At 43.0% G+C, this 57,671-nt stretch carries 57 protein-coding genes and 1 other annotated feature (1 of these 58 only partly in view); of the genes, 4 read left to right on the top strand and 53 right to left on the bottom strand.

The window, feature by feature from the left end; translation table 11 throughout:
* Positions 1–213, top strand: the end of a protein-coding gene (locus ISX45_RS03050; RefSeq protein ID WP_194519941.1) for an ABC transporter permease. Its footprint begins 2,367 nt before the window's first position; 213 of the gene's 2,580 nt are visible here — the last part of the coding sequence; its start codon lies beyond the left edge, outside the window; its stop codon occupies positions 211–213.
* A gap of 329 nt (positions 214–542) precedes the next feature.
* On the opposite strand, the gene ISX45_RS03045 is transcribed toward ISX45_RS03050, so the two are convergent.
* From ISX45_RS03045 to ISX45_RS02815, 47 genes are all read right to left on the bottom strand, one after another.
* On the bottom strand, positions 543–2,099 hold the full coding sequence (locus tag ISX45_RS03045; protein WP_194519940.1) for an esterase/lipase family protein: 1,557 nt from the start codon (positions 2,097–2,099) through the stop codon (positions 543–545).
* Positions 2,100–2,467: 368 nt separating this feature from the next.
* Positions 2,468–3,112 carry an orotate phosphoribosyltransferase gene (gene pyrE, locus ISX45_RS03040; RefSeq protein ID WP_194519939.1) on the bottom strand — a complete coding sequence of 215 codons (645 nt, stop codon included), beginning with the start codon at positions 3,110–3,112 and terminating at the stop codon, positions 2,468–2,470.
* Positions 3,109–3,828: an orotidine-5'-phosphate decarboxylase gene (pyrF, locus tag ISX45_RS03035; RefSeq protein ID WP_194520600.1), complete on the bottom strand. Its 720-nt coding sequence runs from the start codon at positions 3,826–3,828 to the stop codon at positions 3,109–3,111. The genes pyrE and pyrF overlap by 4 nt, the downstream gene beginning before the upstream one ends.
* Positions 3,800–4,741, bottom strand: coding sequence for a dihydroorotate dehydrogenase (locus tag ISX45_RS03030; protein ID WP_181554990.1), 942 nt, complete (start codon positions 4,739–4,741; stop codon positions 3,800–3,802). The genes pyrF and ISX45_RS03030 overlap by 29 nt, the downstream gene beginning before the upstream one ends.
* Positions 4,738–5,511: a dihydroorotate dehydrogenase electron transfer subunit gene (locus tag ISX45_RS03025; protein ID WP_181554991.1), complete on the bottom strand. Its 774-nt coding sequence runs from the start codon at positions 5,509–5,511 to the stop codon at positions 4,738–4,740. The genes ISX45_RS03030 and ISX45_RS03025 overlap by 4 nt, the downstream gene beginning before the upstream one ends.
* On the bottom strand, positions 5,508–8,705 hold the full coding sequence (gene carB, locus ISX45_RS03020; protein WP_194519938.1) for a carbamoyl-phosphate synthase large subunit: 3,198 nt from the start codon (positions 8,703–8,705) through the stop codon (positions 5,508–5,510). The genes ISX45_RS03025 and carB overlap by 4 nt, the downstream gene beginning before the upstream one ends.
* Positions 8,698–9,792 (bottom strand): carbamoyl phosphate synthase small subunit, encoded by a 1,095-nt coding sequence (locus ISX45_RS03015; protein WP_181554993.1) that lies wholly within the window; start codon positions 9,790–9,792, stop codon positions 8,698–8,700. The genes carB and ISX45_RS03015 overlap by 8 nt, the downstream gene beginning before the upstream one ends.
* Positions 9,793–11,076, bottom strand: a complete 1,284-nt coding sequence (locus ISX45_RS03010; RefSeq protein ID WP_194519937.1) for a dihydroorotase — start codon at positions 11,074–11,076, stop codon at positions 9,793–9,795.
* Positions 11,039–11,965, bottom strand: a complete 927-nt coding sequence (locus ISX45_RS03005) for an aspartate carbamoyltransferase catalytic subunit (RefSeq protein WP_181554995.1) — start codon at positions 11,963–11,965, stop codon at positions 11,039–11,041. The genes ISX45_RS03010 and ISX45_RS03005 overlap by 38 nt, the downstream gene beginning before the upstream one ends.
* A 176-nt stretch (positions 11,966–12,141) precedes the next feature.
* On the bottom strand, positions 12,142–13,449 hold the full coding sequence (locus ISX45_RS03000) for a solute carrier family 23 protein (protein ID WP_228485615.1): 1,308 nt from the start codon (positions 13,447–13,449) through the stop codon (positions 12,142–12,144).
* Positions 13,450–13,610: 161 nt separating this feature from the next.
* Complete coding sequence (gene pyrR / locus ISX45_RS02995; protein ID WP_181554996.1) at positions 13,611–14,150, bottom strand: bifunctional pyr operon transcriptional regulator/uracil phosphoribosyltransferase PyrR; 540 nt, start codon at positions 14,148–14,150, stop codon at positions 13,611–13,613.
* A gap of 157 nt (positions 14,151–14,307) precedes the next feature.
* On the bottom strand, positions 14,308–15,222 hold the full coding sequence (locus tag ISX45_RS02990) for an RluA family pseudouridine synthase (RefSeq protein ID WP_194519936.1): 915 nt from the start codon (positions 15,220–15,222) through the stop codon (positions 14,308–14,310).
* Complete coding sequence (gene lspA, locus ISX45_RS02985) at positions 15,222–15,707, bottom strand: signal peptidase II (protein WP_220129397.1); 486 nt, start codon at positions 15,705–15,707, stop codon at positions 15,222–15,224. Before lspA ends, ISX45_RS02990 begins: the two co-directional genes overlap by 1 nt.
* A gap of 109 nt (positions 15,708–15,816) precedes the next feature.
* The gene (gene ileS, locus ISX45_RS02980; RefSeq protein WP_194519935.1) at positions 15,817–18,591 is read right to left on the bottom strand and encodes an isoleucine--tRNA ligase; all 2,775 of its coding nucleotides are present in this window, start codon (positions 18,589–18,591) and stop codon (positions 15,817–15,819) included.
* Between the two features lie 50 nt (positions 18,592–18,641).
* Positions 18,642–18,871, bottom strand: a binding site (T-box leader).
* 47 nt (positions 18,872–18,918) lie between these two features.
* Positions 18,919–19,431: a DivIVA domain-containing protein gene (locus ISX45_RS02975; RefSeq protein ID WP_181555000.1), complete on the bottom strand. Its 513-nt coding sequence runs from the start codon at positions 19,429–19,431 to the stop codon at positions 18,919–18,921.
* A gap of 77 nt (positions 19,432–19,508) precedes the next feature.
* The gene (locus tag ISX45_RS02970; RefSeq protein ID WP_181555001.1) at positions 19,509–20,282 is read right to left on the bottom strand and encodes a YlmH family RNA-binding protein; all 774 of its coding nucleotides are present in this window, start codon (positions 20,280–20,282) and stop codon (positions 19,509–19,511) included.
* Between the two features lie 50 nt (positions 20,283–20,332).
* The gene (locus tag ISX45_RS02965) at positions 20,333–20,602 is read right to left on the bottom strand and encodes a YggT family protein (protein ID WP_181555002.1); all 270 of its coding nucleotides are present in this window, start codon (positions 20,600–20,602) and stop codon (positions 20,333–20,335) included.
* Between the two features lie 6 nt (positions 20,603–20,608).
* A complete protein-coding gene (locus tag ISX45_RS02960) occupies positions 20,609–21,034 on the bottom strand; it encodes a cell division protein SepF (protein ID WP_181555003.1) in 426 nt (141 codons plus the stop codon).
* A gap of 11 nt (positions 21,035–21,045) precedes the next feature.
* Positions 21,046–21,723 carry a YggS family pyridoxal phosphate-dependent enzyme gene (locus ISX45_RS02955; RefSeq protein ID WP_181555004.1) on the bottom strand — a complete coding sequence of 226 codons (678 nt, stop codon included), beginning with the start codon at positions 21,721–21,723 and terminating at the stop codon, positions 21,046–21,048.
* Positions 21,724–21,726: 3 nt separating this feature from the next.
* A complete protein-coding gene (pgeF, locus tag ISX45_RS02950; protein WP_194519934.1) occupies positions 21,727–22,551 on the bottom strand; it encodes a peptidoglycan editing factor PgeF in 825 nt (274 codons plus the stop codon).
* 90 nt (positions 22,552–22,641) lie between these two features.
* On the bottom strand, positions 22,642–22,884 hold the full coding sequence (locus tag ISX45_RS02945; RefSeq protein WP_181555006.1) for a YlmC/YmxH family sporulation protein: 243 nt from the start codon (positions 22,882–22,884) through the stop codon (positions 22,642–22,644).
* A 105-nt stretch (positions 22,885–22,989) separates the two neighbouring features.
* Entirely contained in the window at positions 22,990–23,769 is a 780-nt protein-coding gene (gene sigG, locus ISX45_RS02940) for an RNA polymerase sporulation sigma factor SigG (protein WP_181555007.1), read from the bottom strand.
* A gap of 113 nt (positions 23,770–23,882) precedes the next feature.
* Positions 23,883–24,602, bottom strand: a complete 720-nt coding sequence (gene sigE / locus ISX45_RS02935) for an RNA polymerase sporulation sigma factor SigE (RefSeq protein ID WP_194519933.1) — start codon at positions 24,600–24,602, stop codon at positions 23,883–23,885.
* 51 nt (positions 24,603–24,653) lie between these two features.
* Entirely contained in the window at positions 24,654–25,577 is a 924-nt protein-coding gene (spoIIGA, locus tag ISX45_RS02930) for a sigma-E processing peptidase SpoIIGA (RefSeq protein ID WP_194519932.1), read from the bottom strand.
* A gap of 543 nt (positions 25,578–26,120) precedes the next feature.
* Positions 26,121–27,254 carry a cell division protein FtsZ gene (ftsZ, locus tag ISX45_RS02925; RefSeq protein WP_181555010.1) on the bottom strand — a complete coding sequence of 378 codons (1,134 nt, stop codon included), beginning with the start codon at positions 27,252–27,254 and terminating at the stop codon, positions 26,121–26,123.
* Positions 27,255–27,281: 27 nt separating this feature from the next.
* Positions 27,282–28,562 (bottom strand): cell division protein FtsA, encoded by a 1,281-nt coding sequence (ftsA, locus tag ISX45_RS02920; RefSeq protein WP_181555011.1) that lies wholly within the window; start codon positions 28,560–28,562, stop codon positions 27,282–27,284.
* A 112-nt stretch (positions 28,563–28,674) separates the two neighbouring features.
* Positions 28,675–29,037 (bottom strand): small basic family protein, encoded by a 363-nt coding sequence (locus tag ISX45_RS02915; protein WP_181555012.1) that lies wholly within the window; start codon positions 29,035–29,037, stop codon positions 28,675–28,677.
* 1 nt (position 29,038) lies between these two features.
* Positions 29,039–29,761: a DUF881 domain-containing protein gene (locus tag ISX45_RS02910; RefSeq protein ID WP_228485614.1), complete on the bottom strand. Its 723-nt coding sequence runs from the start codon at positions 29,759–29,761 to the stop codon at positions 29,039–29,041.
* Between the two features lie 39 nt (positions 29,762–29,800).
* Complete coding sequence (locus ISX45_RS02905; RefSeq protein ID WP_181555013.1) at positions 29,801–30,502, bottom strand: DUF881 domain-containing protein; 702 nt, start codon at positions 30,500–30,502, stop codon at positions 29,801–29,803.
* Complete coding sequence (locus ISX45_RS02900; protein ID WP_194519931.1) at positions 30,483–31,268, bottom strand: cell division protein FtsQ/DivIB; 786 nt, start codon at positions 31,266–31,268, stop codon at positions 30,483–30,485. Before ISX45_RS02900 ends, ISX45_RS02905 begins: the two co-directional genes overlap by 20 nt.
* Positions 31,269–31,424: 156 nt before the next feature.
* Positions 31,425–32,336, bottom strand: a complete 912-nt coding sequence (gene murB, locus ISX45_RS02895) for a UDP-N-acetylmuramate dehydrogenase (RefSeq protein ID WP_181555015.1) — start codon at positions 32,334–32,336, stop codon at positions 31,425–31,427.
* Between the two features lie 122 nt (positions 32,337–32,458).
* A complete protein-coding gene (gene spoVE, locus ISX45_RS02890) occupies positions 32,459–33,559 on the bottom strand; it encodes a stage V sporulation protein E (RefSeq protein WP_181555016.1) in 1,101 nt (366 codons plus the stop codon).
* 44 nt (positions 33,560–33,603) lie between these two features.
* Positions 33,604–34,944, bottom strand: coding sequence for a UDP-N-acetylmuramoyl-L-alanine--D-glutamate ligase (gene murD, locus ISX45_RS02885; RefSeq protein WP_407649742.1), 1,341 nt, complete (start codon positions 34,942–34,944; stop codon positions 33,604–33,606).
* Between the two features lie 15 nt (positions 34,945–34,959).
* Positions 34,960–35,934 carry a phospho-N-acetylmuramoyl-pentapeptide-transferase gene (mraY, locus tag ISX45_RS02880; protein ID WP_181555018.1) on the bottom strand — a complete coding sequence of 325 codons (975 nt, stop codon included), beginning with the start codon at positions 35,932–35,934 and terminating at the stop codon, positions 34,960–34,962.
* Positions 35,928–36,377: a hypothetical protein gene (locus tag ISX45_RS02875; protein ID WP_181555019.1), complete on the bottom strand. Its 450-nt coding sequence runs from the start codon at positions 36,375–36,377 to the stop codon at positions 35,928–35,930. The genes mraY and ISX45_RS02875 overlap by 7 nt, the downstream gene beginning before the upstream one ends.
* On the bottom strand, positions 36,371–37,843 hold the full coding sequence (locus ISX45_RS02870; protein WP_194519929.1) for a UDP-N-acetylmuramoyl-L-alanyl-D-glutamate--2,6-diaminopimelate ligase: 1,473 nt from the start codon (positions 37,841–37,843) through the stop codon (positions 36,371–36,373). The genes ISX45_RS02875 and ISX45_RS02870 overlap by 7 nt, the downstream gene beginning before the upstream one ends.
* A 116-nt stretch (positions 37,844–37,959) precedes the next feature.
* A complete protein-coding gene (locus tag ISX45_RS02865) occupies positions 37,960–39,906 on the bottom strand; it encodes a stage V sporulation protein D (protein ID WP_181555021.1) in 1,947 nt (648 codons plus the stop codon).
* Positions 39,907–39,981: 75 nt separating this feature from the next.
* Positions 39,982–42,198, bottom strand: coding sequence for a penicillin-binding protein (locus ISX45_RS02860; protein ID WP_194519928.1), 2,217 nt, complete (start codon positions 42,196–42,198; stop codon positions 39,982–39,984).
* A 6-nt stretch (positions 42,199–42,204) separates the two neighbouring features.
* Entirely contained in the window at positions 42,205–42,564 is a 360-nt protein-coding gene (ftsL, locus tag ISX45_RS02855; RefSeq protein ID WP_194519927.1) for a cell division protein FtsL, read from the bottom strand.
* Between the two features lie 22 nt (positions 42,565–42,586).
* Positions 42,587–43,519: a 16S rRNA (cytosine(1402)-N(4))-methyltransferase RsmH gene (gene rsmH / locus ISX45_RS02850; protein ID WP_181555024.1), complete on the bottom strand. Its 933-nt coding sequence runs from the start codon at positions 43,517–43,519 to the stop codon at positions 42,587–42,589.
* A 261-nt stretch (positions 43,520–43,780) separates the two neighbouring features.
* Positions 43,781–45,409, bottom strand: coding sequence for a bacillithiol biosynthesis cysteine-adding enzyme BshC (gene bshC, locus ISX45_RS02845; protein WP_181555025.1), 1,629 nt, complete (start codon positions 45,407–45,409; stop codon positions 43,781–43,783).
* Between the two features lie 90 nt (positions 45,410–45,499).
* Positions 45,500–45,886: a DUF3397 domain-containing protein gene (locus tag ISX45_RS02840; RefSeq protein ID WP_194519926.1), complete on the bottom strand. Its 387-nt coding sequence runs from the start codon at positions 45,884–45,886 to the stop codon at positions 45,500–45,502.
* Complete coding sequence (locus ISX45_RS02835; protein ID WP_194519925.1) at positions 45,879–46,775, bottom strand: 2-dehydropantoate 2-reductase; 897 nt, start codon at positions 46,773–46,775, stop codon at positions 45,879–45,881. The genes ISX45_RS02840 and ISX45_RS02835 overlap by 8 nt, the downstream gene beginning before the upstream one ends.
* A 109-nt stretch (positions 46,776–46,884) precedes the next feature.
* Positions 46,885–47,487: an RsfA family transcriptional regulator gene (locus ISX45_RS02830; RefSeq protein ID WP_181555028.1), complete on the bottom strand. Its 603-nt coding sequence runs from the start codon at positions 47,485–47,487 to the stop codon at positions 46,885–46,887.
* Positions 47,488–47,556: 69 nt separating this feature from the next.
* A complete protein-coding gene (locus ISX45_RS02825) occupies positions 47,557–48,321 on the bottom strand; it encodes an enoyl-CoA hydratase/isomerase family protein (RefSeq protein ID WP_194519924.1) in 765 nt (254 codons plus the stop codon).
* 357 nt (positions 48,322–48,678) lie between these two features.
* The gene (rpmF, locus tag ISX45_RS02820; RefSeq protein ID WP_181555030.1) at positions 48,679–48,852 is read right to left on the bottom strand and encodes a 50S ribosomal protein L32; all 174 of its coding nucleotides are present in this window, start codon (positions 48,850–48,852) and stop codon (positions 48,679–48,681) included.
* Between the two features lie 63 nt (positions 48,853–48,915).
* Complete coding sequence (locus tag ISX45_RS02815) at positions 48,916–49,434, bottom strand: YceD family protein (RefSeq protein WP_181555031.1); 519 nt, start codon at positions 49,432–49,434, stop codon at positions 48,916–48,918.
* Between the two features lie 151 nt (positions 49,435–49,585).
* Here ISX45_RS02815 and ISX45_RS02810 point away from each other — a divergent pair, with 151 nt between their 5' ends.
* A complete protein-coding gene (locus ISX45_RS02810; protein WP_181555032.1) occupies positions 49,586–50,794 on the top strand; it encodes a nucleotidyltransferase in 1,209 nt (402 codons plus the stop codon).
* Here the strand turns inward: ISX45_RS02810 and ISX45_RS02805 are convergent.
* Entirely contained in the window at positions 50,786–51,799 is a 1,014-nt protein-coding gene (locus tag ISX45_RS02805; RefSeq protein WP_181555033.1) for a SepM family pheromone-processing serine protease, read from the bottom strand. The genes ISX45_RS02810 and ISX45_RS02805 overlap by 9 nt on opposite strands.
* Positions 51,796–52,584, bottom strand: coding sequence for a patatin-like phospholipase family protein (locus ISX45_RS02800; protein WP_194519923.1), 789 nt, complete (start codon positions 52,582–52,584; stop codon positions 51,796–51,798). The genes ISX45_RS02805 and ISX45_RS02800 overlap by 4 nt, the downstream gene beginning before the upstream one ends.
* Positions 52,585–52,736: 152 nt before the next feature.
* Between ISX45_RS02800 and ylbJ the strand changes: the two genes are divergently transcribed.
* Complete coding sequence (gene ylbJ / locus ISX45_RS02795) at positions 52,737–53,963, top strand: sporulation integral membrane protein YlbJ (protein WP_194519922.1); 1,227 nt, start codon at positions 52,737–52,739, stop codon at positions 53,961–53,963.
* A gap of 67 nt (positions 53,964–54,030) precedes the next feature.
* On the opposite strand, the gene coaD is transcribed toward ylbJ, so the two are convergent.
* The 4 genes from coaD to ISX45_RS02775 all read right to left on the bottom strand — a co-directional run bounded on the left by coaD (position 54,031) and on the right by ISX45_RS02775 (position 56,853).
* Positions 54,031–54,528, bottom strand: a complete 498-nt coding sequence (gene coaD, locus ISX45_RS02790; protein ID WP_181555036.1) for a pantetheine-phosphate adenylyltransferase — start codon at positions 54,526–54,528, stop codon at positions 54,031–54,033.
* 4 nt (positions 54,529–54,532) lie between these two features.
* Positions 54,533–55,102, bottom strand: a complete 570-nt coding sequence (gene rsmD, locus ISX45_RS02785; protein ID WP_181555037.1) for a 16S rRNA (guanine(966)-N(2))-methyltransferase RsmD — start codon at positions 55,100–55,102, stop codon at positions 54,533–54,535.
* A 53-nt stretch (positions 55,103–55,155) separates the two neighbouring features.
* Complete coding sequence (locus ISX45_RS02780) at positions 55,156–55,320, bottom strand: hypothetical protein (RefSeq protein WP_181555250.1); 165 nt, start codon at positions 55,318–55,320, stop codon at positions 55,156–55,158.
* 135 nt (positions 55,321–55,455) lie between these two features.
* Entirely contained in the window at positions 55,456–56,853 is a 1,398-nt protein-coding gene (locus tag ISX45_RS02775; protein ID WP_181555038.1) for a hypothetical protein, read from the bottom strand.
* 175 nt (positions 56,854–57,028) lie between these two features.
* On the opposite strand from ISX45_RS02775, the gene ISX45_RS02770 reads away from it, so the two are divergent.
* Complete coding sequence (locus ISX45_RS02770) at positions 57,029–57,418, top strand: DUF7147 family protein (RefSeq protein WP_181555039.1); 390 nt, start codon at positions 57,029–57,031, stop codon at positions 57,416–57,418.
* Positions 57,419–57,671: the final 253 nt, after the last annotated feature.

The following is a 57,671-nucleotide window of genomic DNA, read 5'->3' as shown; positions in this document are numbered from 1 at the left end:
ATTTCATTAGCCGGAGGGCTAATTGGAATTATATCAGGTCTTGTGTTTGGTTACCATGTATTAGCAGGTTTGGAAGCAAAAGAATATCTATTCCCATGGCTAATAGTTTTAATCGAATTGATCATAAGTCCTTTGATAGGGCTTGCTGCAGCATTTATACCTTCCATATGGATTTCTCGAATGAACCTTATCAAAACTTTATACCAGGAATAAAACCTCTGAAGAGAGTTTATAAAAATAAAAGACTCTTACAAACTCTCTTCAGCTCCATCAAACTTAGTCTTTTAGACTTAAATAATTAATACATGCATTGTTTTAATTAAGAAAATGGAAACATAGACTAAATAAAGTGAAAAACAGAACCTGATTAAAACCATAAACCCAATACAGCGATGCGCAAAGAGGTTTTCGTGTAGAAAATAATAAACATGATTCTTTGCATGAAGCTGGCTTATCAGTGTCTGACGTCACGTACATTTCACAATATAATTTATCCCGATGTTATCTTTGGGTTAGCCTCCTGAGGAAAATAAGTATATACTTTAATACATGTTCCCATTCTCATCCTTATAAATAGTCTGAATAAAGGTGCGCTCAAATGGCTTACCATCTAATGTCTCCCCCTTGATGTCGAGTGTTAAATGATAGACGCCTGCTTCGGTTTGTTTTGGAATCACGATTTCGTCATGCGCTGACAATGAAGCTTTTTCTTTTAGTTTCTTTCCTTTCTTTTTCCCTGGATTGTTTTCCTTAGCTACAAAATCAAGGCTGTATTCCATGTTCATTTGTTTCGTTTTAATTTTAGTGCCATCCGTTTCTATGACCCATTTGTTTTTATTGTTTTTTGGTTTTAGTTTTATGTTTTTTGTTAAGTCTGAATCGAACGTAGCAACGAGTAGATAGGCACTTGTACCATCAGCTTTCGCTTGAATGGTCCATTCCCCAGGCATTGGTTGATTGATTACTGCTACGTGATTCCACGCCCCTTGAAAAACGTCTTCCTCTTGTTGATATACGGCAACGGGTACGTTCACCAGTTGATGGTCAGGGCTTATCATCGTTAACGTGTCAACCGGTTGATCACTCATCCAGTTAATTGTTAACGTGCGTACGTTACTTTCAACGGCAAAGTTTTCAACAGCCGTTTGTTGAAAGCTTCCCCCTCTTATCACGTGAGAGCCATTTTCATCCGATTCCAATCCTTTTTCCGGAAATAAGGAAGTCGTTTGAATGGAAGAGCTCATCGCCCTATTGGTCGTCAAAAAAGGTTTAAAAATCGAGAACGTAGATGATCCATATTTGATAGTCGAGTGATCCCAATCCCCTACCTGTAACATCTGCCCATTTGGCAAGTACGCATTCGCCACTGTGACAGCGCCATCATTTGTTCCGTACTGAGATAAATAAAGCCCACCCCAATATAGCGAGGAACCGAACGAACCCCATTTCGTTCCCGCTAACGTATAATAGTTATTTTTATTCACATTTGCGTGATGATCAGTAATTGAACGAAAATAGTTCATATAAGACGTCTGTAAAGAATACGTACCATCGCTTTTTGATCCAAGGATATCAGCAAGCCAACTAGCCCAACTGCTGTATGCTAGGTCTGCTAATTGAGAACCATAGTGCGGACTTCCTAACGTAATCACATTAGAAACGTAAGGATACGCATTGTAATGAACCAAAGCCGTTTGCGCGTCAATGCCTCCTTTACTATGAGTAACAAGCACTAGTTTTTTACCGAAATAATTGTAAATTTCCTGGATTTTCGCGGCTAACAAACTTCCATTGTCCCACATGTCCTCCGAAGTTCCACCTGAATCGTATAACTCCAAAAAAGCCGTTTGATATCCATTGTTATAAGCAGTCTCGTACATATCGTTGTTGTCATACCATGTACTTGCGGAACTATTTAACCCTTGAACGAACAAAATCACAGGCGCATCAGGAATCAAATGGTCAGGCGTTGAGCCAATGTACCAGGTTCCCGGTGCTCCGCCAGAACCAGGATTTGTAAATTTACCAGCATCAGCAGGAGTAGCTACCACCGCCATCACAAGAAACCATACGAAAAGGAACGAAAAAATCTTTTTCAATCAGGCAACCTCCTTCATCTGAAATTCGCATTTAATCACGTTAATAAAGCTATTTGAAGGACATTGAGGATATGTCAAAAATTTAATGATTTTAACCAGTATCTTTAAATGTTGGGTGAACTAAATTTTGTTTTTTTTGAGACTTTGTTCTTTTGTTTTGTCTATCGCTTTTTTGTTCAGAAGGAAAATAAATTTCTTTTAATCCTATACTTGAGCTTCTTTAATCATGGACACTTCTATTTTTGGATTTTGTAAAATTTATTTTATAATTAAGAAAAAGAAAGAGAGCGCTTTTCTCCATACAAACGCCCTCTTAAGAAGATGGAATCACCGTTAATACCTTCTATCTGTTTTGGAGGAAAGTCCATTCAACTTAGTCGTTGTGACTCCTCTCTATTCCACTCTTCTGGATTTTCCCGCCATTTTCGCAATGTCGCAATGTCTTCCTCCGTAATGACACCCATCTCCACCGCTGTTTCAATGAGGGTGTCATAATCAGTAAGCGTGTAGACGGCAACGTCATTTTCAGCAAAGGATTGTTTTCCTTTTTCAAGGCCATATGTAAAAATGGCAACGACACCGAGCACATCACATCCTTCTTTCCGCAATGCACGAACGGCATTCAAAGAGCTGCCTCCTGTAGAAATTAAATCTTCAACGACAACGACCTTTTGGCCTTTTTCCACTTTTCCTTCAATTTGTTTTCCTTTTCCATGCCCTTTTGCTTGGCTGCGCACGTAGCACATCGGCAAGGCTAGGCGCTCGCTTACCCAAGCGGCATGTGGAATGCCTGCGGTTGCCGTTCCGGCGATCACTTGGACGTCTGGAAAATGCGTGCGAATCAGATTCATTAGCCCATCGGCAATCGTGCTTCTTACGTTTGGATAAGCTAACGTAAGCCGATTGTCGCAATAAATCGGTGATTTTATTCCGGATGACCATGTAAATGGTTCATTCGGTTGTAAAGATACCGCACCGATTTGCAGTAAATGTGCCCCGATTTCTTTTTTCATTTCTGCTCCTCTCCATTCCATTCTCGTTGTAATCGCTCGTAAGCCGCATATGAATCGGCCGCGCGCGTAATGCTTCTTCCAACAACGATGGCGCTTGCGCCGAGCTTCCTTGCTTCATATGGTGTAACGACGCGAGCTTGATCATTTTTTTCATCGGTCGCAAAGCGAATGCCCGGCGTTACCGTAAGAAATGATTCACCGAAAGCTTGGCGAATCAGCGGTACTTCTTTTGCCGAGCAGACGACGCCATCGAGTCCGCTTTTGTGCGCAAGAGAAGCATAGTGAAGTACCGTCTCTTCCATCGAACGTTCAATGAGAAGCTGCTCGCGCAACATTTGTTCATTCGTGCTTGTCAACTGTGTGACAGCAATGCAATACGGACGACTCTCACCGCTTGGTGTGCCGGCATTTAACCCTTCAAGCGCCGCTTCCATCATCTTCATTCCTCCCGCTGCATGCACATTCACAAGATCAACCCCTAAGCATGCTAATCCTTGCATCGCCCGCTTGACCGTATTCGGAATGTCGTGCAGCTTTAAATCGAGGAAAATACGATGCCCCTGTTCCTTTAAATAGCGAATGATCTCCGGTCCTTCTTGATAATATAATTCCATGCCGACTTTAACGAATAACGATTCATGCTGAAATGGTTGTAAAAACGTTTTTACATCCTCCGCTGTCGGAAAATCAAGCGCCACAATAAACGGATGGTTCACTTTTTCTCCAGCTCCTTCCTGTGCATTCGGAAATGTGTTCAATCCCAAGTTCATCCAAGAGGGTCGGAAGTTCGGCAATGATGTTTGGACAAACGAACGGATCAATAAAATTTGCGGTTCCGACCGCTACAGCGCTTGCTCCGGCATAAAAAAATTCAATGACATCTTCAGCTGATTGAATGCCGCCCATGCCGATAATCGGGATGGAAACAGCTTGGCTTACTTCATAAATCATCCGAATCGCAATCGGTTTAATCGCTGGTCCAGAAAGCCCCCCTGTCCGATTGGCAAGCACCGGCTCGGCTGTTTTCACATCAATGCGCATGCCAAGAAGCGTATTAATCATCGTCAGACCATCCGCTCCTGCTCCTTCAATCGCCTTAGCCATTTCCACAATGTTGGTCACATTCGGAGAAAGCTTCACATAGACAGGAACTTCCGATACTTCCTTCACAAGCTTCGTCAGTTCCGCGGCAACTTCCGGAACGGTTCCGAACGTAATGCCGCCTTTTTTCACGTTCGGACACGAAATATTGAGTTCAAGTGCATGAACATTTGGCGCTTTGGAAATTTGTCTGGCGACTTCCACATATTCTTCCGATGTTGAGCCTGCGATATTGGCGATAATCGGAACGTCAAATTGCTCAAGCCATGGCAGTTCTTCGCCTATAACTTTTTGAAGACCGGGGTTTTGCAAGCCGATCGCATTCAGCATCCCGCCCGGTGTTTCAGCGACTCTGGGGGTCGGATTGCCAAAGCGCGCTTCTTGTGTCGTCGCTTTAATCATAATCGCACCGAGCTTACTCAAATCATAGAACTGCGCATATTCACGCCCAAAACCGAAACAGCCTGAGGCGGGCATAATCGGATTTTTTAATGAAAGACCGGGCAGCTGTACCTCTAAACGATTCATAGCACCACCTCCCCTGCTTTGAAAACAGGTCCGTCACTGCATACTTTTTTGTACGCCGTTTTGCTGTTTGAAACGCGGCAGACACAGGCAAAACACGCGCCAATACCGCATCCCATCCGCTCTTCTAACGAAAGGTATACTTCCTTGTGTGGAAATGCTCGTTCCAGCGCCTTTAACATCGGTTTCGGTCCGCATGCATACAGGACATCAAAGAAAATCGAGCGCTCAGCAATGACATCGGTCACAAATCCTTTCGTTCCGCAGGATCCGTCAACCGTTGCTACATACGTTTCTCCGAGTTTGACAAACTCATTTTCATAAAACATCACATCTTTACTTTGAAACCCAAGAACATGAATGACAGAAATTCCTTTTTTCACAAGCTGTTTTGATAGTTCATAAAGCGGGGGGACGCCGATCCCACCGCCAACAATCAGAGCCGTTTGTCCCGCTTTTATCACATCAAGCGGAAAACCGTTTCCAAGCGGGCCGAGAACGTCAACGGTTTCTCCCGGCCGTTTTTGTGAAAGAAGCGTTGTTCCCATACCTTCTTTTCGATAAATGATTGTACATTGGCTAGCTTCTTTATCGATATGGCAAAGGCTGAGCGGACGACGCAAAAGCGGATCCGCTTGCGGGGTTATTTTGATATGAACGAATTGACCGGGCCTATTCATTTCTGCCACTAAATCACCTGTTAACGTCATTGCATAAATGTTCTCGGCAATTCGTTCTTGATGAACAATCGTCATATTTTCCCGCTTCATCATGAACGCACCAACTCTTGTGTCATCGCCGTTGTTGAAAATGTCATAGATTCGATGACTTGTAGCATCGCTTTGGCAGTATCCAATGACGTTAAACAAGGGATGCCGTTTTCGACCGCTTCACGGCGAATGCGGAAGCCGTCACTTTCCGGTTGTTTTCCTTTTGTTAACGTATTGATGACAACTTGTGCTTTTCCTTGGCGGATGACATCTAAAATGTTTGGCGATTCGGAATGAATTTTATTGACGACCGTCACCGGAATATTGGCAGCTTTCAATGCTTCCGCTGTTCCGTTCGTAGCAAGCAGTTGATACCCCATACGATGGAAGTGTCTTGCTAACTCGACCGCTTCGTCTTTATCTTTGTCGGCAATCGTGAGTAATACTGCTCCGTACGAACGAATGTGAATGCCAGAAGCAACTAGCCCTTTATATAACGCTTTTTCAAATGTCGTATCTTTTCCGATGACTTCTCCGGTTGATTTCATTTCCGGTCCAAGTGAAATATCGACATTGCGCAATTTTGCAAATGAGAAAACAGGTGCTTTTACATATACCCCATCACTTTCTGGCTTCAAGCCCGCCTCATACCCAAGTTCAGACAGCTTTGTCCCTAAAATGACCTTTGTCGCAATATTCGCCATCGGCACGCCGGTAATTTTACTTAAAAACGGTACCGTTCGGCTTGAGCGTGGGTTCACTTCAAGGACATACACCTCATCTTTGTATATGACAAATTGAATATTCAACAGCCCAACAATGCGCAATCCTTTCGCCAGTTTCATCGTATAGTCGACGATTTTTTGTTTGATGTGTGGAGCTAATGTTTGCGGCGGATACACCGCAATCGAGTCACCAGAGTGAACGCCCGCCCGTTCAATATGTTCCATAATTCCTGGAATGAAAACTGTTTCTCCATCAGAAATCGCATCGACTTCGATTTCTTTTCCGATTAAATAACGGTCAATTAACACGGGATGCTGCGGATTGACTTTGACGGCATTTTTCATATAGTGCAGCAACTCTTCTTGTTGATAGACGATTTCCATTGCTCGGCCGCCAAGAACGTAGGATGGACGAACTAACACCGGATAGCCAATTTCCTCGGCAATACGCACCGCTTCCTCGACAGAAAAGGCCGTTTTTCCTTCCGGCTGTGGGATGTCTAGTTCGAACAATGTTTGCTCAAATTTATCGCGGTCTTCGGCGCGATCCAAATCCTCAAGAGAAGTTCCTAAAATGCGGACGCCGTGCGCTGCCAATTCAGCCGCCAAGTTAATCGCCGTCTGTCCGCCAAATTGAACAATCACACCGATCGGTTTTTCTAAATCGATCACATGCATGACATCTTCAATCGTTAATGGTTCAAAATATAGTTTGTCAGAGATGCTGAAGTCGGTTGATACTGTCTCTGGATTGTTATTAATGATAATCGCTTCATATCCTGCTTCTTTAATCGCCCAGACAGAATGAACGGTCGCGTAGTCAAATTCGATTCCTTGCCCGATGCGAATCGGTCCTGAACCGAGAACAACGACGCTTTCACGTTCTGTGACGATCGATTCGTTTTCGTCCTCATATGTGCCATAGTAATACGGCGTTTCCGATTCGAATTCCGCTGCGCACGTATCGACCATTTTATAAACGGGTACAATTCCTGCGCCTTTTCTCATTGTATAAATATCGCGTTCGCTCATGTTCCAAAGTGCAGCGATCTTGACATCGGCAAAGCCTATTTCTTTTGCTTTTCTTAATACGTCCAAATCTCCGATATGATCGCGAACGACCGTTTCATAGCAGACGATGTTTTCGATCTTTGTCAAGAAAAAGCGGTCAATTTGGCTCCATTCGTGAATTTGCTCGATTGTAACCCCGCGGCGCAGCGCTTCAGCAATATAGAACAGGCGCTCATCTCCCGCTTTGCGAATTCGCTTTTCAAGCAGTTCATCCGAAATAGCTTCTGCCCCTTTTAACTCTAAATGGTATACGTTTGTTTCTAATGAGCGTACCGCTTTTAAAAGAGACTCTTCGAATGTCCGGCCAATCGCCATCACTTCACCTGTCGCTTTCATTTGTGTGCCGAGATGGCGATTCGCTGATTCAAATTTATCAAACGGGAAGCGCGGAATTTTCGTGACGACATAGTCAAGCGCTGGTTCAAAACAAGCGTATGTTTTCCCTGTCACCGGATTGATGATTTCATCTAATGTTAAACCAACCGCAATTTTCGCCGCGAGCTTGGCAATCGGATATCCCGTAGCTTTTGACGCCAACGCTGAAGAACGGCTGACGCGCGGGTTGACTTCAATGACATAGTAATGAAAGCTGTGTGGGTCGAGCGCCAATTGCACGTTGCATCCGCCTTCGATGCCAAGCGCACGGATAATTCGTAATGAAGCATTGCGCAATAATTGATATTCACGGTCGCTTAACGTTTGGCTTGGAGCGACGACAATCGAGTCGCCTGTATGAATGCCAACCGGATCGATATTTTCCATGTTGCAAACAACAATCGCATTGTCATTCGCATCACGCATCACTTCATACTCGATTTCTTTATATCCGGCGATGCTTTTTTCTAATAAACACTGATGAACGGGGCTCATTTTTAAACCGCTTGAGACAATTTCGATAAGCTCAGCCTCATTCGAACAAATGCCCCCGCCCGTTCCACCGAGCGTAAACGCTGGACGAACGATGACCGGATAACCAACCGCATTTACGAACGCGTACGCTTCTTCTAAACTATGAATAATTTCACTTTCTGGAACCGGCTCCCCAAGCTCGTTCATGAGAGCACGAAACTGTTCACGGTCTTCCGCTTTTTCAATCGCTTCTAATTTCGTGCCAAGAATTTCAACACCACATTCTTTCAAAACCCCTGTCTTGGCCAATTCGACCGCTAAGTTTAACCCCGTCTGTCCCCCGAGCGTCGGCAAAATTGCATCAGGACGCTCTTTGCGAATAATGCGCGAAACGAATTCAAGTGTTAACGGCTCCATATATACTTTGTCCGCAATTTCCGTATCTGTCATAATCGTTGCCGGGTTGGAGTTCACTAAAATGACTTTATATCCTTCTTCTTTTAGTGCTAAGCATGCTTGTGTTCCCGCATAATCAAACTCCGCTGCTTGACCGATGACAATTGGACCAGAGCCAATCACTAAAATCGTTTCAATATCCTGACGTTTAGGCATGGATGACTTCTCCTTCCGTTTTGAACTTTTGAATCATCGCGATAAATTCGTCAAATAAGTGATTCGCATCTTCTGGACCAGGAGAGGCTTCCGGGTGATATTGCACCGTAAATGCTGGATAATCGAGATGGCGCAATCCTTCAATTGTACCGTCGTTTAAGGCGATATGTGTCACTTCTAATCTTGTATGTTGCAATGATTGTTCTTTCACCGTATAACCATGGTTTTGTGAAGTGATCACCACTTTTCCTGTTGCCAAATGTTTCACTGGATGATTCGAGCCGCGATGGCCAAACTTCATTTTTTCCGTATCGGCACCGCAAGCTAGGGCAAACAATTGATGGCCGAGACAAATTCCAAATAACGGTACTTTTCCCAATACGCCTTGAACCATTTGAATTGCTTCCGGCACATCTTTCGGATCCCCAGGGCCATTCGATAACATCACTCCATCAGGATTTAAGCGAAGTACTTCTTCAGCTGTCGCGTTGTATGGCAGAACAATTACATCACAATTCCGCTTATTTAATTCTCGTAAAATGCCGTGCTTCATTCCAAAGTCAACAAGCACAATACGATGACCTCGCCCCGGACTTGGATATGCACTTTTCGTCGAAACTCGCTTCACTTGGTCGTTTGGTAGATTTGTAGATGTTAAATAGTTCACGACTTCCTGAACGCTCATATCTACATCACAAATCATTCCTTTTAACGTTCCATATTGGCGAATGATTCTCGTTAATTTTCTTGTATCAATGCCGGCTAAGCCAGGGATGTTTTTTGCTTTCAAATAGTCATCAAGTGTCATGTCATTTCGCCAATTGGAAGGAGCATGGCACACTTCTTTGACAATAAGCCCATGAATGTGCGGTTCAATTGATTCGAAATCATCTCGGTTAATGCCGTAATTGCCGATTAATGGATATGTCATTGTTACAATTTGTCCGCAGTAAGAAGGATCGGATAAAATTTCTTGATAGCCTGTCATTCCTGTATTAAATACAACTTCTCCGATCTTTTTTTCCGTGCTCCCGAACGCGTCACCGATAAAAAATGTGCCGTCTTCTAAAACGAGTTGTCGTTTCATTTACTCTCTCCCTTTCTGCCAAACTGGTTTTCCATCGACAAATGTCATCACCGGCCATCCTTGGCATGGCCAACCGGCAAATGGAGTATTTTTCCCTTTCGAAACAAACGTATGTGGATCGATGACTTGCTCGGTTTCCAAATCAAGGATGGTGATATCCGCCGGTTTCCCGACTGCTAATCGTCCCGACGATAAGCGAAATGCTTCGGCTGGTTTGACTGTCAAAAAATCAATAAGCTGCTTGAACGTCAGTACGTCCGTCTTGACTAAATATGTGTAAAGAAGCGGGAACGCTGTCTCTAAACCGACAATCCCAAATGGGGCAAAAACAATGCCTTCCTGTTTTTCTGCTTCCGTATGCGGCGCATGATCGGTAGCAATAAAGTCGATCGTGCCATCGAGCAAGCCTTCGATTAACGCTTCACGGTCCTCTTTGCTTCGTAACGGCGGGTTCATTTTATAGTTCGCGTCAATCCCCGGAATATCTTCATCACAAAGAAGGAGATGGTGGGGCGTCACTTCTGCCGTCACGCGAATGCCAGCCCGTTTGGCATCACGGACAACGCGAACGGATTCTTTTGTACTAATGTGACAGACGTGATAATGACAGCCGGTTGCTTCTGCCAGAAGCACATCGCGCGCAATATGAACAGATTCGCATACGGATGGAATTCCGTTTAATTCATTCCGTCTTGCAAACTCTCCGTCATGAACAACGCCGTGATTCGTTAATGTATTATCTTCGCAATGGGCAACAATCGGCATATCAAGAGCAGCGGCTCGCTTCATCGCTTCGTACATCATGCCGGCAGATTGCACGCCGACACCATCGTCCGTAAACGCGAACGCTCCCGCTTCTTTTAATGCGGCAAAATCCGTTAATTCCTCTCCGAGCTGACGAATCGTAATTGCTCCGTACGGCAATACACGGACATGCGCCGTTTCACGAATCCGTTCTTGCAAGCGAAGCATTTGCTCTTTCGTATCCGGCACCGGACGCGTATTTGGCATTGCTGCCACCGTTGTAAATCCGCCTTTCGCTGCGGCAAGGGTGCCTGTGGCGATCGTTTCTTTCCGATCTCCGCCCGGTTCGCGCAAATGAACATGCAAGTCAATGAATCCTGGTGAAATGAAGCAGCCTTGAACGTCGATCACTTCATCAGTTGCCTCGATATGTAGTTCTGTTCCGATCGCAGTGATGATCCCTTCTTCGATTTTGATTTCCGTTCGTTCAATTTTCCCGTCTTTATTGAACGACTTGCCATTTTTTAAGATGATTGCCATTCTCCATTCCCCTTTCCACTGCTCGTTTTAATACAGCCATACGTATATAAACACCGTTTTCCATTTGCTTGAAAATTCGTGATTGCATGCATTCGACAAGGCAGCTCGCAATTTCCACATCGCGATTGACAGGAGCAGGGTGTAGAATAATGCTGCGGTCTTTCATGCGCTTTGCTCGTTCGACCGTTAGTCCATAGCGCTCATGGTATTGCTTTCTGGCTAGTCCCATTTTTTCTTCGTGTCGCTCATGCTGAATGCGCAATAACATAATGACATCCGCTTCTTGGACGGCTTCATCTAAATCGACATACGTTCCATATTGATTCGTATCATCTTTCCATTCATCAGGACTTGCAAATAACACAGTCGCTCCAAGTCTTGTCAGCACCTCAGCATTCGAGCGAGCGACGCGACTATGGCGAATATCGCCGACAATCGCTACTGTCAGTCCACGAAAAGCGCCGAATTCTTGACGAATCGTCATTAAATCTAACAGCGATTGCGTTGGATGATGTCCGCAGCCATCCCCGGCGTTAATGATTGGAATGGCAATTGAATCACGCAATGCTTCAAAATATTGATCTTCCGGATGTCTCACTACAACTGCGCCCACGCCAATCGACTCAAGCGTACGAATCGTATCGTACAACGTTTCCCCTTTTTGCACGCTCGACATGTCCGCATCAAACGGAATGACTTGGAGCCCTAATTTCCTTTCTGCCACTTCAAAGCTGCATTTCGTCCGTGTGCTCGGTTCGAAAAACAAGTTGGCGACAAAAAACAGCTCTGGGGCACGCCAATATTTTCCTTCTGAAAACTCTTCTGCCTCATCAAGCAATGAAGTAATTTCAGCTAATGATAAATCTGTTAATGTCAATAAATGTGCCATATCTCTCCGCTCCTTTTCATAAAAAACACCCTGTCCAATCGACAGGGTGTTACACCATTTTTGAGTAAAAAGGGGCAATGAGGGAAACTGGATGATATCCGCTTCGCCCCATCTTTACTTTTCACTTTCACTGTAACACCCTTTTAAGTCTCTCTGGACTCAATTAAAAGGTGATGTTATGCAACATGATCATCACTGTTTTCTGTTTCTAACTCAAACATATTTTCATTTGTTTGCGGACGGCCCGGTAATACAAGGTTAAGCAAAACACCGCAAATCGCAGCTAATGCCATTCCTTGAATTTGGAATTGTTCTGATACTTTTAATACCGCACCGCCAATTCCGATGACAAGAATGACAGAAGAAATGACTAAGTTTCGTTTGTCACCGAAATCGATTTTGCTGTCCACAAGCATGCGCAAGCCAGAAGAAGCAATGATACCGAAGAGCAAAATCGACACACCGCCCATAACAGGCGTTGGAATTGAGCTAATAAGCGCAGTCACTTTACCAATAAATCCGAAGATAATCGCAATGATGGCTGCTCCCGCTAATACGTAGACGCTGTAGACACGTGTAATCGCAAGCACCCCGATATTTTCACCATAAGTCGTTTTTGGCGGTCCACCGATAAGCGCGGAAATCATCGTTGCCGTTCCGTCGCCTAAAATCGAGCGATGTAAGCCAGGGTTTTTAATGTAATCACGACCGACTACTTTGCTTAACACAAGCTGGTGACCGATATGTTCTGATAGTGTCACAACGGCGACCGGCACCATCAGGAGGACGATGTCCCATGTAACATGGATGTGATAATCGACAAACGGGATTAAAAAGTCCGGCATTTCAAACCATTTGGCTTTTGTGACTTGAGAAAAATCGACAACTCCAACTGCTAACGCATACACATAGCCGACGATAATCCCCACTAACACAGGAACTAAGCTGAACATGCCTCTTAAGAAAACCGAGCAAACGATCGTTGCAGCAAGCGTTACTAGCGCAACAGAAAAATGAATAAAACTATATTTTCCGTCCGGATTGTTCATTGCCATATTGACCGCTGTATTTGCTAGTCCTAGTCCGATGACGATAATGACCGGACCGACAACGATTGGCGGCAACAAATTCATAATCCAGCGGTATCCCGCTTTTTTTATAACTAGGGCAACAACACCATACACAAGCCCGGCCAAAAAGCTGCCAATCATCGCCGCACTAGGACCTCCCGCTGTTTTGGCAGCAATAATCGGAGCGATAAACGCAAACGAAGACCCAAGGTACGCAGGGACTTGCCATTTCGTGATGATTAAAAAAGCGAGTGTCCCGAGTCCGCTTGAAATGAGGGCAATCGACGGGCTTAACCCAACCAAATAAGGCACTAAAATCGTCGCACCAAACATCGCAAACAAGTGCTGAAGGCTAAGCGTGAGCCACTGTATCGGTGATGGCATATCCTTAATATCTAATACCGGTTTATTCATTATCACAAACTCCTTTCCGTTTTTTGCATAAAAAAACCTCTTTGCCCTTCAGAGGTGCAAAGAGGTACAGTTGTAGCCTAAAAAGCTAGTTTTAATTTTAGACTATTTCCCTGTTCCCCCTTTGTCAGCCTCACGGGACTGCCTTTAAAAAGGGAATCGATTTATTTTTCATGAATGCTGACTTGATCAAGTGCGTCCACTTCCGTTAACTCTACAACAATCATTTCCGCGCTCGATGTAGGGATGTTTTTTCCTACAAAATCAGCCCGAATCGGCAGCTCGCGATGACCGCGATCAACGAGCACAGCCAATTGAATTTGCGCTGGACGTCCAAGGTCCATTACCGCGTCCATCGCCGCACGCACCGTCCGTCCTGTAAACAATACGTCATCGACTAAAATGACTTTTTTGTTTGTCACGTCAAACGGTACGTCTGTTCCTTTTACAAGCGGTTCGTGATCGCTCGTTTTTACCGTTAAATCGTCGCGATATAGCGTAATATCTAACTCTCCAACAGGAACCGCCTTTCCTTCGATTTGTTCAATCCGCTCGGCTAACCGCTTTGCTAAGTAAATGCCTCGCGTCTTAATGCCAATAAGAACACAATCGTCAATTCCTTTGTTGCGTTCAATAATTTCGTGAGCAATGCGCGTCAGTGCCCGGCGAATTGCTTGTTCATCTAGAACAACTGCTTTTTGCATCATTTCACCTCCACACAAAAAGCCCTCCCACCGATAGGCGAGAGGGCAGAAACATTCCATATGCAATGATGAAATCCGACTCCTTCTCAGCCTCACGGGACTGAACTTAAAGGCTCCTATTTACTTGCTTTTATTGTACTTTTACAAGCGACGTTTGTCAACGCCCTTTTCGCAACAACTCTAAAAGACGCTCGAACTCATTTGGCAGCGGTGCTTCAAATTCCAAATATTCTCCCGTACGCGGATGAGTAAACCCTAACACGCCGGCATGTAACGCCTGACCGTCGATCGGCAGCGTTTTTTTCGGTCCGTATTTCGGATCTCCCGCCAACGGATATCCGATGTATTTCATATGCACGCGAATTTGATGAGTGCGTCCCGTTTCGAGCTGACATTCGATAAAGGTATATTGCTCAAATCGCTCGAGCACACGAAAATGCGTGACAGCCTCTTTTCCGTTTTCATCTGTAACCGCCATTTTTTGACGATCATGCTTATCACGGCCAATCGGAGCATCGATTGTACCGTAATCATGTGGAATAACCCCATGAACAATCGCCCTATATTTGCGGGTAACGGTTTTATTCACGAGTTGATTCACAAGTGCTGTATGGGCAACATCGTTTTTGGCGACCATTAACAATCCGGACGTATCTTTATCAATGCGATGGACAATGCCGGGACGAAGCACACCGTTAATGCCCGATAAATCTTTGCAATGAGCAAGCAGCGCGTTCACAAGCGTTCCGCGCATATGACCAGGAGCAGGATGCACGACCATGCCGCGCGGTTTATTCACCACAAGGACATCGGAATCCTCATAATAAATGTCCAATTCGATTTCTTCCGGCTCCACATGAAGCGGTTCCGGTTCGGGAAGACGAACGACGACGACATCACCAGTAGAACATTTGTAATTCGCTTTCACCGATTTATCGTTGACGGTTACAAGCCCATCTTTAATCCATTGCTGGACTTTCGAGCGCGACCATTCTTCATTGAGGGCGGAAATCACTTTATCGATTCGTTCATTATCGTACTCTTCCTCAATATGAAATTGAACAACATCCATCAACCATTCTCCTTTTCCTTCGTTCCAGCAAAAAATGTTTGTAAAAAGACAAGCGCGACTCCAATACAAAGAGCGGAATCAGCGAAATTAAACACTGGAAAGCTGTACGTAAAAATGTACGTATGAATAAAATCAACTACCTCTTTACGTACAAGCCGGTCAATAAAATTCCCGACCGCTCCCCCAAGCATCAGGCCAAGGGCGATGCCAAACAGCCTCTCCCCGCGGGGCAAACGTTGAATATAAATGATTAATCCAATGACAACAACGATCGTTATAATATAAAATAGCCAAAACTGCCCTTGTAAAATTCCCCATGCCGCTCCACGATTGCGATGGGAAGTAATGTATAACACGTTCGGAATGATGGTAATGCTTTCTCCGAGCTGCATATACTTCACTACAAGCCATTTGGCAAATTGATCAATGGCGATCACGATCAGCGCAATCACATAATATACCACACGACTACCCCCACTCGACATATGTACTTTATGAATTGTAGCATAATCATGTAATTATAGACAATCGCCAACATGCCAAATTACATAAAAAACGAGGCCACCGCTAATAAGGCTAGCCTCGTTTTTTGAATTATGCTGAATAATGTTCTTTCACAATGCGGGCACAACGCGGACATAATGTTGGATGATCTTTGTCTTCTCCTACTTCCGGCGTAACGACCCAACATCTTTCGCACGTTTCACCTTCCGCTGGTTTGACAACAATCGCAATAGTAGCGAATTTTTGTGCCTCTTCAGGAGCGTCTGCATAGTCTCCAGCAATTTCAAATCCTGATACGATGAACAACTGTTTGACATTTTCTTCGATCGAATCAAGCAGCTGTTTCGTTTCCGCAGTTGGGTACACGATCAAGCTTGCTGTCAATGATTTACCGATGACTTTCTCATTTCGGGCTACTTCCAACGCTTTTAATACATCGTCGCGCAAACTCATAAATGTGTCCCATTTCGCTAATAGAGCTTCTGCTCCTTCGATGTCTTTGGCTTCCGGCATATCGACAAGCTGAACGCTCTCTTCTCTTTCTTTTCGGTTTGGAATATGCCCCCATACCTCATCGGCTGTATGCGGTAAAATTGGTGCGATCAGCTTCGTTAAGGCTACGACCGTTTCGTAAAGCACGGTTTGAATCGAGCGACGCTCTTGATCATTTGGCGCTTCAATATAGAGAATATCTTTGGCAAAATCCAAGTAGAACGCACTTAAATCGACCGTACAGAAATTGTTCACGTCGTGATAAATTGCCGCAAAGTCATACGTTTCATATGAATGTTTTACTTTTTCAATGAGGCGATTTAATTTCACAAGCATATAGCGATCCACTTCACGCAATTCCGCTAAAGGAACCGCATTCGTCTCCGGATCAAAGTCAAATAAGTTACCAAGCATAAAACGGAACGTATTGCGAATTTTTCTATACACTTCCGCGACTTGTTTTAAAATGCTGTCGGAGATTCTTACATCTGCTTGATAGTCGACAGAAGCAACCCAAAGACGTAAAATGTCAGCCCCTAATTGCTCCATTACTTTCGCTGGAACAACAACGTTACCGAGCGATTTACTCATTTTGCGGCCTTCTCCGTCAAGCACGAACCCATGGCTTAATACTCCCTTATACGGCGCTTTCCCCGTCACCGCTACTGCAGTTGAAAGCGAAGAGTTAAACCAGCCGCGATATTGGTCAGAACCTTCAAGATACAGGTCAGCCGGACGCTGTAAGTCATCGCGCTCTTCCAACACCGCTTGGTGAGAAGACCCAGAGTCAAACCAAACGTCCATAATATCGGTCTCTTTTGTAAATTTACCGTTTGGACTTGATGGATGAGTAAATCCTTCCGGCAATAAGTCTTTCGCCTCACGTTCAAACCATACGTTTGATCCGTATTGTCTGAACAAGTTGGAGACGTGTTCAATCGTTTCATCCGTAATAATTGGTTCGCCGTTTTCGCCGTAAAACACCGGAATCGGAACTCCCCATGCACGCTGACGAGAGATACACCAGTCACCGCGATCGCGAATCATATTGTGAAGACGCGTTTCTCCCCATGCTGGAACCCATTTTGTTTCTTCAACAGCTTTTAATAATTCGTTACGAATTTTATCAATAGATGCGAACCATTGCGCTGTGGCACGGAAAATCGTCGGTTGTTTTGTCCGCCAATCGTGCGGATACGAGTGGGTAATAAAGCCAAGCTTTAAAAGAGCGCCTACTTCCTGCAATTTTTGTGTAATCGCTTTGTTCGCTTCGTCATAAAATAATCCTTCAAATCCCGGCGCTTCTTTTGTCATATAGCCGCGCTCATCGACTGGGCATAAAACGTCTAGCCCGTATTTCTGACCGACGATAAAGTCATCTTCCCCGTGACCCGGTGCAGTATGAACGCAACCTGTTCCGGCGTCCGTCGTGACATGTTCTCCGCAAACAACAAGCGAATCACGATCATAAAACGGATGTTTCGCCACGACATACTCAAGCTCATTTCCTTTAATCGTTTTGACGACATTCGCTTCTTCCCAGCCGATTTCTTTTGCTACCGATTCTAATAGCGCAGAGGCAACGATATATTTTGCATCGTTTACTTGAACGACGCTATATTCAAGATCCGGATGAACAGCAATGGCTAAGTTTGCCGGAATCGTCCATGGCGTAGTCGTCCAAATGACAATTTTCTCATCTCCTTCAAGCACCCCTTTTCCATCTTTGATCGGAAACGCAACATAAATTGAAGGAGAACGTTTATCTTTATACTCGATTTCTGCTTCAGCTAAGGCAGATTCGCTTGATGGAGACCAGTAAACAGGCTTTAACCCTTTGTAAATGAGACCTTTTTTCGCCATTGCACCAAATACTTTAATTTGTTGTGCCTCATATTCTGGCTTTAGCGTAATGTACGGGTTATCCCAATCGCCGCGTACGCCAAGGCGCTTAAATTGTTGGCGTTGATTGTCGATCTGCTCATATGCATACTCTTCACAAAGCTTGCGAAACTCCGCCACGCTCATCGACTTTCGGTTGACACCTCTATGTTTCGTGAGCGCTGTTTCAATCGGCAATCCATGCGTGTCCCAGCCAGGCACGTATGGTGCACAATAACCGCTCATCGATTTATAGCGGACGATAAAGTCTTTCAAAATTTTATTTAACGCATGCCCCATATGAATATCACCGTTCGCATACGGCGGGCCATCATGCAGCACAAATAATGGGCGATCTTTTGTGCGCTCCTGCACTTTGCGATAAATGTCCATCTCTTCCCATTTTGCTTGAATTTGCGGTTCACGCTGCGGAAGGTTTCCGCGCATCGGAAACTCTGTTTGCGGCATTAATAACGTATCTTTATAGTCCATTCCTCATTCCTCCAACTTTTTTCTATCAAATAAAAAACCGCCCTCTCCCGAAAAGGGACGAGAACGGTCTCGCGGTACCACCCTTATTGACTACGTATGCCCGAAAGGCACGAATAGCCCTCTTTGCATTCGTAACGGGAATGACGCGCCATTGCCTACTTTTCTTTCAGCATGGAACTCCAGGGTGATCTTCACTCTTTCCGCTTAGTCGAGCTTCCACCATCCTCGACTCGCTGAAATAAGCTAATGAAAGAGCTACTGTCCCTCTCATCGTTGGTTCGTATTCTTCATTTTACTCGTTATTATATGCGAAAAGAGCAATTTTCGTCAAGATTGCCCGATTTCTTCCTTTTCATCCATTTCGATTTCTGGCACCTCGTATTCCATTAAATGGTCCCAATCGCTGTTGTTTAACATTTCGAGCTGGGCTTCGACTAGCATGCGAAAACGGGTGCGAAACACTTTCGATTGCCGCTTTAACTCTTCAATTTCAAGAGCAATTTTTCGCGATTTGGCGAGTGCTTCATTAATGATGCGATCCGCGTTCTTTTCCGCTTCTTTAATGATGAGCTTCGCCTCTTTTTGCGCGTTTCGTTTTACTTCTTCTGCCGTCTCTTGAGCAATTAAAATCGATTTATTTAATGTTTCTTCAATATTGGTGAAATAGCTGAGCTTTTCCGTGAGCTCGGCTACTTTTTCTTCGAGTTGTTTTTTTTCACGAATAACCATTTCATAATCTTTAATGACTTGGTCCAAAAATTCGTTCACTTCGTCTTCATCATAACCGCGAAATCCTCTGCTAAACTCTTTATTATGAATATCTAATGGCGTTAAAGGCACGAGTGCCACCTCCGTCTGCAATAATTCCTTTTTCTTTACGATTCGACATATTTCTCCTGATTCCTGCAATGGTTCGATTATTTTTGTGTTCCAATATGCACACGCCACTTCTCTTTTTTTGTTTTGCCATCAATCGAAAAAATTTTACAGCGACCGAACCCGCGTACTGAAAGCGTGTCTCCTTCTTTGCATTCAAAATGCGCTTGTTCAACCACTTTCCAATTCACTTTGACAAGACCGTTTTCAATGAGTGACTGCGTTTTTTGCCGCGAAACATGAAACGCTTGCGACAACAAGGTATCAAGGCGCAACGACGAAACGGTAATCGTCGCTTCGTTCCACTGCTCTTCAAGAATGATAATGTCAGTCAATGGCTTTTCTTCTAAGGAAATTTTCGTTTTTCCAATCATCTCAAGATGTAAACGAACATAGTCGGCTACTTCCTTGGCAACGAGCAATTGAATGTGTTCATCTTTGATTAAGATGTCACCAAATTTCCCTCGTTTTAAGCCCAGCGACATCAGTGAGCCTAACACTTGCCGATGCTCAAGCGATACAAATTTACTTGGGTAACAAACAGCAAAAAGAGCGATGGCAAAATCCTCTTGTTCCGGTTGAAAATAAGGCGGGTACAAAAGCGCCCGCTGTCGTTCGACAAACGAAGCACCACCGAAAAAAGAGATGTTCACATCTTCATCATGTCCGATCACTAATCGAACGATCTCTTGCTCACGAGGGTCAAGAAAATCTGTTAATTTCGGGCAATATTGCGTCTTTACAGCTTCACGCCATTCAAGCACTTGGTCGATAAAATGATGTTCTTCCTTCCGAAAATGCTGATACAGATTCACGTTATTCACACCTAACTCTCATAAAGAAGGGAACCCGTGTGCTGGATTCCCTATACTAAGTTTAGCATATTGAATAGCGCATACAATCCTCTTGTAGCAAAATTTAAGACGAAAAGGGCAACGATTGGCGAAATGTCAATCATGCCAATCGGCGGAATAATGCGGCGAAATGGCTCTAAATACGGCTCACAAATCGCTGCAAGCATCTGACCAATTTTTGTGTCGCGCGCATTCGGAAACCACGACATTAAAATGTATACAATTAACGCATACGAATAGATTTCAATAAGTGTCGTTAAAAACGAAAGCAAACTGTGCATAAATGTTTACCACCTCTTCATAGATGTATCGTCATCGGCAATGACGGAAATCGAGCCGGTCACATCGACGTTATCCGGAGTGCATAAAAAGATTTTTGTGCCGACTTGTTGAATGTCACCACCGATCGCATACACGGTACCGCTTAAAAAGTCAACGATACGTTTCGCTTGGTCGTGTTGAATGCGCTGTAAATTGACAACGACGGCACGGCGGTTTTTTAAATGGTCTGCAATTTCTTGCGCTTCAGCATACGCTCTCGGTTCAATTAATACGACTTTTGATGATTTTTGCACGCTTTGCAAGCTGACGACATTTTGCTTCGCCGGTCCTTTCGCTAACGGTTGTTCGTCCTCTTCTTCCTCATATTCGTCTTCGTATTCTTCATAATCCTCTTCTAAGAAATAGTCTTTAAACTTCTTAATGAATCCCATTTTTTCACCTCCTATGATTCATGTCCGACGAGTGATGTTCCTAAACGAATGAACGTTGCTCCTTCTTCAATGGCAATAACGTAATCGTTTGACATTCCCATCGACAATTCCGTGCATGGTGCATTCGGAATATGTAAGGCTTGTACACTTTCTTGCAGTATTTTTAATTGACGGAAACATCGGCGAAGAAGCGCTTCATCGTCTGTATAAGGAGCCATCGTCATTAAGCCAACGACCTCGATTTTTGAAAAATCGCGCAGCTGTTGGATAAATGGGATGACTTCTTCTTTGGACAACCCGTGCTTTGTCGCCTCTCCTGATACATTTACTTGCACGAAACATTTTACACGTTTTGTTGCTCGTTTTTCAATTTCTTGGGCGAGGGATAAACGGTCGAGCGAATGAATATAGTCGACTTTGTCAATAATATTTTTCACTTTACGGGATTGAAGTGTACCGATAAAATGCCACGTCACTTCAGAACCTAACGTCTCATATTTGTGCAATAACCCGTCATCGCGATTTTCACCTAAATCGGTAATTCCAGCCGCTACCGCCTCTTTTGCTCGCTCGACACTTACATATTTCGTAACAGCAACGATGCGAATGTCGGCAGGATCTCGTCCTGCACGCGTACAGGCGGCTTCGATGTTTTCACGAATGATTGTTAAATTGTCACGAACTGACATCGATCATTCCTCCCTCCTGCCGATAAACGCCATCATTCTTCCTGTCTTACCGTTATCACGGCGATGTGAGAAAAATAAATGATCTGTACAACTTGTACAGTAATGCGAAAGGTAAATTTGTTCTTCACGGATCCCCGCTTTTATAAGCAATACCTTGTTTAGCTCTTTTAAATCAAGAGCATATTGTCCTACACTGATAAGACGATAAGGAACAGAGTTAGTTTCACCTAAGACATTGTTCACGAGGTGAATGACACGATCGTCGACGATATAGCAACATGAACCAATGGACGGGCCAATCGCTACATAAATATCATCAAAAGAAATATGCTCACGTTCGTTCCAAAGGCGAACCATTTTCCCCGCAATATTTTTTACGGTTCCTTTCCAACCCGCATGCGCGAGACCAATCATATTTTGTTTCGGTGCGATAAAATAAAGGGGAACACAATCAGCAAAACATAACGTTAGCAGCACTCCTGCTTCGTCTGTATACAATCCGTCCGTACCCGCAATGGCGGAATGATAATCGACAACTCCTTTTCCTCCATCGCTTTTCGTCACTTTTTCAATACGCGAATCGTGTGTTTGCTCACAACAAACCCACCGTTCTAACGGAAACTGTAACAAATTCGCTAATGTTTGACGGTTGTGACGAACAGAAGAGACAACATCGCTGACATGCAAGCCTAAATTGAACGTGGCGAACGGCTCATCACTTATTCCTCCATGTTTCGTTGTAAAGCCAGCGACAACCTCTTGGCTCAATTTGCTCCAATTCTGTAATAAAAGGAGCTCTTCCCCAGTTCGTTGAAAAATCTCCGACATGATCGTCATCCTCTTATTTGCGTTTTTTGTAGGTTTTTATCACTTTTTTTCCTATTTTATCATAGTTTGCTTAAACTTGATAATCATTATTTATTCACTTTCGTTTAAACGAACTAAAATCACATCCGCACCAACCTTCACAATATTGCTCCACGGAATGACTGTTTCCTCTTCGCGACCGAACAAACCAAGAACTTTTCCTGTTCCTAAAATAATTAGCGATTCAATTTGACCTGTTTGTAAATTAATATCAATATCGCCGATGTTTCCTAATTTTTTGCCGTTTGCGACATTGACAACATCTTTTGTTTGAAACTCAGAAATTTTTACCATAAAAATCCCCCGCTTTTCTCCTCTTTATATCTTACTATATGATTTTTCTTCGGTTGTTCATGACTTGATAAAAAAGAAAAGAGCTGCTCTTACAAGAACAGCTCCTTATACTTGAATATTTTTATTCATTTGGCGAATCGCCGCTTTTTCCAATCGCGACACCTGTGCTTGGGAAATGCCAATTTCTTCGGCTACTTCCATTTGCGTTTTCCCTTGGAAAAAGCGTTTGCGAATAATCATTTTTTCTCGTTCATTTAATCGACGCAATCCTTCTTTTAAAGCAATTTCCTCGATCCATTGACTATCGCGATTGCGTTCATCACTCAATTGATCCATCACATAAATCGGGTCGCCGCCGTCGTTGTAAATCGGCTCAAATAACGATACCGGATCTTGAATCGCGTCTAAGGCAAAGACGACTTCTTCGTGGGAAACCCCGAGTACTCTGGCAATTTCCTCAGCTGTCGGCTCTTTCGCTGTTTCCCCCATTAATTTTTCACGCACTTGCAGCGCTTTGTAGGCAATATCGCGCAACGAGCGGGAGACGCGAATCGGATTGTTGTCTCGCAAATAACGGCGAATTTCTCCAATAATCATCGGTACCGCGTACGTAGAAAATTTTACATTTTGGTTTAAATCAAAGTTATCAATCGATTTCATAAGTCCGATACATCCTACTTGAAACAGGTCATCCACAAATTCACCACGGTTGTTAAACCGTTGAATGACGCTTAACACAAGTCGTAAGTTTCCGTTGACGAGCTTCTCTCTTGCCTCTAAATCGCCTTCATGCATTCGTTTAAAAAGCTCTCTCATTTCTTCATTGTTTAATACTGGAAGCTTTGATGTGTCTACACCACAAATTTCAACCTTGTTTCTTGTCAAGTCTTTCCCTCCCATCAGGAGATGCTGTCAATTTTCAGTATCTCCTTAGGAAGGAAAAATATGCACATTCCCTATTGCCAGAAAAAAGAGACAATAAGAATTGTCCACTCCAATTACATCATTTTATTGAATTCTTTCCGCAATCGTTTAATAATTCGCTTTTCAAGCCGGGATATGTAAGATTGCGAAATGCCAAGCAAATCAGCAACATCTTTTTGCGTCTTTTCTTCTCCACCAGAAAGACCGAAGCGCAGTTCCATAATTTGTTTTTCACGCTCACTTAATTGATGGAGTGCATTTAATAATAAATGACGATCGACATTGGCTTCGAGATCTTTTGTAATGACATCATCTTCTGTTCCCAGTACATCGGATAACAATAGCTCATTTCCGTCCCAATCGATATTCAGCGGCTCATCAAACGATACTTCGGAACGCACTTTGTTATTTCGACGCAAATACATCAAAATTTCATTTTCGATACAGCGCGATGCGTATGTCGCCAGTTTAATTTTTTTCTCGGGATTGAACGTATTGACAGCTTTGATGAGCCCAATCGTGCCGATGCTAATTAAATCTTCGATATTAATACCTGTATTCTCAAATTTGCGCGCAATATAGACGACAAGCCGCAAATTGCGTTCAATTAAAAGCGAACGCGCCGTTTCATCACCGGATGGGAGTTTTTTCAGCAGCATCTCTTCTTCTTCTTTCGTCAGCGGCGGCGGCAGCGCCTCACTTCCACCGATATAGTAAATTTCATCGGTCTTCACGCCTAATTTCATAAGCAACTTATACCAGAAATAAACGATGCGAAGTTTCCACGTTTTCATGAAAATCCCCCTTCTAATTTGACAAAACGTGAGTATGATATAGTAACGAACTTATGAAGCGGTTAACCGTTTTCCTGTTTGCACCATTTTCGGATGCACAATGCATTGATATTCCCCATCTGCTGATAAACTCGCTTCATTCAATCCAACAAGCCCTTTTTGTACCTCGATCCACTCGTTTTCATAGCAAATCATAATACGGTCCGGTCTTACAGCTACTAAAAACTGTTGCTCTTTGCCGACAGCACGATACGGAATAAGACGTAGTCGGCATGACCATTTTCCTAGATGCTCATCATCAAGCCAAGCAAAATTTCGCGCTGACATCATTGTTAATAACCGTTCTGGAAATATTGCTTTGACCTTATCGATTTCCACAATCATGACAGGCGTTTTCGTCATGGGATCGTAGAGCTGATTGCCGCTGTCAATAAGCCCTTTTAATGGAATATGAGTCCCATCAAAAGTGAGCAATACATCAACGATGCTATCAAACCGCAGCTTTTTCTCACGTATTCCCTCAATACGCTTTCGTGAAAAAAACCATAAAATCGGAAACCCGACCAATACAAACAGCCAGCTAACAGGGTCTCCGGCTCCCATTGAATACGTAGTCATCACTCCTGAGGAGACGTTTACCTCATTTTGTAAAAAATAATGGATCGCTATCAAACCACCTCCTACCATAAACGTCGCAAAATAAAACGTAAATACATTTTCTAAAAAATAACGAAATCGCTTAAAGCCAAACGCCGTATAAACAATGAAAAAGGAAAACAGAAGTTTAATAAACGGTTGCTGCGCATATAATGAGAATGGAGTAAACATGAATAACACAAGAAGTGAACCGATAAAGGCTCCGGCTATGATTCTCCAAAACACGATGTTCCGTTTTAACATAATGGCCGTCAACCAGAGCAATAAACTATCAAAACAAAGATTTAATAACCATATGACATCTAAATAAACGGACAATCGGACAGCCTCCCTTTAGCGACAAACAAAGCCAAACAATTTCTGAAAATAGTATATAGTACATCTTACTGGAAAGTCTGTCAATTTATGATGGAGAAAAACAGAATCTTTTGTCAAAGAATAAGAAAAGCGGCGGCCCAATTTCTCCTATAAACTCTCCACATCCTAGTCGACAAACGACGAAATGCTGCCGTCCCAGTTCCGCGATGACCAAATGCTTTCGTCCACAGAAATGCTTTCACTTCAAGGGAGAAGATTTTGACACAAGAGCGATTGATAAAACAACTGAGGAAAGTTATTTTCCAGACACCGCGCCTGCATGACTTAGCGAAGAAGCTGATTCAAGCAGTAGATACGCTGCGGAGCTAGACAGTTCTCTTCAAAAAGAGAAGCAAGATTTAGCAGCAAAAGCGCCGCGTTCCGCTCTTGGAACTCGGTGTTTTTCATGTTCGAAGAGCTTGTCGTTCGGCACACACAGTGTATGGTGCAACAATGCTTCAAAAAAGAAAAGAGCACGAATCATAATGATTCATGCTCTTTTGCTTAACGACGACGGTTCCGATTGCGGAGGAAAGCTGGAATGTCAAGAGGATCCTCCACTTGCGACGAGCGGAGTGAAGCATAATCTTGTGCCGGTTCATCCCGCTTCTCACGCTTGACGCTTACTGTCGTTTTTGGCGCTGTGCCAAGTCCGGAACGAAGCGGACGTGATTGTGCTGTTTCAGTTTCGTTAAATCCCGTCGCAATGACCGTAACGACGATTTCATCTTTTAAGTTTTCGTTGATGACAGAACCGAAAATCATATTGACATCTTGGTCGGACGCGGATGCCACAATATCCGCAGCTTCCTGCACTTCATATAGACTTAAGTTAGTACCACCAGTAATATTCATCAGCACACCTTGTGCTCCGTCAATAGACGTTTCTAGTAGCGGGCTTGAGATCGCTTTTTTCGCCGCTTCTGCCGCCCGATTTTCTCCGCTGGCAATTCCGATTCCCATGAGAGCGGAACCTTTGTTTGACATGATCGTTTTCACATCAGCAAAGTCAAGGTTAATGAGTCCCGGTACGGCAATTAAATCAGAAATGCCTTGCACCCCTTGACGAAGTACATTGTCAGCCTCGCGGAACGCTTCTAACATCGGCGTATTTTTATCCACAATCTCCAATAAGCGATCGTTTGGAATGACAATCAATGTATCCACCGCTTCTTTCATAGCAGCGATTCCGCTTGCTGCTTGGGTAGCGCGCTTCCGTCCTTCAAACGTAAACGGACGAGTAACAACACCGACCGTTAATGCCCCTAAATCGCGCGCAATTTGCGCAATAACAGGGGCTGCGCCGGTCCCTGTTCCGCCTCCCATTCCTGCGGTAACAAACACCATATCAGCGCCTTTTAACGCTTCCTCAATTTGCTCTTTACTTTCTTCAGCCGCTTTTTTCCCTACTTCCGGATTTGCTCCTGCCCCTAAACCGCGCGTTAATTTTGCGCCAATTTGTAGTTTCGTAGGAGCTTTTGATAAATTTAACGCTTGTGCATCTGTGTTAACAGCGATAAACTCGACACCTTGTACACCATGTTCAATCATTCGGTTTACAGCGTTGTTTCCACCGCCGCCAACACCGATGACTTTAATTGTTGCTAACTGATCAACAGTAGTGTCAAACTCCAACATGACAAAATCCTCCCAATAATTCAATCTCTATTCAAAGAAATAGCCGAAAAATTTTTTTACTTTTTGCCCTAAATTCTCGTCTTTCGCCTTTTGTTTCGCTTTAGATGGCTGCTGTTTTTGTGGCCGTTTTTCTGCCGATTCTGCTACGGCTGCCGCAACAGGAATCGAGCGACCTTGTAATCTCGCTTGACGATAGGCAAACTTAATGAGCCCGACTCCTGTTGTATACTGTGGATCACGCACACCAATATAATCTGGAATGGCAATGCGAACACTGTTATCAAGCACTATTTGTGCAAGCTCCAAAATTCCCGGCATGTTCGCAACGCCGCCCGTCAGGACGTATCCGCCCGGTAAGTCTCGAAATCCTAGTTTACGAATTTCATATTGAACCATTTGAAAAATTTCTTCAAGTCTTGCTTCAATAATATCAGCCACCTCAAGCTGACTAAATTGCTGGTGCTGATCAGTGCCAATGATTGGAACGCTAAATACTTCTTCTTCAGAAGCATGATCATAAAAGGCATGTCCATGCTTTAATTTAATTTTTTCGGCGTCTTCGGTAGACGTCCGCAAACCAATGGATAAGTCTTTTGTAATATGATCGCCCCCGACTGGCAAAACGGATGTCGCTTGGAGAAATCCTTGTTCAAAAACGGCAACAGTGGTAGAGCCTCCACCGATATCTACCAACGCAACACCTAAGTTTTTCTCATCCTTTGATAGAGCAAGTGAACCAGCGGCAAGCGGTTGTAAACAAATATCAGTAATTTCAAGCCCTGCTCTTTCGACGCAACGAAGCAAATTATGTAAAACCGTCTTTGCTCCTGTAATCATCGTCCCTTCCATCTCGAGACGCACCCCAAGCATACCGCGAGGATCGCTAATTCCGTCGAGACCATCGACAATAAATTGCTTAGGGATGACACCGATAATTTCTCGATCCGGTGGAATCGACATCACTTGTGCGGCATCCATCACACGCGCTACATCCTCGTCGGTAATTTCACGATTGGCACTAGAGACAGCGACAATACCATGGCAGTCTTGCAACTGGACATGGTTGCCCGTTACGCCAACGACGACGCGATTAATGGTTAAGCCCACCATTCGTTCCGCTTGGTCAATCGCACGTTTAATCGATTGAACCGTTTCATCTATATCAACAATCGAGCCCTTTTTGAGCCCTTCGGATTTTACATTGCCAACTCCAATAATATTCAACGATTCGTTTAACATTTCGCCAATAATAACCTTAACACTGGATGTACCGATGTCAAGACTAACAACGACTTCATTGCTGTTCATTCTGTGGCACCTCCTTTAACAAAGTGAACAATATGATGTATCGAACAGCGATGAGATGATTAGAATTTTACTCATATATTCAACATTCAAGAAACATTCCCTTTTTTCAAACTCAATTTTTTTCAGATTTTTGCCGCCTCTCCATCCATTTCGTAAGCCAAATCCGACGAATAACAGCAATGTTTTGAAACAAACGAACTCCAAAAGCAAATACAGCTGCTAAATACAAGTCTACACCAAGATGGACACCGAGAAAAGCTAAACTTGCTGCTAGAATGATATTAAAAAAGAACCCCGATATAAACACGCTTTCATCGTAACTGTTTTGCAAATGAGCACGAATGCCGCCGATCAGCGTATCAAACGCTGCCAATACAGCAATCGACAGATAGTTAGAATATTCATCGGGAACGCGCAAGTCTGTTAACAGACCCAATACAAGGCCAACGATTAAGCCGATCAGCGGAAGCCACATATTAATTCTCCTCCTTTTCGGCTTTTACCGCTTTCATATATTTCACACGCACTTGCCCTTCATACGGAGGAAGGATAACGGTCGACATCGGTTTAGAAACGGTCAACTGCAAATTTTCGATAATAAAATCATCAAGAATGTTCGACACTTGTAAATGACTATATAGCGATTGGACATCATCAGCAATGACTTTAACTTCAATCGGCAAAGACGTTAGTTTCCTATTATTCACTTTCGTTACTCCGTTTACATCGCGAATCGCCGTTGTATTAATGATACGTTCATTAGCAATCGCAATTTCTTTTGCTCCATACATGTTCAATTCATTGACGAGTCTCTTTAATAATTCGGGAGATACCGTCTCTGTAATCGGACCGACATAGTTATCGGGATAAAACGGCTCAATCGTTAGCACAAGCCCCGCTCCTTTTGCTTCTGTTAATCCGGCTTCTTGCTTTAACTCATTGACTGTTTCCTGCAGAACGGTTTCTTTACTAGTCGATTGTTTTTTCTCATAGCTATGCAGCTTTTCTTCATAATCACGAATCTCTAATAATAATCGGTGCTGCAGCTCCTGTTCCTGTTTTAAATCTTTGCGAAGTTCCCAAATATCACGCGTATCGCGCACGACCGGCTGCCTTATCGTTTGAAATTGAACCGCGAGCATAAACCCGATAATCGTTGTAATCAGCGTAAAGTGAATCATTTTTTTTCGTTCCAACAAGCTTCACCAAACTTTCCGTTTTCACCAAAACCATCACGTTTATTCCGTATGAAAAATCGGATCTAATGTAATTTCATCTTTGCTGACAATTTTCACAACAATGTTGTCATTGACAAGTTGGTCCTTCACACCCCCGGCTATATTAAGCGATGCAGTAAGCACGTCAGGGTCGCCAATGGCCGAAATGACAAAAGGAGCAGAGTGCTGGATTCCGTCTACTTCAATCACCGGTCCATTGCACATAATGTACGAGCGGTGCGAGATTCGTTGTCCATTAATGGCAATGGCTTCCGCTCCAGAGATAAGTAATTCATGAATGACTTTAAAGACATGTTGCTCATGAACGATATAGTCTGTCGCGCTTTGTTCAGAAGGAATGTAAGACGCATCTGATAGCGTCACTTCGATTCCTTTCCCTTTTACTGCGATCTTTCCCGTATACATTCGCAATTGTTCGGCTTCTTTGACTAAATCTGTATATGTCTTTTTTTCGCTCGCTAACGACTTCTCCATTTGCTGAACTTTTTGTTGTTTTTCGATTAACTCTTCTTCTAATTTACGATTTTCCTTTTGTTGCTCAATGAGCTGTTGACGATACTCGTATTCTTTTTGCCATTGTCGATCGGTGACATTTCGCTTTGTTGCTTTATCTTTAGCATATTGGTAAGAGAAAGAAATCATAAACCCTAACACGAGGCAAACAAAGGAAAGGATGACCTGTTTACCTTTCACCTTTTTCATTGTCATCCCCCTTCGTTTCGGACTCGTACGCTTTAAAATAATTGCTGACTTCCAAATGAATGACACCTTTCACATTTGGATTTAACTGCTTCACAATTGATGGATATAACACCATCTTTTTAGCAAAATTTTGTACATTTGCACTTACCTCAAATCCATCATTCATGTAGACGGTGATATGATAGCGGTCGTGGTCGCTTGGCGTATGGTGAATTTCGGAAATGGCACTCAATATGTATGAAGGGAGTTTAGCCAATTGTCCAGCGATTTCTTGAATATCTTCTCCTTCTTTCCAATTTACTAAAATCGGTGCATCGCTTGGAGCTGTTTTCGGTGCGTTTTTTACTAAAATGCGACCGTTTTCTAAAAGCGGAAAGAACGTCTGTTTATCATAAATATAAGCGATCCTTCTCCGCTCTTTGACATGTATGACAACCGTATTAGGAAACTGTTTTTCAAGATGCACTTTCTCCACTTCCGGATGGGCACTGATGTTCCGTTCAACTTGTTCGGCTTTTACTTTCCAGAAGCTTGTCCGGCTTGTCAAACCGCTAAATTCAATAAGTTGTTTGGCTGGAATATGCTTATTGCCTTTCACTTCGATATGCTTGATATTGCTTAACGGCGATTGGAAATAAATTATGCATAAAATAAGGATAAAAAAGAAGGCAATATAGATGGTTAATCGGCGATTAACTTTTTGTTTTCGCCGCTGTTTCAGCTTAGGCACCCGTTCTTCTAGAACGACGACTTTCCCTTTTTCCAAATTCGTTCACCGCTTTCCGATGCTTACTCGAAAGCAAGTCGATAAGTAACAATAAAACAAACGGCACTATTCCATGCCGTTATAGCTTTATGTTCACAGTTGTGAACAAACCTGCTTCTATTATAACACAATATGGGGAAAGAAGTGGCTCAATTTTTATGACTTTCGACCAACGATTTCTACTTCTGTCTGCAAGTCGATTCCGTGTAACTGTTTAATCGTCTTTTTCACATAGTCAATCAAATCAAGAACATCTTGAGCTTTGGCATTTCCTACATTAACGATAAAATTCGCATGCTGCTCAGAAATTTTCGCGCCACCGATCGCATATCCTTTTAGTCCTGCTTCCTCAATCAGCCTTCCTGCGTAATGCGGCAATGGATTGCGGAAAATGCTGCCCGCGCACGGATAGTTCCAAGGTTGTGTTTCGCGACGATAGTCTTTATTTTTTTGCATTCTTGCCACAATTTCTTCACGATTTCCTTGTTTTAATTGTAAAATCGCAGCAAGACAAATTCCCGGGCGCTTTGTTTGCAAAATTGAGGTTCGATAGGCAAACTCCATTTGTTCATTGGTAAGCCATTCGATCGTTCCATCAGGAAACAAAATTTGTGCTTTTTTCACTATACGGGACATATCCGAACCGTGGGCTCCAGCGTTCATATAAACGGCGCCGCCAACTGAACCCGGAATTCCACCGGCAAACTCAAGACCAGATAATCCTTGTTTACTAATGACTGTTGCTAGTCTGATCAGTGAATAGCCACCGCCAACCGTAACTTCCTCTCCCTCGACTTTCAATTCATCTAATCCTTCTCCGAGCTTAATGACAACTCCTTCTATTCCTTCATCGGAAACTAGCAAGTTCGATCCCCGGCCGATTGCCCGCCAGCTTACTTGATGTTTTTGAATAATCTCCATTGCTTTTTTTAGACTTTCGATGCTGTCCGGCTCCACAAAAATATCCGCTGGCCCCCCAACTTTCATCGTTGTATGGTTTGCTAGCGGCTCTTGTTCCTTTACCTTACCGATATTCGCTTCCAATAGCTCCGCTACTAACGGCTTCAACGATATTCTCCCCTTTCCTATCTATGTATCATCGTATCTGTTTTTTTGTGACTGTCGACCCCTGCTCACAAAAGGAGAGGGGCTTTCTCCTCAATCCATGAAATGAAGAGATTCCCCTGTTCTCAATAGCGCGCATGTTTGCTAATATTCAGCAAAACCCCAATAGCCATAAGCATCAGCGTTAACGATGAACCACCATAGCTTAAAAATGGCAGCGTAATCCCTGTTACCGGCATTAACCCTGTGACAACGCCAATATTAATCATTACTTGAATCGCAATCATCGAGATGATGCCAATCGCAAGAAAACTTCCATATAAATCAGGAGCCCCAAGAGCGATTCGTACTCCGCGCCAAAGAAGTAAGCTGAATAGTAACAGTACAAGTGATCCGCCGATGAACCCAAGTTCTTCAGCTAAAATTGCAAAAATGAAATCCGTTTGCGGTTCAGGCAAATAAAAAAACTTTTGCCGACTTTGTCCTAACCCTAGTCCAAATAATCCGCCCGGTCCAATCGCATAAAGAGATTGAATAATTTGAAACCCGCTTCCAAGTGGGTCTTCCCATGGATTCAAAAACGACGTAATCCGCTTAATGCGATACGGTGCCGATAAGACGAGGGCAGCAAATCCAGCTAATCCCAGCAGGCCTAACCCGACGAAATGACGAATTCGCGCACCAGCTACAAAAATCATCGCGATACACGTACCCACCATGACTGTTCCCGTTCCTAAATCAGGTTGCAACATAATAATCCCAAATGCGACGAACACAAGCGCTAACGCCGGGAACAAGCCATGCTTAAAAGATGTTATTTTTTTTTGATTGTCCGATAAGTATTTGCCTAAAAAAGCAATCATCGCAAGTTTCATAAATTCTGACGGCTGGATCGAGAACGCGCCGACACCAATCCAACTGCGCGACCCATTTCGCACCATCCCGACTCCGGGAATTAAGACGAGAACAAGCAGGGCAAAACAAATAATGAGTAATACTTTCGACCAGTCCCGCCATATCCAATAGTCGATGTTCATAATAAAAAACATCGCGATGATTCCGACTCCAGCAAATAAAAGTTGCCGTTTCGCAAAGAAAAATGCGTCGTGAAACTTATACTCTGCCCAAACTGCACTGGCACTATACACCATAATCAGCCCGATCGCAAGAAGCGAAAACGTAAGGACAATGAGCAAAAAATCAGGCGTAGACTTTTTCCGCGGCAATGCCCAACACCTCTGCTTTGATAAACTGTAAGGAGCATGTCTCCTTATTTCAACTTATGCACGGCGCCTATAAAAATATCCCCTCTTTGTTCAAAAGTTTTATATTGATCCCAACTTGCACATGCCGGTGACAACAAAATAACATCCCCCGGCTCGGATAATTGATAAGCAACAGGTACCGCTTTTTCCACATTATCGACATGTTTAATCGTTTCTATTCCCGCCTGTTTCGCGACACGCTCTAGTTTAGGAGCGGTTTGTCCAAATAAAATGATCGCCTTAACATTGTGCAAATAAGGGATAAGCTCATCAAACTCGTTGCCGCGGTCAAGTCCACCTGCTAAAAGAATAACAGGTTCACCTTCGAAAGCAGACAATGCTTTTTGTGTTGCAAGTATGTTCGTCGCTTTCGAATCATTGAAAAATTTTCTTCCATTGATAGTCGCTATATATTGGAGACGATGTTTCACCCCAGTAAATGTCATTAATACATGTGCGATCGTCTCATTGTCTACGCCCACTAATTTCGCTACTGAAATCGCCGCTAATATATTTTCAAGATTATGCTTTCCAGGTAGGGCAATATCCGATGTAGCAATGACAGCTTCCTCGTTCCAGTAAACCGAGCCATCTTTGATATATGCCCCATTCTCTAATATTTTTGTCGTCGAAAATAATATTTTTGTCGCATCAAAACCCTCAGCAAGTTTCATCACGGTGTTATCGTCTGCATTAACAACAGCATAATCGCTCGTTGTTTGATTTCTAAAGATGTTTCCTTTCGCTTGCACATATGCTTCTTTTGTCCCATGGTAGTCAAGATGAGCGTCAAAAATGTTCAGCAATACGGCGATGCGAGGGCGAAATTCACAAATGCCCATGAGTTGAAATGAAGATAATTCTGTAACAATCCAATTTTCCTCTCTAGCTGTTTTCGCTACCTCGCAAGCAACCGTTCCGATATTCCCTGCAATAAGGGGGTGTTTGTTCCCTTCTTTTAACATTTCATAAATTAGCGTTGTGGTCGTTGTTTTGCCATTCGAACCAGTAATGCCGATCAACGGTGCTTCAGAAATTTGGTACGCCAGCTCGACTTCCGTTATCACCCGAAGCCCTTTTTTCAATGCCTTCTCGACAATCGGGTTCGTATATGGAATTCCTGGATTTTTGACAATCAAATCAAACGGTTCATCAAGCAATTCGAGCGGATGTCCACCGCAAACGACGCGGATTCCTAATTTTTCTAATTGCTGCGCCGCTTCATTTTCCGCAAACGGCTTTTGGTCATTAACCGTTACGTTTGCACCTAATTCATGAAGCAAGCTGGCTGCAGCAAATCCGCTTTTCGCTAAACCAATGACTAACACATGTTTATTTTGATACATCGTCACCTGTTTCAATTAAATCCACACCTCTATATAAATTCCGAGCATTGCAAATAATAAGCCAACCGCCCAAAACGTGACGACAACACGCCATTCGGACCAGCCGATTAGCTCATAATGATGATGCAATGGACTCATGCGAAATACTCGTTTTCCTGTTGTTTTAAAAGAAATCACTTGAATAATCACCGATAATGTTTCGATGACAAATACGCCACCAATGATGACAAGCAATAGTTCTAGCTTTGTTAGCATGGCTACCGCAGCGATCGCTCCCCCTAATGCAAGCGATCCTGTGTCACCCATGAACACTTTGGCCGGGTGGGCGTTAAACACAAGAAAACCAAGAACAGCGCCGACAACCGCAACACTAAAAATAGAGACATCATATTGGCCTTGATTCCACGCAAGAACAGCATAGGCACCAAATGCAATCGCTGCGGTTCCTGCCAATAATCCGTCTAAACCGTCTGTTAGGTTTACCGCATTCGAGCCGCCAACAAGCATAAAAATAAGCAGCAAAATATAGCCCCAGCCTAAATCAATCGACAGATCTGTTCCTGGAATATGTAAGGCAGTGGAAAATCCATTTCGTTGATAAACCATATAAAAGATAAGCGCAATAATGAGTTGGCCAATGAATTTTTGTTTGCTTGTTAAACCGAGGTTGCGCTTCATCACCACTTTAATAAAGTCATCTAAAAAGCCGAGCACGCCGTAGCCGATCGTCACCAATAGCAATAAGTACGTTTCGACCGTTACACTAGCAAACTTGTTCGTCATAAAAAGTGTCGTGATGACAATCGATAATAAAATCATGATTCCCCCCATCGTTGGGGTACCAGATTTTTTTTGATGCGATTTTGGCCCTTCCTCTCGTATGCTTTGCCCGAATTTTAGCCTTCTTAAGAAAGGAATAAAAATAGGCGATAACAATACTGTAATGGCAAAGGCCGTGATGATGGTAAACACGATGACTTGCTCTAGCATGACCGTTCACATCCTTCTTGTCCTTGAGCACTGAACCACTTCTGTTGTAGTTGTTTCAATTGATCCATTACCGCTATATCATATGAGCGACTTTGTTCATTATGATGAATAGTAAGAGAAAATATAGTTTCATTTCCTGCTTCTTTTGTTTTTTGATATGTTTCTACTATCATCTGTAGCCCTTGAAGGGGCGATGGAACGAAAAAGACGGGAAAATGATTCGGAATGTATCGTGGTAAATCCATTCCTTCTTGCCACAGGGAAGCAATCGCTCCATGCTCAATAGCAATTTTCAATGATTCAGCTGCATCCATAAGCGGAACAAATAATCCCTTTGGCGCTTGTTGATATGGATCAACAAAAACATGATAAAACTTAATCGTATCGTCGACAATCCCCCGCGTAGAAGGAAATAATTGTTTGAGCATTCGATAGGTTAACATCGCGCTTTCCGCTCCTTAATCGCTTGGCGAGCTACAAGGCGGTCATCAAATTCAATCACTTCGTCTCCGATGATCTGATACGTTTCATGCCCTTTGCCAGCGATTAAAATAATATCCCCTTCTTTCGCTTGCTCGACTGCATAGCGAATCGCTTCTTTTCGATCCACAATGGTGACATACTCTGCTCCTTTAACACCAGCTTCCATATCTTTCAAAATATCTTCCGGACGTTCGGAACGTGGGTTGTCAGAAGTGAAAATGACAACATCCGCGTATTGTGTTGCAATTTGCGCCATTAACGGACGTTTTGTCCGGTCGCGGTCACCGCCACAACCGACAATAACATAAACACGGTGTTGCGCAAATTGCCGGATTGTTTTCAAGACGTTTTCTAAGCTGTCTGGTGTATGGGCATAATCGACAATGACAGCAAAGTCTTGCCCTTCATCGACTGTTTCAAGCCGCCCAGGAACCCCTGAAATTTCTTCAATCGACTCCACAATGGTCGAAAGAGAAACGTCCGATACGAGACAAGCCGCTACAGCCGCTAACAAGTTATACACGTTAAAGCGACCGACTAGCTTCGTTTTCACCCGAACGGTTTCATATGGTGTTACTAAATCAAACGCCATTCCGCTTGGCGTCATGTCGATCCTCTTTGCCATGATGTCGCTTTCTTTTTCAATGCCGTATGTAATCAGCGTTGCCGCTGTCATGTGCTTATATTGCTCTGAAGCAGGGTCATCCTGATTAAGAACCGCAAATTTCGGACGCCGATGATCAAAACGATTGCCAAGCTGTGCAAACAACAGTCCTTTCGCTTGACGATACTCATCCATTGTTCGATGGTAATCTAAATGGTCTTGCGTCAAGTTCGTAAACACCGCTACATCATAATCACAGCCGTGCACACGCCCCATATGCAGCGCATGGGACGATACTTCCATAATGGCAACATCGACGTTCTCATCCACCATCTGTTTAAACGTTTTTTGCAATATGAGCGACTCTGGAGTGGTATTTTGAACATTGTATGTTTTGTCGCCAATTTTCATATGAACGGTCCCGATAAGGCCTGTTTTTTTCTTTGCCTTTCGAAATATGTGCTCTATTATATGAGTCGTCGTTGTTTTCCCATTTGTGCCCGTAACACCGATTAAATGTAAACGATGGGTCGGCTGTCCGTAAAATGCATCAGCAAGCACCGCCATCGCACGGCGACTGTCACGAACGATGACAACAGGAACATTGACATCAACCTGTCGTTCTGCGATAACGGCAACAGCCCCATTTTCCACTGCTTGCTTAGCAAAATCGTGACCGTCAACCGTAAATCCTCGAACACAAATAAATAAAGACCCTTGTTTAACCTGCCGCGAGTCCATTTCGATGGATGTAATCGTCGGATTGTCTCCAACATATATTGTAAAATCGTGCAAATAAGAAAGCAACGTTTGCAGTTTCATCTTTGCTCATTCCTCTCGTTTGAATTCTCTGTGAAGGGAACGGTAAAAAAACGGAAAAGAAGGGGCTGTTCAACGACTAATGCGATCGCCCCTTGTCATCATGAATCGATTCGTTCTTAACGTGATTCTCCAGCAGACGTTTCGGTTGATTTTGGCCCTAGGTAGATACGAATCGTTGCACCATCTTTTACTTTCACTCCTGGTTTTGGAGCTTGTTCGACGACGACCTCACCTTCTCCACTAACATCTAATTTTAAGTTAAAAAGCTGCTCTTGCAAGTCTTTTTTTGATAAACCTACTAAATTAGGAACTTTGACCATTTTCGTTTCATTCCATGCCCGCTCTTTTTCAATTTGATCTTTGCGCGGTTTAACTCCAAGCGCCCGCAAACTATCTTCCATAATTTTCCCGACAATTGGTGCAGCAACTACTCCGCCAAATTGCACTGTGCCTTTCGGATTATCTACCGCCACATAAACGACTAACTGTGGGTCATCCGCTGGCGCAAAGCCGATAAAGGAAACAATATAATTGTCTTTTAAATATCGACCATCTTTCGCTTTTTGTGCCGTTCCAGTTTTTCCGCCGATACGGTAGCCTTCGACGAAAGCCCCTTTCCCTGTTCCTTGGGCAACGACACTTTCAAGCGCATAACGAATTTGCTTCGATGTTTCCTCGGAAATAACACGTCGCTTCGCTTTTGGTGTATTTCGGCTAACAACTTCCCCTGATTCAGGGTCGACCCATTCTTTCGCAATGTATGGCGTATATAAAATTCCGCCGTTAACCGCTGCCGAAACCGCCGCCACTTGTTGAATCGGCGTTACGGAAACTCCTTGGCCAAAGGCAGTCGTTGCTTGTTCAACAGGACCGACACGCTTCATGTCAAATAAAATCCCCGTTCCTTCTCCTTGTAAATCAATGCCCGTTTTTTCGCCGAAACCAAACGCTTTGATATACTTAAATAGTTTTTCTTTTCCTAGACGTTTGCCTAATTCCACGAAGCCGGGGTTACACGAGTTTTGCACAACTTCTAAAAACGTTTCATCCCCGTGCCCCCCTCTTTTCCAACAGCGTAACGTCGCACCTGCCACTTTCACATAACCCGGATCGTAAAAATGATCTTTGAGCAAATCGACTTTTTTCTCTTCTAATGCAGCAGCTAATGTAATAATTTTAAACGTCGAACCAGGCTCATACGTACTCCATACCGGTAAATTGCGGTTATATATTTCCGGCAGAACGTTGCGATAGTTCGTAGGGTCAAAAGTAGGTCGACTTGCCATCGCCAGTACTTCCCCTGTATTTGGATTCATTGCAATCGCAATAATTCCATCAGGATTGTATTTCGCTTCAGCAATATCTAATTCACGTTCGACGATCGTTTGAACGCGTGAGTCAATTGTCAGCTGTAAGTTTAAACCATCGGTTGGCGGCGTATATTCATCGGCCATATTCGGCATTCGTTTTCCTTTTGCATCAGAGTAAAATTGCACCGAACCTTTTTGGCCGCTTAGCTCTTTATCATAATATAACTCTAATCCTGTCAAACCTTGATTGTCGATACCGGTAAAGCCCAAAACATGAGACAAATAGCTCCCAAACGGATAATATCTCTTCGTATCCTCTGCAATATAGACTCCTTTTAAGCCGAGAGAACGAATTTCTTTCGCCTTCTCATACGAAATTTTTCGCCCCTCTGGAATCCGTTCGATCGATGTTCGTTTCGTAACATGCTTGTATGCTTTTTCGACAGGCATATTTAATACTTTGGCCAATTTTTCCGCCGTTTCGGCTGGATTCTCCACTTGCCGCGGAACGACATAAACCGTCGGAGCACTAACATTTGTGGCAAGCGGAACCCCGTTTCGATCCAAAATTTCCCCGCGCTTCGGTTCGAACGGAATGTTCCGGCTCCATGATCCTTTCGCTCGTTCAGTTAACATGTCTCCCAATATAAATTGGACATACCCTAAACGAATGTCAATAATGGCAAAAATAAGCACTCCGATGAGCAGCACAATCGCAAGCCGCTTGCGAACAGTGACGTGTGAAACGCGCATACAGTAAGGAACCTCCCTCATTATAGGCTCGTTCCACTATATGCTTGTACTTGTCATTGTAGAACATTCCTAATCTTAATCAACCGGCTTGCCGCTGTCTTTTTTCGTCTTTGTCTTTTTTTCTTCTTTCATTCGCTCTTTCCATTTTTCTGGTTTGGCAAGTTCAACAATTAAATAATCGTCTTTCTTGACCTCGGTTCCCGGACGGATATTTTGCGTAACAGCATATCCATATCCTTTCATGCTTGGTTGCAGATGAAGAAGCTCAACTACTTTCATAATATCGCGTAGCGACCAACCACGAATATCAGGCATTACTGCTTTCCCATTCGTCTTTAAGATGACTCTCTCCCCAGCAATGACGTCCTCTCCTGCTGACGGGAGCTGTGCCTCAATTTGTCCGCCATTGCCAATGACAATTGGAGTGAGCCCTTTTTCCTTTAACTCTTGTACCGCTTCTTCAACGGGTACACCGACATACGACTCGAGAGAAATTCCCTTTTTCTCTTCTTTCGTTTCTATCGATTTAGAAGAAGGGCGAATATTTAAATACTGTAAACTATTTTTCATAACCGTATTAAAAATCATCGAAACCGGTGCCGCCCCTGTTTCTGTGTACGACAGCTTTGGTTGCTGAACAGCAACATACATTAACAATTGCGGATTTTCTTTTGGAGCCATTCCTAAAAATGAGAAAATATAGTTGTCATATCCAGTTAAATAACCACCTTTTGGAGAAGGAATTTGTGCGGTTCCCGTTTTTCCAGCAACCCGGTATCCTTCAATTTGGTAAGGACGACCTGTTCCATTCTCCGAAGTAACGACCGTTTCTAAGATATCCAAGACTTTTTGGGCCGTTTCTTTCGTAATCGGTTGGCCTACCACTTCCGGATGATGCTCGACAACGACTTTTTTTGTATCAGGGTCAACGATGCGATCGATGACGTATGGCTTCATCATTTTCCCACCGTTAGCAATCGCGGTTGCCGCTTGAATTTGCTGAATCGGAGTAACCGATGTTCCTTGTCCAAATGCTGTTGTTAATTTTTCAATGGGATATTTATAAACGATGTTACCAACAGCTTCCCCCGGGAGATCAATTCCCGTTTTCTCATGAAAGTGAAATCGATGCAAATATTGCAAAAAGCGATCTTCTCCTAACTTTTCTTTCACTAAAATCGCAAAAGCAACGTTGGACGAACGTTGGACACCTTCATTAAACGAAATCGTTCCCCATCCAACTCTATTATGGTCACGGATTTCGTTTGGTCCAACTTTGTAAGATCCGGAACGGTACAGCTCGTTTCCATTGTAGACCCCTTCGTTAATCGCGGCAGCAAGCGTAAATATTTTCATCGTCGAACCGGGTTCATACGGATAAGAAATCGCGTCATTTAAATAGTTTTCAATATTTCGTTTGTTCGGATCAAAACTTGGCCTTGTCCCCATCGCTAAAATTTCCCCCGTTTTCGGGTTGGCAACGATCGCGATGATTTTTTTCGGCTTATATTGCTTTTCGACTTGATTCATTGAATCTTCTAAAAATGTTTGTATTTTTTGATCGATCGTTAGATACACATTGTCACCATTATCAGGTGGAACGATCGTTTCCTTTGTATCAGGCAAACGAAATCCTTCCGAATCTCCGCGAAATGCGACATACCCATCTTTTTCGCGCAAATAATCATTTAAGCTTTTTTCAAGCCCCATTATGCCAATGGTTTCGTTTCCGCTTTTTTCTGTTTTTTGAGCATATCCAATGATATGGGATGCAAACATTCCGTTCGGATAAAACCGCTTCGTATCACGGATAAAGCCGATCCCCGGCAACTTCAGGGCTTCAATTTTTTTCTTCAGTTCATAGCTAATATTGCGGCCATGTGTACCAAATTCAACTTGCTTAGCCTTCTTTTTTAAAACCCGTTCCACTTCGCTTACATCCATATCTAAAAGCGGAGCTAATTTTTTCGCCGTCATCTCCGGGTCAACGACATGTTTTGGGTGGCTTGGGTCCGTTGTCATTTTCGGATCAAGCACAGCCACTACTGTATAAGAAGGCGTATCTTCCGCGAGCGCTTCTCCATTCCGATCGAAAATGGTGCCGCGTCTCGCCTCAATCGTTCGTTTTTGCTTATATTTTTCTTCCGCTTTCGCTGCTAACACTTGGCCGTCAGCCACTCCGGTCACTTGCAGTTGAACAAACCGAGCAAATAATACAAAAAAGAGCAGGCTAAATACGAGAAATAATAGTGCTGCTCCTTTATGTGTATTTTTATGTTTTTTCGCTTCCATCCTCCATCATTCCTGTACAACTTTTACATTATTTTCGTTCAAGGAAAGGCCGAGCTCTTTCGCTTTTTGCAAAATGCGCTCGTATGTGCTTAATTGTTGCACTTCAACATATAGATCATTGTTATGCTTTTTTTGCTCTTGAATCGTGTCTTCCAGTTGTTGAATCTCTTTATTCATCTGATAGATAGCCACCTGGTTTGAAACAATGTGGATGGCCGCATAAAGCGCGAATAAGAGAAATGAGACAAAAATAAGCTTTTCTCCTAAAGTGAAGCGAATTTTTAATTTTCGCTTTCGCTTTACATGTGGACGTGTTGATGAATGTTGTCGCTGGTTTTCTTGAATTTTTACCGCCGTATTATTCATCGGTTTCTCCTCCTACTCTCTCTTATAGCTTTTCAGCGATGCGCAGCTTCGCCGAACGTGCACGATGATTTGTCTCTACTTCCTCTTCGGAAGGAACGATCGGTTTTTTCGTAATGAGCTTTAATGTTGGCTGATACTCTTTAGGAATAACTGGCAACCCCGGAGGAAGTTTTGGTCCTTCGCTTGCCTCTTTAAACGCAAGTTTACAAATGCGATCTTCAAGAGAGTGGAACGTAATAACGCTAATTCTCCCACCTGGTTTTAACAAATCAATCGCTTGGTAAACTGCCTCTTTGAAGGCCTGCAGTTCATCGTTAACAGCAATACGGATCGCCTGAAAAATTCGCTTTGCTGGGTGCCCGCCGCTTCTTCGTGCAGGGGCCGGAATAGCCTCTTTAATGATTTCCACTAATTCTCCCGTTGTTTCAATAGACTTTTGGTTTCGAGCCGCCTCAATTTTCCGTGCTACTTGTTTCGAAAACTTTTCCTCCCCATAGTGAAAAAAGATGTGTACTAGTTGATCATACGACCACGTGTTGACAATGTCGTAAGCAGTTAGTGACTGATCGCGATTCATACGCATATCAAGCGGCGCATCGTGATGGTAACTAAATCCGCGCTCAGGTGTATCGAGTTGCGGAGAAGACACCCCCAAATCAAACAAAATACCATCTACTTGATCAATGCCATACTCAGCTAATTTTCTTTTTAAAAAACGAAAATTACTTTTAATAAACGTCACTTGCTTTTCATAGCGTGCTAACTTGGTTTTCGCATGCTCTATTGCCACATCATCTTGATCAAACGCAAATAATCTTCCTTCTTCTGACAGTTGTGAGAGCAAATATTCGCTATGCCCTCCACCGCCGAGTGTACAGTCTACATAAATTCCATTCGGTTTGACTTGCAATCCATCAACCGTTTCTTTTAACAAGACTGTTGTATGTTCAAACACAGTCTCACCACCTTTATCTTTCATGCTGTCTATGTAAGTGACCGTCTATTTATTATATCGTAAAATGAAACAAATTTTTAGGTGTTTTTTGTAAAAAATCGTCTTATTGTGTTTATTTGTGTCGCATTCCGTCCAGAAGTTCAGCCAATAAGAACGAATATTCGTTTTACTTTTATTTCCACGAATTGTTCTTTCTGTACTATTCTCGTTTATAAAAAAAAATCCTGTATGAAACAGGACTTTTCTTTTCGACGTTTTCTGTTAAATATAAACAATTTTATGCGTACCATTCCACGTATATGTTAAGCTCATCAATTGGTCAATAATATCAAAACCATATTTGTTTATGTAATAAAAAATGTTCCAAATTCGCTCCTGTGGCGCTTGATTCGGCAATAACGACGTTTCGATGCGGGCGAATTTTCGCAGCTCGATTTCATATTTCTTTTCAATGGCACGCTGCAATGTTTGCTGAAGAAAATCGATTTGCGATTGAACAAGAGCGGCATTCTTCGTCAATAAATCTGCTAAACCGCGGTCAATCTCCATTCCGATTTCCCTCAATGGTCGATGAATTGTCTCGATATCAGCTTTCGCTTTAGCAAACACGTCACCAAGCGAATAATCCACTTGACGCGATAGCCATTCCTTCTTCGCCTGTTCGGTGCGACCGTGCAAAACATCAAGAACCGTCAAGCCAACCTCGTATAAATCTGTGTGAATTGATCGCTCCACCATGGTTATATGGAGGCGCGGAACGACAGGCGGCATTGTATACCCCAACAGCGCAAACGCTTCTCTCAATTCCGCCCAATACGCAATTTCTCCAGGTCCTGCAATAAACGCTAAAGTTGGCAATAAAAATTCCTGCATAAGCGGCCGTGTCACAACATTGTTACTTAATCTGTACGGGTTCGTTTTTGCTAACAATATTAACTCATCTTTTGATACAACGATGTCACCTTTTTTGCTGCGGAACATGCCTTCTTGCCCGTCACATTCGAGCAACCACCGCTCGCGGCCATCATAATAAAATAAATTGGCTGATTGCGGGGATACCTCAAGTGTTTTTTCATAACCGATCTGCTTTAGGCGATGTTGTTGTTGCAAGACCGCCGTTGTGATTTCATTATGTCTCTCGATTAATGTGACGAAAAAGTCGCTTTCGATCTTCCTTAGCGCTTCATCAGCAGCGTTAAGGACAACCAACCCTTCGGAAGCGAACAGACGCAACACAATGAAAGCAAAAAAATCAACAAATGTTTTCGCCTCATCTAAACAACGCGCAAGAAAATCGAGCATTTCATTTGTCGTATTGGTTTCCCCATACGTCTCCACAATTTGTTGAATCCATTGTAAACAGGCTTGTTGATCAATAGGCACCTCCGCGACCATCCTCTTTTCATGAACAGAATGCGGGTAGGTTCGCTTTTTAATTTTTCCTTCTTCAACAACATAAAGATGATCAACTTCAGCGATATCGTGATCCTCTCCGGCGATCCAAAAAATCGGAACAACCGGAACTCCTAACGCCTTCTCCTGTTCTTTTGCTAACTTCAAAATCGATATGATTTTATAGATCGTATAAAGCGGCCCCGTCAATAAGCCGGCTTGTTGCCCTCCGACTATGACAACACTAGACGGATCAAGCAGCTTTTCGATATTTCGCAATGTTTGCGGACTTGCTTGAAACCTCTCATGATAGGAACGCAAATAGTTGACTAACTCACGACGCGGATACGTTTTGTCTTTTAGTTCACGCACCCGCCTCCGAAACACATCCTCTTCCTGAAACGAATAAACGAATCCCGTTTCGAGCGGAAATGTCCCATTTATATAATCCGTTGCTAACGGTGTTGTTGCTGGTAAAGAAATTTCCCACATCTCCATGTCTGTAAACTCCCTTTCTCGTTCTTGCTTATTTTCCTCCCATGAGTATAGCATTTCTTTTTATAAATGAAAAAACATGCGCTCAACCAATTATATATTGCTAGATACGCGCATAATCATTCCATAGACAAGCAAGCTGAAATAAAGGGAGAAAAATAGAAGAAAATTAAACCGCCAAAACAGGCGAAATATGACTCTCATATGTAAATCTCCTTTTTTCTTCCAATAACCAATGGTAAACAAAAAATTTACCACCAATAGAAACATCACAATCGCCCATAAATACGATTTGCCCCAAAGAGCCATAATTAAAAAATGAACAGCGGCAATAAAAAAAAGGGTTGATACATTAATGGCGAAATAAAACGCTCGTTTCTTTTTCTTTACCCACTTTCGCGCCAGAACATAGGTGAGAAACAATGCAAGCAACGGCATCGTCACCAACGCCGCTAATACGTGAGCAACGATGTCACCCATTCCCCTTCCTCCCTTCCAGTCCTTTTATCGCATAAAATAAAAATTGACTAAGCGGTGTCGGAATGCCGCGTTCCTGTCCTTTCCCAATGACATAACCTAAAATCCCGTCAATTTCAGTTTTCCGTCCTTGTTCAATATCTGTTAACATCGAAGAACGGTTGCCCGCCGTTTTTCGACATATGCTAACGATATGTTCCCACGCTTCTTGTTCATTCGGAAGCGCTAGCACCGTTTTGATTTCGCTAAACAATAGTTCCATCATTGTTTGATATTCGTTCACTTCAAGTAATTTTCCGTTTTTGACACGCAATAAGGCAGTTAACGGATTAATTACAGCATTCACAACGAGTTTTTTCGTTAACATTTCCTCCCAATCATCCGCATAGTGAAACGGAAAGTCAGGAATCGGCGTCATCAGCAATTGCTCGGCTTTTCCAAGTTCTCCTTGAAACAAAGAAAGAATCGTTTTGCCCATTCCAGTATGCTCAACAGTGCGGTCGTCATGTTTGAGGGCTCCATGCTCGACAACCCCCAACACAATGTTCCGCGTTTTTAAGTGTGACAATAAACGCACATGTCCCATTCCGTTTTGCAAAAAGATGAATGTTTCCACGCCCGATAGCTGTTTGCATCTTTCAATGACATAGGCAACATCGTATTGCTTTACAGCAACGATGACAACATCATCCGTGATCAGTTCATCATCCAATAGCTTAGCACGAATTGAAATCGTTCGTTGCTGGCCTTGTTTGACCAGAGAAAGCCCTTGTTCATTCAGCACATTGGCTTGCATGTGCCGGCGTGTATATACTGTCACGTCATATTTATCATGCAAATACGCAGCCGTTAGGAGGCCAATCGCTCCAGCTCCAACAATTCCTACTCTCATGTTTCTTTTTCCTCTCTTTCCTCCAATCCACTCCCATGCCTATTTTATCAAATCATAAATCTATACGTTAATAGAAAAAAGCTGATCTAAATCGATCAGCTTTTCCTCATTACTTTTCGATTTTTTCAAGATGCCCGTTTCGCTCTAGTTGAAATTTTACTTTTTTAGCATGTTCATCTTCTTCTAGTACAACCATTTTTCGTGCTCGCTCCATAATGCCAATGAGTGAGTTGTAATCTTCTTGAATCGTAGCTAATTCTTTTTGTAACACTTCTTTTTCAGCTTGTAGTTTTGTCACCATTTGTTGCAATTGTTCCATATCTTTTTTTAACGCTCGGTTCTCGTCAACGATTCGCTGGTAGTCAACAGCCGCTTGTTCATAGGTTTGCAGGAAAGCGATGACATCTGACCATGTTAATCGTTTTTGAGAGGCATCAGCTGCCGATATCAACCCCTCTGTGCCACCTCTAGCTACCGTTTCTTTTTTCTTTTCTTTCCGTTGTTTTTTAGCTATTTCGATCGCCTCTTTATATTGCTTTCGCACATATGAATTCCAGCGAAAACCGCAAGCAGCCGCTGTCCGTGACAAGCGGCGCCCGACTTCCTCAAACGCTTGAAGCTGTGTCCCCCCTTCACGAATATAGTGCAATACGGTTTCTGCTAACAATAAATCTTCATCTTGCGTCCATGCATCTTGACGTACACTCGTCATGTTTCTTCCTCCTCTAGTCGCTTTTTTCACTATATTTATGCGACTAGTAGAAAAGATAGAAGGAAAAAATTATGATTTATCCAAAAAAGCGCGTACCGCTTCTTCATGTTCTTCCGACTCCCACAAGATGGAACAACGAGTGACTTCAGAAAAAAATCTAGCACGAAACTCATCGTTTTTCCACTTCTCTGCTGCTGCTCGTTTATATGCTCGCAAAACAGAAACCGTCTGAGCTAAATACGGGGAAAGCAACTTACGGCACTCTTCTGTTATATTTTCTCCGGATAAAAGAGAATGAACCCAGCCATACTCGTACATCGTTTCCACACTCATATATTCCGCTCTCAGCAAAATATCAAGAGCCCGCGTATATGGCAACTTCTCAAATAACATCGTCGCCCCGCCCCATCCGGTTGTGATCCCTAATTTTCCTTGAATAAAGCCGACTTTGGCTCCCTTCCTTGCATAGCGAAAATCGCATGCAGTTGCCAGTTCGCAACCACCGCCCACCGCCGTACCGTTAATAAGAGCTACTGTCGGCTTAGAAACGGTTAATAATGAATATAAAATCGTTCCCATTTTTTTTAGCATATGATATGCTTCTTCTTTCGCATGCAAATGGTGAAACTCACTTAAATCTCCACCCGAACAAAACGCTTGATCACCAGCTCCTGTAATGACAAGAATTTTTACTTCATCGCTCTTTTCCACCATGCGAATCGTTTCTTGTAACGCGTCCATGACCTCGTAGTTAATCGCATTTCTCTTTTCTTGTCGATTAATGGTAAACCAGACAATCCCATTGCGATCGCGCTCTAACAAAATCGCTCCCATTTCCTCTCCTCCCTTCTCCTATAATTTTGGCAGCAGCTCTCTATTTTCCTTCTTAAAAGATAAGAAAAGCACACGCTTCCCCAATTCGTCATCTTGGCTCCCATGACGGGCAAATATTCCTTCCACATAGAAGTGGCTTGCACTTCGGAAAGGGCTGGCTTAACCTCAGGGCTCTCAAACATTACTTTTCAAGTTATGATTGGCGCAAATTTTGCATTAATACCGCTTCAAAAAGCGAACGTAATTCGGACGCTAGAATTAGACCGTTCACCGCAAAAAAGAAGCAAACTATAAATGATTCTGATATGAGCAAAAAAACAAGCACAAGGAGTCGATTCCTTGTGCTTGTTTTCATCATTATTTGTTTACCACTTCTTTTCCTTTGTAAGTTCCGCAAACTTTACATACGCGGTGAGCTAGTTTCATTTCACCGCAATTTGGGCATTCTACCATGCCAGGTACTTGCAATTTGAAATGCGTACGGCGCATTCTTTTTTTCGTTTTTGATGTTCTTCTAAAAGGTACAGCCATTCTTTCCACCTCCTTAATAGGATTTAGAAATATCATGAAGGCCGGATGATGCCGGTACTTCGCTTACTCTTCTTCCTTTTTGTCAAAAAACTTCGCTAAACTAGCAAGGCGAGGGTCGATTTTTTGCTTTGCTTGCTCTTCAGTAATGACTTCCCAGCCAGCTCCCGACTGTGGCGCCCCACCTTGTACGTTTTCTTCTTCCGAAAATACTTGTAACGGAATCTCAAGGAGAATCAGTTCTTTCACAATCGGCAGTAAATCTATCGTTTCTCCTTCAATCAAATGCGTATCTTCATCAGTTGTCACATCATAGTCATTGAGAAAAAATGTTTCTGTCGTATGAATTGTAAACGGATAATGGACATCGACTAACGTACGGGAACAAGGTAATACCATCGTTCCTTCAATCGTCAAATGAAACGTAAATTTCGTCGCGCCAATATCCACCCTTCCTTCGACATGAACGGGTGAAATCTCGCGAATGAGATTGTCGATTTGCTTTAAATCTGACACATCCACTGTTTCGTGAATCGCTAGTCCTTTATTTTGCAACTGATGAAGTTGATGAATAGACCATTTCATTAAAATCACCTCAAGGCAACAAAGAAAATTATACGTTCCCTTTCCCTGTTTGTCAATATTTTTTCTTTACAGTATAATTGTTGTCAGTTTACTTACAATTTATCACGATTCGACGAAAAATACTCTCTGTAGACATGAGGGGGGAAGAGGAATGAAAGCGGTTGGAATTGTTGTTGAATATAATCCGTTCCATAACGGTCATTTGTACCATCTGCAAGAAACAAAAAAACAAACCGAAGCCGATTGCCTCATCGCTGTCATGAGCGGGAACTTTTTGCAGCGTGGTGAACCCGCGCTTGTTTCCAAATGGACGCGGACGAAAATGGCTTTATTCGCTGGGGTCGACCTCGTGATTGAATTGCCTTATGCATTCGCTGTGCAGTCTGCGGAAACGTTTGCGAGTGGAGCAGTCGCATTGCTTGCTGCTTTATATTGTGATGAAATTTGCTTCGGAAGCGAAAGCGGAAAAATCGAACCCTTTATTGAAGCGGCTAAAACGCTTTTAGAGAAACAAAACGAATATGATATCTACATTCAGCAGGCGCTCCAGACAGGGATAAACTATCCGCAAGCGAACACTCTAGCTTGGAATCAATTACATCTAGACAAACTTGATGTCACAAAACCAAACAATATCCTTGGTTTTTCCTACGTCAAAGCGATTTTAGAACAACATCATCCAATCGTTCCGCGCACCATTCCGCGCATTGCTGCCTGTTATCATGATGAAACGTTTTCCCATCCGTCGATCGCCAGCGCCACAAGCTTACGAAAAGCGCTGAGCGGCTCTATTGAACGCCTTGAAACGATTTCGTCGTACATTCCTTCATATACAAAGCAACTGTTAGAGCAATATTATTTCACATACGGCACATTCCATGATTGGGAACGTTATTTTCCTTTTCTAAAATATCGCATCCTGACAATGGAAGAAAGTGAGTTACAGCGTATCGCTAATGTCGATGAAGGGTTAGAACATCGATTCAAACAGGCAATTATCGAGGCGGAAACCTTTTCTCAACTTATGACTTCGATGAAAACAAAACGCTACACATGGACACGCTTGCAGCGAACGTGCACCCACATTTTAACCAATTTTACAAAAGAACAAATGGCGAAAATGAAAAAACCGACTTACATTCGCTTACTCGGCATGAGCAGCAACGGACGGCGTTATTTACAGACAATCAAAAAACAGCTATCATTACCGCTCGTGACGAATGTATCACGGTTAGAGCCTCATCCGATTTATCAGCAAGAAAAAAAAGCGGTATTTGCCTATACCGCTATTTTTCCAGAGGCGATTCGCTCAAAAGCGATAAAAGAAGAATATGCGACCCCACCGATAACTTTATTTTAGTTTTTCTAAATAACGAAGCGCGTCATCAAACGTATCGACGGGAACAATCTTCATGGTTGTCCCGATTTTTTTTGCCGTTTTGAGCGCTTCACGGTAATTGGAATTTTTTGCTCCATGCTCATTTGGGGCAAAGAAAATTTCGGCTCCTGCTTCATGAGCAGCGACGATTTTTTGTGAAATTCCGCCGATCGGTCCCACTTCCCCGTCCATATTGATCGTGCCTGTTCCGGCAATTTTATGCCCCTTTGTAATATCTTCATTTACTAATTGATTATAAATTTCCAGCGAAAACATCAGCCCTGCAGACGGTCCGCCGATTTTCTCGGAATCAATATGAACAGGAGGATTGGTTTTAATATCATAATCATCCCCAAGCGATACTCCTAGCCCGATTTGCTTTGGTGATTGTGGAAATGGCGCAAGCGAAAGCGTAACGGTCTTTTCTTTTCCATCCCGTTCAAATGTCACATGAACACGATCACCTTTTTTCTTTGTGCGAATGTAGGTAATCATCTGTTCTGATGTTTCCATCCGTTTTCCGTCAATTTGTTTGATGCGGTCGCCCACCTTTAAAAATGACTGCGCCGGCATATTCGGCAAAACCCCCATGACATAGACGCCCCGCGATTGATAAGAAAACGGTTTTTTAGCCTTTTTATACGCTACGGTAATCGCGGCTTCTTTCGACTGCTCCATCAATTGAAGTTGACGAAACGTATATTCTTCATCTGTTTCTCCTTCTTGTTTAATTGCTTCAAGCGGATACAGTTCATAATACGGCCGAACGTGCGCTAGTAAATAAGAAAAGAGATTCGCCCTGCCCATTCTGACCGTCGTTAACATAAAACTCCCTTTATCGTGATCCCCATTCTTGACATGAACAAGCGGCTCAAGAGCTTGGGCTGTTCCCGGCATCGTCACGTAATAAGGGAGTTGGAGAAAAATGAAAAGAAATGCCGCGATAACTCCAAACAAAAATGTAATCACATACGTTCTCTTTTTCATGAATGTTGCTTCTCCTTCCAATGTTCAATGGCTTGACGAATTTTATCAACTTGCTTGCGAGCTTCTACCTCGCCAATCTCAATAATTTCTTCCACATGTGTAAATGCGCGCGAACTATATTGTTCCACATGCGGTCGAATCATAACATCCGAGGCGATTTCGCGACAACGGGCAAGTTCATCTTGTAAAATATCAATACTTTGTAAAATGACATCAAAAATAGATGTAATCGGCTCATTCACTTTGACATGTGAAACATCGACACCAATAACAAGATCTGCTCCCATATCGCGAGCAACGGAAACAGGAATGCGGTCAATCACTCCACCGTCGACTAACATGCGTCCATCGATAACTTCGGGAACAAAAATGCCCGGAATGGAAATGCTGGCTCGCACCGCACCCACGACATCACCGCGACGAAAAACAACCTTTTCTCCTCTTTGAACATCCGTCGCCACAATAGCGATCGGAATCGTTAAGTCTTCAATGTTTTTTCCTTTGGTTAATAAACGAATAAATTCTTTAATTCGTTTCCCCGCTATAAGCCCCATCTTGGGGATCGCTACATCAATGTAATCATTTCTTCTAAACGCTTTCGCTAATTTATATAAGCGATCAATGCCTAATCCGCTGGCATATAATGCCGCCACAAGTGCCCCCATACTGCTTCCTGCTATATAATCAATCGGAATGCACTCCTCCTCAAGCACTTTAATCACACCTAAATGAGCGAATCCTCTCGCTCCCCCCGAGCCCAATGCCAAGCCGATTTTTGGATTCACGTCTGTCTCCCTCCGTTCGCAATCCTTTTTCATCTTATGGTCTAAAATGATCCCCTATACTCGTATATTAAACTATATGAGGTTGTACATCGTACTGAGAGAAAGGGGAGAGCGCATGTGAACAAACTTCGTGATCGGGAGGCAAACCGCATATGAAGGAAAGGGCAAAAACAGTCTTTTTAGCTTTAGCTGTAACATTATTTGCAGCTTCGCTCATTTGTTATCCGCAACAATCGCTCGAAGCGTCGATCCGCGGTTTAAATATGTGGTGGGAAGTCGTTTTTCCCTCGCTATTGCCTTTCTTTATTGTCTCCGAACTGCTCATCGGCTTCGGAGTTGTCAATTTGCTTGGTGTCTTATTAGAACCGCTCATGCGCCCGCTGTTTAAAGTTCCCGGTGTCGGCGGCTTTGTGTGGGCAATGGGAATGGCATCTGGCTATCCCTCAGGAGCAAAACTAACCGCTCGCCTTTATCAAGAAAAGCAAATTTCTACCATCGAAGCGGAACGACTTGCTTCATTCACTAACTCGTCGAATCCTTTATTTATTTTCGGGGCGGTTTCCATCGGATTCTTTCATAACCCTCATATTGGAATCATTTTCGCCCTATCGCACTATATTGGCAACATCTGTGTCGGACTGCTCATGCGATTTCATGGTAAATCTCATGAAAAAACGAGCAGCAAGAGAAACACACATCCTTTTTCACTTCGTACCGCTTTTCGCGTGTTGCATGAAACACGCCTAAAAAACAAGCAGCCTCTAGGAAAATTGCTAGGTGACGCCGTACGCTCTTCTATTCAAACATTATTAATGATTGGTGGGTTTATTATTCTCTTTTCTGTCATTAACAAACTTCTATACATGGTTCATATTACAGAGCGAATCGCTTTTATCCTCCAATATATTCTGAACATATTTCAACTTCCAAAAGAACTCAGCATCCCTGTTATTTCTGGACTATTTGAAATTACGCTCGGCACCCAAATGATTAGCCAAGTTGAACATGCTCATTTGTTAGAAAAAGCGATTGTAACAAGTTTTATTCTCGCATTCGGTGGCTTTTCTGTACAAGCACAAGTGGCGAGTATTCTTGCCGAAGCTAATATTCGGTTTCAGCCGTTCTTTATTGCGCGAATGATGCACGGCTGCTTTGCTGCTTGCCTTACATATTTATTATGGAAACCGCTCTACGTTCATTTTGACACAGTCGATAAAAGTATGAGAGCAACACCCGTATTTTTAACCAATCATGCTCCTATATGGCTATTGGAATATTGGCAATTTTTAACCCGTTATGGCCCGCTGATTACTATTATTTGTTTATTTGTTTACGTATTATTACTCGCAACAAAATGGCGAAAAGAAATCGTTCAATAAAGAGGCTGACTCAAAAGATCGCTCAAAGGCGATCTTTGTAAGTCAGCTTTCTTTTTCAAAGTCCCTATCATTGATCAGAACAGGATACAGCAAATTTTTGACGAAGCGCCTGCTCCACAACGGGTGGCACAAGTTCGGAAATGTTGCCGTTATATTTGGCCACTTCCTTTACGATACTTGAACTTAAAAACGCATACTGGCTGTTTGTCATCATAAAAAATGTTTCAATATTTTCATCCAACACACGATTCATCGAAGTAATTTGCATTTCATATTCGAAATCGGATACCGCACGCAACCCTCTTAAAATCGCATTGGCGTTTTTACTGCGGGCATAATCGACAAGAAGACCGTGGAATGACTCAACCGTCACATTCGGAAGTGATTTTGTTACCTCTCTTAATAATTCCATCCTTTCTTCGACAGAAAACAGCGGTTTTTTAGAAGAATTATTCAGCACTGCCACATACACTTGATCAAACACCTTTGCACCGCGCTTAATAATATCTAAATGTCCATATGTTACCGGATCAAAACTTCCCGGACAAACCGCAATGCTCGCCATGTCTCTAATCCCCTTTCTCTTCACTCACATAACCGTAAATCGAAACCGCGGTAATTCCATAAATTTCATGTTTGATTTTCGCTACATTTTCGATGTGCATTGGAAGCTCGATATCGTGGGCATGTTCAGCAATAATCATACCATCTGATTCAAGAAGCGAATGTTGGGCGATAAATGAAATCAATGATGCCAACTTTTGCTCTTTATAAGGCGGATCGAGGAAGATCAGTCGAAATCGCAATCCGCGTTTTACAATCGCCTTTAATGCTCGTTCCGCATCATTTCGATAGATTTCAGCTTGTGCAGCTAATCCACATGTGTTTACATTTTTTCGAATCGTTTGTACCGCTTTTATATCATGGTCAACAAAAATCACGCGATCTAATCCACGGCTTAATCCTTCAATTCCAAGACCACCGCTACCACCAAATAAATCGAGGCCCATTCCCCCGGAAAAATAAGGGCCTACCATATTAAAAATCGCCTCTTTCACTTTATCGGTAGTCGGTCTTGTTGACATACCTGGAACCGCTTGCAACGGTCTACCTTTACACTTTCCAGAAATGACTCTCATCATCCTCACCACGTGTTTGACATTTTGCCATCCCTATCCTACCATAAACTTCTCTATAATACCACTTTGTCACGTTGCAAATGATCATAATAAACAGTTAAACATCGGAAAAAATCGCATATCGAATGTATATAAATGAATTCATTGGTCATAATGAGTAGTGACAACATCCATATGGGTGTTGTTGCCAACCACGGAGAAGACTTACGTTTCCCCATAAGTTCTTCCTCCGGTTTCTCCTCTCCCTTTTTTCCTTTGGCTTACGCGTTCCTTTTGATGCGCGGGAACAAGTAAGCGTAAAAGGCCCCTGCAGGAGACTGCAGGGATTTTTTTTCAACTATGTCTTGTTTACCTTACGATCCACTTACATAAACGTCACGAGCTGTTTCTTCTACATAAACAGGGAACCATTGCTGTATTATAGAAGCGCTCATATACAGGGTTCCCCTGATATCGCGAACAAGAATCGAAGATGTTCCGAATGTATCATTCCCTTCCATATAAAGCGAAGAATTGACAAAAAAACGCCAACGATTATATTGTTTCTCAATAAAAACCTCTGCACCAGAACGTTCGACACGATACCCTAGTGCACGCATTACTTCTACAATCGGTAATAAAATGTCCTCGTTTTGGATGACGACGTTGCTCTGTTTCAACGGAACATTATTTACATATAACGTTCCTTCTTTCGTCCACAAAAGAGGAACGGATTCCCCTCTTTTAACAAAATCGCTAAAATATGTTGTTCTTTCTCCATACGCCTTACTTAGTGCTGCATCAAGCATATGCGAGGTAACTCTTTCCCCTTTTTGTTTTAAAACGAGACGGAAAAACGCTGTTTTTTCTTTCGTTGTTAGTTGCTCATCAAAATGATGCAAAATCGCTTTTGCTTGTGGTGTGGTAGCCTGTTTTCCGATGGCTAATGACGTTAGCATATCGGCCACCCATTCATTCATCGCTCCATTTGGTAAAAAGTAAGAGGCATAGTAAGAGCGTAGATATGGCGCTTCCATCAACGTAAGTGATTCCGTCTCCGGAACGACCATAAGTGTCGGTGAAATATGTTTGTCCGCAAACTTAGAAAAAACAACCGTCAACGAAGGAACATGAGCGAAATTCCTTGCTTTCGAGGCATTCCAGTCATTGATACTCACGTTGTTTCGCGCATACACTTCCACATTTCCGTACTCTTTTTTCTCCACTTTCAAAGGTTCAAAATAAAGCGGAAACGAAACAACTTGTTTTTGTGCCCATACATACAACGTAAACCACTCGCGCTCTAAACTCCCTATAAGCGGAGCACCGGCTATCCATGTTCCATTTTTTCTTGTCAAATCAACGAGCTGAACATGGAAACGCTGCGGTTGTTTCGAAAGAATTTGGACTGACCAATGTTCAAGCCAGAGTGGCTTCGAAGATGATGGCAATGGAATAACATAGCGAAATTCAATTTGGTCACGGCCGTCTACGTTGATACGCGATGTTTGATTTCGCTGAGTAATCGTACATGCTTTTCCCTCTTCGTCTGTACACGAAAGATGTTTTGCCCTATCTGGCAGTATGATATCGTATGATTCGTCAGCTAACCCTTTTATCGTCTGTGTAATCTCAAGGTGATTAGCCACACCGCGAATATCGATATCGTGAACAAGCGAGGGTACGTTGTTTTCCTTGCTAGCCTGTGTATAATCGTGCCACTGCCAGTAAACAGCCACACCACTAATTCCTAGAAGCAAAAAAATTGTCATCAAAGTCCCTCTTACCATTTCAGGCTCCTCTGCTGTATTCATTTCTTACTGATAAGATACCAAAAAATAAATGGATCGTCATAGAGAAATTGCACAAAATGTCGAATTTTGTTCAGAAACATTTTCATTTTTTATAATCAATGATAAAGTAATAAGGTAGAAAGGGGGACATGACATGATTCAACGCTTTATTGAGCTGGGGGAAGGGTATTCGGATATTTATGAACTCATCGAACTGGCCAAAGCAAATCGCCATCGATTATCAGGACTTTTTGCTCTCCACACGGTAAAAAACGGACAAGCAGTAACGTCTTGTGTCGTGGTTCTGCATCCCACTGATCCGGGAGAGTTTCAGCCTTTATATATTTGTCGCGAGGGCATTCCTAATCCATATGTCAAGCCGAATAAACGATATGAACTATTTGCGGAATTAGCGAAAGAACTGGGGCATGAAATCATTCACTTGGAAGTAAAACCATCAACATTTTTTGCAGAAGTTGACCTCTATTACCAGCATTTAATCGGTATTATGCGAATGAACCGATTCATCCCACCACTGCAATAAAAAAAGCGGAAGCTCCCCAATTTCGCCATTTGCCTACGTCCTGTGGGCAAAATGGCGAAATGTTTCCATCCTAGCTCCCACAATGAGTAATGTTACCTGCGAGACAGCTTGTCACCCCAAACTGCTTAAACATCGCATTTCAAGTCATAATTTGCGCAAGTTTTGCATCATGCCGATTCAAAAAATAAATTGGTCGAGCGCTTGTGCTAGACAGTTCGCCTTTTAAAGTTATACTTTTCTTATTTAAAAAGGC

It is taken from the genome of Thermaerobacillus caldiproteolyticus, assembly GCF_015326725.1.
Classification (GTDB): Bacteria; Bacillota; Bacilli; order Bacillales; family Anoxybacillaceae; genus Thermaerobacillus; species Thermaerobacillus caldiproteolyticus.
This window is presented reverse-complemented; position numbering and strand designations above follow the sequence as displayed.

Excerpts from the sequence above, each read along its gene's own strand:
- ISX45_RS02815 (WP_181555031.1), bottom strand. The coding sequence starts at position 49,434 with ATGAAATGGTCTATTCATCAACTTCATCAGTTGCAAAATAAAGGACTA.
- ISX45_RS02875 (WP_181555019.1), bottom strand. The coding sequence starts at position 36,377 with ATGTTAACCTATCGAATGCTCAAACAATTATTTCCTTCTACGCGGGGG.
- lspA (WP_220129397.1), bottom strand. The coding sequence starts at position 15,707 with ATGTCGAGTGGGGGTAGTCGTGTGGTATATTATGTGATTGCGCTGATC.
- pyrR (WP_181554996.1), bottom strand. The coding sequence starts at position 14,150 with ATGCAAAAAGCAGTTGTTCTAGATGAACAAGCAATTCGCCGGGCACTG.
- ISX45_RS02805 (WP_181555033.1), bottom strand. The coding sequence starts at position 51,799 with ATGAAAAAGAGAACGTATGTGATTACATTTTTGTTTGGAGTTATCGCG.
- ftsL (WP_194519927.1), bottom strand. The coding sequence starts at position 42,564 with ATGAATAATACGGCGGTAAAAATTCAAGAAAACCAGCGACAACATTCA.
- ISX45_RS02840 (WP_194519926.1), bottom strand. The coding sequence starts at position 45,886 with ATGGGTGACATCGTTGCTCACGTATTAGCGGCGTTGGTGACGATGCCG.
- ftsZ (WP_181555010.1), bottom strand. The coding sequence starts at position 27,254 with ATGTTGGAGTTTGACACTACTGTTGATCAGTTAGCAACAATTAAAGTC.
- ISX45_RS02955 (WP_181555004.1), bottom strand. The coding sequence starts at position 21,723 with ATGTCAGTTCGTGACAATTTAACAATCATTCGTGAAAACATCGAAGCC.
- rpmF (WP_181555030.1), bottom strand. The coding sequence starts at position 48,852 with ATGGCTGTACCTTTTAGAAGAACATCAAAAACGAAAAAAAGAATGCGC.
- coaD (WP_181555036.1), bottom strand. The coding sequence starts at position 54,528 with ATGGCGAGCATTGCGGTTTGTCCGGGAAGTTTTGATCCGGTAACATAT.
- ISX45_RS02990 (WP_194519936.1), bottom strand. The coding sequence starts at position 15,222 with ATGGATGTTGTTCAATTTCATATTGAGGAAGAGTACGATAATGAACGA.
- ISX45_RS03010 (WP_194519937.1), bottom strand. The coding sequence starts at position 11,076 with ATGGCAATCATCTTAAAAAATGGCAAGTCGTTCAATAAAGACGGGAAA.
- carB (WP_194519938.1), bottom strand. The coding sequence starts at position 8,705 with ATGCCTAAACGTCAGGATATTGAAACGATTTTAGTGATTGGCTCTGGT.
- sigE (WP_194519933.1), bottom strand. The coding sequence starts at position 24,602 with ATGAAAACGTGGAAACTTCGCATCGTTTATTTCTGGTATAAGTTGCTT.
- ISX45_RS03015 (WP_181554993.1), bottom strand. The coding sequence starts at position 9,792 with ATGAAACGACAACTCGTTTTAGAAGACGGCACATTTTTTATCGGTGAC.
- ISX45_RS02830 (WP_181555028.1), bottom strand. The coding sequence starts at position 47,487 with ATGACGAGTGTACGTCAAGATGCATGGACGCAAGATGAAGATTTATTG.
- ftsA (WP_181555011.1), bottom strand. The coding sequence starts at position 28,562 with ATGAACAGCAATGAAGTCGTTGTTAGTCTTGACATCGGTACATCCAGT.
- ISX45_RS02905 (WP_181555013.1), bottom strand. The coding sequence starts at position 30,502 with ATGAAAAAGGTGAAAGGTAAACAGGTCATCCTTTCCTTTGTTTGCCTC.
- ISX45_RS02860 (WP_194519928.1), bottom strand. The coding sequence starts at position 42,198 with ATGGAAGCGAAAAAACATAAAAATACACATAAAGGAGCAGCACTATTA.
- ISX45_RS02810 (WP_181555032.1), top strand. The coding sequence starts at position 49,586 with ATGAAAGCGGTTGGAATTGTTGTTGAATATAATCCGTTCCATAACGGT.
- mraY (WP_181555018.1), bottom strand. The coding sequence starts at position 35,934 with ATGCTAGAGCAAGTCATCGTGTTTACCATCATCACGGCCTTTGCCATT.
- ISX45_RS03005 (WP_181554995.1), bottom strand. The coding sequence starts at position 11,965 with ATGGCACATTTATTGACATTAACAGATTTATCATTAGCTGAAATTACT.
- ISX45_RS02915 (WP_181555012.1), bottom strand. The coding sequence starts at position 29,037 with ATGTGGCTTCCGCTGATCGGCTTAATCGTTGGCCTTGTATTGGGTCTG.
- ISX45_RS02775 (WP_181555038.1), bottom strand. The coding sequence starts at position 56,853 with ATGACAATTTTTTTGCTTCTAGGAATTAGTGGTGTGGCTGTTTACTGG.
- ISX45_RS03000 (WP_228485615.1), bottom strand. The coding sequence starts at position 13,449 with ATGAATAAACCGGTATTAGATATTAAGGATATGCCATCACCGATACAG.
- ISX45_RS02825 (WP_194519924.1), bottom strand. The coding sequence starts at position 48,321 with ATGGGAGCGATTTTGTTAGAGCGCGATCGCAATGGGATTGTCTGGTTT.
- bshC (WP_181555025.1), bottom strand. The coding sequence starts at position 45,409 with ATGGAGATGTGGGAAATTTCTTTACCAGCAACAACACCGTTAGCAACG.
- ISX45_RS03030 (WP_181554990.1), bottom strand. The coding sequence starts at position 4,741 with ATGAATCGTTTAGAGGTACAGCTGCCCGGTCTTTCATTAAAAAATCCG.
- ylbJ (WP_194519922.1), top strand. The coding sequence starts at position 52,737 with ATGAAGGAAAGGGCAAAAACAGTCTTTTTAGCTTTAGCTGTAACATTA.
- ISX45_RS02965 (WP_181555002.1), bottom strand. The coding sequence starts at position 20,602 with ATGCACAGTTTGCTTTCGTTTTTAACGACACTTATTGAAATCTATTCG.
- ileS (WP_194519935.1), bottom strand. The coding sequence starts at position 18,591 with ATGGACTATAAAGATACGTTATTAATGCCGCAAACAGAGTTTCCGATG.
- ISX45_RS02770 (WP_181555039.1), top strand. The coding sequence starts at position 57,029 with ATGATTCAACGCTTTATTGAGCTGGGGGAAGGGTATTCGGATATTTAT.
- pgeF (WP_194519934.1), bottom strand. The coding sequence starts at position 22,551 with ATGTCGGAGATTTTTCAACGAACTGGGGAAGAGCTCCTTTTATTACAG.
- ISX45_RS02960 (WP_181555003.1), bottom strand. The coding sequence starts at position 21,034 with ATGGGATTCATTAAGAAGTTTAAAGACTATTTCTTAGAAGAGGATTAT.
- ISX45_RS02835 (WP_194519925.1), bottom strand. The coding sequence starts at position 46,775 with ATGAGAGTAGGAATTGTTGGAGCTGGAGCGATTGGCCTCCTAACGGCT.
- ISX45_RS02945 (WP_181555006.1), bottom strand. The coding sequence starts at position 22,884 with ATGGTAAAAATTTCTGAGTTTCAAACAAAAGATGTTGTCAATGTCGCA.
- ISX45_RS02870 (WP_194519929.1), bottom strand. The coding sequence starts at position 37,843 with ATGAAACTGCAAACGTTGCTTTCTTATTTGCACGATTTTACAATATAT.
- ISX45_RS02865 (WP_181555021.1), bottom strand. The coding sequence starts at position 39,906 with ATGCGCGTTTCACACGTCACTGTTCGCAAGCGGCTTGCGATTGTGCTG.
- pyrE (WP_194519939.1), bottom strand. The coding sequence starts at position 3,112 with ATGAAAAAAGAAATCGGGGCACATTTACTGCAAATCGGTGCGGTATCT.
- ISX45_RS02780 (WP_181555250.1), bottom strand. The coding sequence starts at position 55,320 with ATGGGGAAACGTAAGTCTTCTCCGTGGTTGGCAACAACACCCATATGG.
- murD (WP_407649742.1), bottom strand. The coding sequence starts at position 34,944 with ATGTATCAAAATAAACATGTGTTAGTCATTGGTTTAGCGAAAAGCGGA.
- ISX45_RS03025 (WP_181554991.1), bottom strand. The coding sequence starts at position 5,511 with ATGATGAAGCGGGAAAATATGACGATTGTTCATCAAGAACGAATTGCC.
- rsmD (WP_181555037.1), bottom strand. The coding sequence starts at position 55,102 with ATGAGAGTCATTTCTGGAAAGTGTAAAGGTAGACCGTTGCAAGCGGTT.